The organism is Dongia sp. (genome assembly GCF_041918875.1).
Taxonomy (GTDB): domain Bacteria; phylum Pseudomonadota; class Alphaproteobacteria; order Dongiales; family Dongiaceae; genus Dongia.
The window spans coordinates 285,755-343,008 of sequence record NZ_JAYRUV010000001.1 but is presented as its reverse complement, the minus strand read 5'-3'; the positions used below and the strand labels follow the sequence as shown (position 1 = coordinate 343,008).

Sequence of the window (57,254 nt, the reverse complement as noted above, 5' to 3'; positions counted from 1 at the left end):
TGCCGTGCCAATGAATGATCGCATCCTCGCCGGCCTCGTTGGCGAGGTCGACCAGGAAACGCTGATCCGGGGCCAGGGTGAGGCCGTGCGTGCCGTCGGGCTGCTGGATACCGAAAACCGAGGCGGCCTTGCCGTTCACCTCCAGCGACCGCCGGGTGATGGCAAGCTTGAGGGGCGCGGCCGCCAGAGGCAGGCGCGGCAGCGTCGCGATGGTTGCAAGAGCGGCGCCGCCGCCCAGCAGGACGCGGCGCGAGATGGATAGAGACATAGGTCATTCCCATAGAACGAGACGAAAAAACGCGCCGGCCATTTGCGGACCGCGCGGATGAGGCCGCGTCAGACGAGAATTCTCGGCGGCCTGAGGTCGGGGCCGGATTCGATGCCGATATCAGCCAAGAAAGAGGCCGGCCGCAACAGCGGCTTGATCATCGGCTGCGGGCGGTATCCCGCCATCGGCAGGATGCCCTGCCCCAGCATCGGGCAATGACCGGTGATGCAACAGGAAAAGTCGGCCTGCTTGTTCGTCTGCTTGGGCGCGTGATGCTCGCAGTCGGCCGGCTGGGTCATGCTCAAGCCGTGGTGCGCGCTCTCAACCGGCTGGATGGCGGCCACCGCCTGCGGCACCGCCAGAAACAGGCCGCCCAGCAAAGAAAGCGTCAGCAATGTCGCGAACAGTTTGCGCAAGATCGTTGCCAGTTCAGAATCCTCGCCAGTCGATGAACTGCCATCGGCCCCTAGCATATAGATAGAAAAACGGCCGAGGCAAGGTGTGCCCCGGCCGTTTTGCCGATTATACCGCCGACCTAGCCCTCGATCGTGGCGGGATAGACGGGTCCTTCATGCGCGGACTGATGTTCCGGCTTGTCGTCCTGCTTCTTCCTGGCATGGTTCGACGCCAGGAAGGTGTAGAAGACCGGCAGGACGAACAGCGTGAACAAAGTGCCGACACTCATGCCGGCCACGATGACGATCGCGATCGACATGCGGCTGGCCGCACCAGCACCGCTGGCGAACATCAGCGGGATGAGGCCGGCGACCATCGCCGCCGTCGTCATCAGCACGGGCCGCAGCCGCAGGCCGGCGGCGATCTCGACCGCCTCCAGCTTGCTCTTGCCGAACTTCTCCTGCTGCTCCTTGGCCACTTCGCAGATAAGGATGCCGTGCTTGGTGATGAGGCCGACAAGCGTCACGAGACCGACCTGGCTGTAGATGTTCATGGTCGAATAGCCGAGCGCCAGCGGGATGAGCGCCCCGCAGACCGAGAGCGGCACGCTGATCATGATGACGATCGGGTCGCGCAGGCTTTCGAACTGCGCCGCCAGCACCAGATAGATGATGGCGATGGCGAAAGCCAAGGTGAAGTAGAAGGCGCTTCCTTCCTGAATGTACTGGCGCGACTGGCCGGCATAGTCGACCGTGAAGCCTTCGGGCAGGACTTCGGCCGCGATCTCATCCATCTTGGCCAACGCGTCGCCAAGGGTCGACATCATGACGGCCTGGATCGTCACGGCATTCTGCTGGTTGAACTGGTTGAGCGCGATCGGCTGCACTTCCTGGCGCAGACTGACCAGGCTGCCCAGCGGAATGGTGTCGCCGCTCGCCGTCTTGACATAGAAATCGCCGAGCCTGGCGGGATCGAGGCGATCGATACGCGCCACCTGCGGGATGACCTGATAGCTCTTGTTGTAGAGATTCATCAGGTTCACGTAGTTGCCGCCGGTCATCGTGGCCAATGTCTGCGCGATTTCGGCCATGGTCACGCCATAGGCGGCGGCCTTGTCGCGGTCGATTTCGACGATCGTCTGCGGCTTCTCGAACTTCAGGTCGGTGTCGGAATAGAAGATCACCATGCCGCTCGCCTTCAACCGCTCCATGAAGCGGCCCACCACATCGTTCAATGTGCGGTAATCGGCGGTGGTATTGATGACATACTGGATCGGCACGCCATCGGCACCCGGCAGGGAGGGCACCGGAAAGACCGCGGCGTTGATGCCGGAGATGGCGCCGAGCAGCCCGGTGAGATCCTGCAGCACGGCGGCCTGATCGCGGACGCGTTCGGTCCAGGTTTTCAGCACCGCGACGCCGAAGCCCTGATTGGTGCCGTCGGTACCGTTGATGGTGAAGAAGCCGCTGATCTCGGGGATTTTCTGGACGCTCTGCTTCATCGCGTCGCCATAGCGGTCCATATAGTCAAGGTTGGCATCGGTCGGGCCCGAATAGGCCATGAAGCCGGCCCCCTGATCCTCGGTCGGCGCCAGTTCGCGCTGGATCACCTGGAACAGCATGAAGAGGACGCCCGAAACGATGAACGCGAAGACAATCGTGGCCGCCCGGTCGCGCAAGGAGGCGTGCAGCAGGCGCAGATAGAAACGGCGCAGCGCGTCGAAGGTGACGTCGATCCGGTGCGCCAGTCCGCGCTTGTTCGAATCGTGCTTCAATAGCTTCGAACACATCATCGGCGACAAGGTGAGCGCGATGATTCCGGAAACGATGACGGCACCGGCCAGGGTCAGCGCGAACTCCTTGAACAGCGCGCCGGTGAGGCCCGACATGAAGGCGATCGGAGCATAGACGGCAGCCAGCGTTATGGTCATCGAGATGACCGGGCCAGCGATTTCGCGCGTGCCCACCAGCGATGCCTGGAATGGCGACAGGCCCTCCTCGATATGCCGGTGGACGTTTTCCACCACGACAATCGCATCGTCGACGACGAGGCCGATGGCGAGCACCATGGCCAGCAGGGTCAGGAGATTGATGGAGAAACCCAGGATCAGCAGGAAGAGACAGACGCCGACCAGCGACAGCGGCATGGTGACGAGCGGAATGAGGACCGAGCGCATCGATCCCATGAAGAGAAAGATGACGACCATGACGATGAGCGCCGCTTCGCCGATCGTCTTCATCACTTCCTCGATCGAGGCGCGGATGAAGATCGTCGAATCGTAGGCGACCTGCATCTTCATGCCGGCGGGAAGATTGGTCTCCAAGCTTGGAATCATTTCACGAACATCGTCGATGACGGTCAGCGGGTTGGCATCGGGCGTCGTCTTGATGCCGATGAAGACCGCCTTGTCGCCGTTGACGAACACCGAGGTATCGGTGCTTTCCGGGCCAAGCTGAATATTGGCGATGTCCGACATGCGGACCAGCTGCGTGCCTTCGTTGCGCACGACCAGCTCGCGGAATTGTTCCTCGCTGCGCAGATCGGTGCGCGCGGTGGTGCCGACGACATCGAAATAGCCCTTGGCGCTGCCGGCAGCAGCCAGATAGTTGTTGGCTTCGATCGCGGCGACGACCTCGGCCGCGGAGATGCTGTGCTGCGCCATCTTGATCGGATCGAGCCAGATGCGCATGGCGAATTTCTGGCCGCCCAGCAATTCCGGATCGGCGACGCCGGGCACGGTCGAGAGCTTCGGCTGGATCACGCGGCTGACATAGTCGGTGATCTGGCCCGGGCTCATCTGGTCGCTGGAGAAGGCCAGGTACATGGAAGCGAACTGATCACCGGTGGACTTCACGATGACCGGGTCGTTGATGCCGCGCGGCAGCACGGAGCGGGTCTGGTTGACCTTGGCCGTCACGGCGGTCATCGCCGCGTCGGGGTCTTCGTTGAGGCGCACATGCACCGTCACCACGCTGGTGCCGGCATAGGAACGCGAGACCAGATAGTCGATGCCGTCCGCCGTCGCCACCGCCTTCTGGATCGGGTCGGTGATGAAGCCCTGCATCAGGTCGGCGTCGGCGCCCGGAAAGGTCGTCGTGACCGAGATCGTCGTGTTGAACAGCTCCGGATACTGGCGGACCTGCAGCGAAAAGATCGATTGCAGCCCCAGGAGCAGAATGAGGAGGCTGATGACGGTCGCCAGGACCGGCCGCTTGATGAAGATATCGAACATGATTGCGGCCTCACTCCACCGGCACTTCTTCGGGCACCACCAACGTTTCGTCCTTGACGATGGCAACGCGCGTGCCGGAATCGAGCTTCAACTGGCCCGACGTCACGACCACTTCGTCCGCCTTCAAGCCCTCTTCGATGAGGACCACGCCGTTGCGCCGCTCGCCGCTCTTGACGATCCGGCGCTCGACGGTGGTGACAGCCTCGCCCGTCTCCGCCTTGCCTTCCTTGGCGATATAGACGAAGTCGCCATAAAGGCTGTAGCTGATCGCGGTCTGCGGCACGACCACGACCTGCATGCGCGTGGGCAGCAGGATCGCGAGCTTCGCGAACATGCCGGGACGCAGCAATCCTTGTGGATTGTCGAACGAGCCCTGCACTTCGACCATGCCGGTTTCCTGGTTGATGAGCGGCTCGATGGCCGAGATCGTGCCGTCGAACGAGCTGACCGGATAGGCATCGGTCGACATGCGGATCGCCTGGCCCACCTTGAGATCGGACAGGTCCTTCTGCGAGACGCTGAAATTGACCAGCATCTTGCTCAGATCCTGGATGTTGACGATCGGATTGCCGGCATCGAGATACTGGCCGACATTGACCTTGCGGATACCGAGCACGCCGTTGAAGGGAGCGCCGATCACCTTCTTTTCGATCTGGGCGGAGAGGGCCGCCACTTCGGCCGAGGCAACTTCATATTGCGACTGGCGCTGCTCAAGGGTCGCCTTCGAGATGTTGTCGGTGCTGCGCAGCGACTGGCCGCGCTCCAGATCGGCCCTGGCAAGTTTCAGCGAGGCCTGCGCGCTCGCCAGATTGGCGCGTTCGACATCGGCATCGAGCTGCACCAGAACCTGGCCTTGGCCTACCTTTTCGCCGGATTCGAATTTGATCTGCTGGACCAGGCCGGCGACCGACGTGGTCACATCGACACCGCGATTGGCCTCCAGGACACCGATGGCGGACACTTCGATGCCCCAATCCTGCGATTCGGCCGGCTGCGCCGTCACGTTGACGACCGGCACCGGCGCGTTGAGCATCGCTGCCTGCATCGCCGCGAAACCGGAAAAGATCTTGAAGAAGACTCCGCCGAAGATAGCCACGCTGCCGATCAGCATGAACAGCATCTTCCAGCTGAAAATGCTGCGCAGGATCGCTTTGGTCGGGGATGGAGCGTTCATGTCGGTCTCCTGGCTCTCGTCTTGTCTTTTCTTGTTATCGGGCGGAATGATGAATCTTGGGCGGCATGTCGACCGCACCTTCCTCGCTCAACAGTTCCAGCGCTTTCTCGCGGATGGCGAGGCGGCGCGTTTCGTCGATCACCGGCGACCCCACCAGGCGGTGCAGCCACAGGCCATCCATGGCGAGCGCCACCAGCAGGGCCATGCTTGGATCCTGCGAATCCGCGGTGAGGCGGCGAAAGGCGGTGTCGATCGTGCCTTCCAGAGGTTCGAGCAGGCTGGGATTGGTGGCGATCGCCGCCAGCAGCGCGCAGCCGGCCGGATCCGTGGTCGGCGCCGCCGGATCGAAGGACGTCTCGACCAGGGCACGCGCCCAGCGGTTGGGTCCCGGCGTCAACTGGTCGTAATGGGATTGCTGCAGGCTTTCGCACTGCCCGGCCAGACGCGCCACCATGCCCTGGATGAGCGCTTCCTTGCTCTTGAAATGATAGAGCACGCCGCCCTTGCTGATGCCGGCCACGCGCGCCGCTTCGTCAAGGGTGAGCGCCGATACCCCTTGCGCACGCACCACGCTCAGGGCGGCATCGATGATCTGTTCTCGAGTGCTCATGAATGAAATTGGACTAGCCGGTTCAGTCTGCTGCGGCGCGCAAACTATACCGTCCAGACGGTACAGTAAAGTCGGATTCAGTTAAGATTGCCGCCCATCACGACAAGGCGCATGAATTCCTTAGATTTATCGGGCGCGTATCGGCCCCTTCGCGGATCGGCAGCGAGACCCTGACCGTGGTTCCCCGGCCAAGCTCGCTGTGGACCTCCAGGCGTCCATTGTGCAGCTCCGCTATCGCCCGGGCGATCGGCAGGCCGAGCCCGGTTCCCTCATAGCGCCGCTCCAGTCCGGCATCCAGCTGGCTGAACGCTTCGAGCGCCCTGACGATATCGGTACTGGCCATGCCGGCGCCGGTATCGCTCACTTCGATATAGGCGAAGCCCAAAGCCACCCCGCAGCGCAGGCGGACGGTGCCGCCCTTCGGGGTGAATTTTATCGCATTGGATAGCAGGTTCTTGACCATCTGAACGACCCGGTTCTGGTCCAGCTCGAGCATGGGCAGCGGATCGATATCGAGGACGAGATGCTGTTCCTTCTGCCTTGCCTTGTCGGCATAGCAGCGGGCGCAATGCACGAGCAGTTCTGCAAGGTCCGTCTCCCGCCGTTCGAGGTTCATGGCGCCGATGTCGATGCGCGACATATCGAGAATATCGTTGATGATCTCAAGCAGGTGATGGCCGCTTTCATTGATATCGCGGGCGTACTCGCGGTATCTGCTGCCATTGACGGACTCGCGCAGGATAAGCTCGCTGAAGCCGATAACGGCGTTCAACGGCGTCCTCAGCTCATGGCCGATATTGGCCAGGAACTGGGATTTCGCCCGGTTCGCCGTTTCGGCGAGATCCCTGGCGCATCGAAGTTCCGCCTCAAGCTGGGCGCGCGCGATGGCGTTGTCGCGCATTTCGCCAACCGCCGCGGTCATATCTTCTATCTCATTGTGTCCGACCGCCTTCGGAATGGCTGCCGTGTAGTCGCCGCGCGCGAAGCTCCGCGTCGCATGCGTCATCAGCCTGACCGGATCGAAAATGCGGCGCTTCACCAGATAGATCGCACCGATTGCGGATATGACGACGAAGACACCGAGAAGGGCTACCAGGACGATGATGTTGAGCGTGCGCCAGAAAGCCTCGTCGCGGAGCCGCGCCGTGGCCAGGCCGGCCCGCACCTCCAGCGACCGGAAACCGTCGATAGCGTGGCTCGCCGCCGCGAACCAGGCGGCGGAATCCACCGGATATGCCTGCCCGGCGAGCCCGGCGGCGATCACGGAGCGGCGCAGCTCCTCGAACTGGATGAAATAGCCGTTGCTGGCGGCCCGCGCCGTTTCGGGCAGGCCGGGCTCGGCGCTGACGGCATCGGCCAGCAGGGAGGCCATCTGCCAGGCAAACTGCGTCTCGCCGCGATTGTGCTGCAGCCTCTCGTTGCTCGCGAAATCGATCGCGGACCCGGATGCGATCAGCATGCCGATCATCGCCCGCTCGCGGCCGGCATGTTCGGCGACGCTCCATGCGAAATAGCTGAGCATCTGCAGATCCTGGAACGTCGTATCGCTCGAGCCGGCATTCCGCAGCAAGGCCAATCGAACGTTCTGCCAGGCCTCGATCAGCTCCGTCATGGCGGCGATCCAGGCATCGCCCGACAAAGTGGCTTCCTGCGTGGATTCCCGCGCGGCCCTCTGCGTCTCACCGCCCGCGGACAGCAGGTCATCCACTTCCTTGCGGATATCCTGGATCCCGGCATAGGCGATCCGCGCCTTGCCCAGGCGGGCCAGCAGCCCTGTTGCCGCCGGATCCTGCCCCAGCCCATGAAGGACTTCCTCGATCGCCGGATCGATCTCGCTCCGCAGACGCATTATCTCCCCCGCCTCAGCCGCACTCGCATGTCCAGGGTCGGACAGAATCGCGGCCGTGATGCCGCGTTCGCGCGCCAGGGCGGAAATGGCGGTCCCGAGACGGCTGTCGAAGCGGATGAGTTTGTTGGCGTGGCGATATTCCTGCCACAGAGGAAGGACCATGACGGCGACCGCCACGAAAGAGATGGCAATCGGAACGCCGGTTGCCAACGTCACCATTGAGCGCAGGGAAAGTCGCATGCGGCAAATCCTCTACGGGCGATTGACGTTCATCCCTTGCCAGCGCGAACGAACGAGACGATGCGCATGTTCATTCGACGAACTGCATTGTACCGAGCGAGGTGACATGGAACCTCAACTTCCCATCGGAAACATACGATTCAAGAATCGCCAGCCAAGCCATTTAAGATGTATTTTGTTTGCATGTTAATGCGGCATAGAGTCAGGTTAACAGGCGCTTAATTTCCTGCCGGCGCCGACAATTCACAGATGATCCATGTATGTCTCGTGCGGGGCATGTGTTCGGGCCGGCACTGCTCCGGGCCCGCCGCCGCAACGAAACTCACGCGTCGGAGCGCGCTGGCTCTTGACGAAATTCCTGTCCGTGTTTGGGTGGTTGCATGCCGCTCCCCGCATTGGCGCGCACCGCCGTCTGCGGGATGACGATCCGCACACTCGTCCCCACGTCCGGCGTGCTGTCGAGCGTGATGGCTATCCGCAGGCGGTCGCATAGCATCTTGGTGATCGGCAGACCGAGGCCCACACCGCTGTTGGCGGCAACGTAGGGATTCCGGAGCGAACGCGAGAAAGGAACGAAGGCATTGCGCAACTCATCGGCATTCATGCCGATACCCGTATCCCGGATGGTGAGTTCGACCGAGCCGCTTTCCAGCCGGGCGGCGTCGATGGCGATCCGGCCGTTGGCCCTGGTATATTTGACCGCGTTGGTGAGCAGGTTGGTGAGGATCTGACGCAAGGGCGTCTCGTCGATCCGCACCTCGATATCGGCCGGAATATTGCTGACCCAGCCGATCTGCTTGTCGGTGCAGTTGCGCGCCAGCATGCGCCTGATGCTGTCGGCTATGTCGGCGAGCCGCACCGGCTCCCCGGAGGGTCCCTGCCCTTCGCCTTCGAGCCGGGCGAATTCCAGCACCTGCTCGATGAGGTGCTGCAGATGGCGGCCCAGCCCGATGATGTCCGCGACGTAAGAGCGCTCGCGCTCGTCGAGCTTGGCGCCGACATTCATTTCCAGCAGTTCGGAGAAGCCGATGATGCCGTTGAGCGGCGTCCTCAGCTCGTGGCTCATATGCGCCAGGAATTCGGACTTGGTCTGGCCGGCGCGGATCGCCTCGTCGAGTGCCAGCTGCGTCGCCTGCATCTGCGATTCGAGATTGTGCGCCATGTCGAGCAGGGCTTCCTCGGTCCGCCGGATTTCCTTGAAGCCGCCAACCGGCACCGCGAGATGCTGGAAGTCGCCGCCGCGTACCTTCTGCGCATTGCGCTCCAGGCGCTTGAGACCCGCCACGATCGGCTGCGAAAGCGCCATGGCGGAGAGCACCGTGACGAGCGTGATGACGAGGACGAACCAGATGATCGAATTGCTGACCCCGGCGAACCAGCCGAGCGGCCCGGCGCGCGGAACCGCCACGCCGACCAGCCAGGAGAGGCCGTGGAAATCGACCGGCGCCAGTTCGGCGAGATAGGCCCGGTCACCATATTCCAGGGCGCGGAAGCCGATCGGATAGGTTCCCGCCGGCGACATCGCCGCCCGCCAGACGGCACGCAGCAAGGAGGAACCGATATCGGCCACTTCCGGCAAGGCATGGGCGCGGTTACGCATCAGATTGCGGCCGACCTCGCCGCCGGTCATTTCCGAAGCGGCGATCACGCGGCCCCGGTCGGTGAGCAGGAAGGCGCGCCCCTCGATTTCGTCCTCCAGCTTGCCGAAGAACTGCGATAGATCGGCCAAGGTGATGTCGACGCCGACGACGCAGGCAATCTCGCCGGGACAGGTCGCGTTGCGGGCAACGCTGATGCCGGGCCGTCTGGTGGTCCAGAAGATATAGGGTTCCGTCCAGCCGTCGTTGAGCCCGCGCTGGGCGGCCGCATACCAGGGGCGGAGCCTGGGATCAAACCCGTCGACGATCCCGGATTCGGGCGTGATCACTTCGTAATATGCATCGCGCCAGGTTACGGACGTGTCGCGCGTGCGGCGCTGCACGTCGATCGACTTGAACATGAACTGGTCGCCGGCCACGGTGGCGACGCGCATCACATAGTTGAAGCTGCCATCCTCGTAACCGACATACATGCCGGACAGCGTTGGATGCGTCGTCAATTGCTGCCACATGTAGCGCATCAATGTCGCCCGGTCCTGCGATACCAGCGTGCCGTCGCTTATCAGCTTCGCGGTTACGTCGGCGGCACGTTCCGCCTCACCCAGGAATCCGGTCGCCCGCGAGATGATATGCGCGTTGGCGCTGCGCATCAGAACGCGCGCGGCGGCATCCGTTCCGCGTTGCGCGATGAGTACGCCACCCACCGTGATGGCGATTGCAGCCAGCGCAACAAGAAGAGGCAGCGCGATCAGCAGCGCTTTTCGGACGGACCAGAACGGATGCATATTGAGGACAATACTCCTCAAATCCGAAAATCCTCGGGAGAATTCCCGTCTTTGCGACCTTACATGAGCGGGAGGCGACCGCAAGCCTCGATATCGCCGCAGTCTATCTTCCTATGTGCGGGCCGATATGCAGGACCGCATCGCCTAGAATCTGGGCACGCGGCACGATGCCGAGGCCCGGCGCGCCACTCGCCGCCATGCGCCCCATCTGTCGCACCGGGCCTCCTTCCGCGATCGAGCGCGTGACGTAGGAGTTGAAATCGGTCGCGGAGAAAAGCAGGTCCGGCGGGGTCGAGTGCGCCAGATGCGCGATAGCGGCCGTGGCGATATCTCCACCCCATGTATCCTCGATCGTCATGGCAATTCCCAGTGCCACGCAGAGATCGCGAACTTGCCTGGCACGGGTGAGGCCGCCGACCTTGCTGATCTTGAGATTGATGACGTCCATCGCCAGATCGGCATGACCTTTAAGGACGGCGCTCAAGGAATCGATCACCTCGTCGAGCACGAAAGGCCGCGCCGTGCGGCGACGGATGGAGAGGCATTCCTCGTAGGACATGCAGGGTTGCTCGATATAGACGTCGATGTCGCGCACCGCATCCACGACACGCGCCGCCTCGTGCATCAGCCAGCCGGTGTTGGCATCGGCGATGAGCACGTCGCCGGATTCGAGTTCGGCGGCGCAGGCTTCGATGCGCTCGATATCGGTATCGGGGTTGCCGCCGACCTTGAGCTGGAATTTCGTATAGCCTTCGGCCCGGTACTGGCCGACGCGCGCCGCCATCTGGGCCGGGCTTTCCTGGCTGATGGCGCGGTAGAGTGCGAAATCGGGCCCGAAGGCACCGCCCAGCAAGGTTGCCACCGGCAGGCCGGAAACCTTGCCCAGGATGTCCCAGCAGGCGACATCGATGCCCGATTTGACATAAGGGTGCCCGCGCAGGGCCTGGTCCATGCACCGGTTGAGCACGCCGAGATCGCAAGGGTCGAGGCCGATGAGCCTGGGCCCTATCTCCCTGAGGCCGGTGCGCACCCCTTCGGCATAGGCGGGGAGATAGGCCGGCCCAAGCGGGCAGACCTCGCCATAGCCGGTGACGCCCGCATCCGTCTCGACGGCAACGACCGTGGAATCGAACACGGTCACCGCGTTGCCGCCGGACCATTTATAGGTGCCCTCATGCAGCGGCAGTTCGACCCGGTAGGCGCGGATGGCAGTGATCTTCATGTCCCATTCCCCCAGTTGGCGCGGCAGCAGGCTTACTCCGCGTCGCTTTCGATGTCGATATCGCTTCCCAGGACGCGCCTGGCGAGGTCGAAGCCGAAGCCGGCCCGCGCCATAGCGGCAAGATCGCGCCTGGCCTGTTCCATGCGCTGCTCGCCGGCGATGTGACGCGCCCGATAGCGGCCGAGGCGCCGTCTCTTGGCATAGGCGATGGCCGCGGCTTCCTCGGCATTGCCGAATTCGTCGACCAAGCCGGCGATCGCCCTGCCGCGCGCATCCGGATCGATCCCGAGCTTCGCCAGTTTGGCGCCGACCTGGCGGCGCGACGTGCCGCGCCTCGTGAGGCTCGCCGCCTTCATGCCGGCAAAGCTCTCATCGTCAAGGAAGCGGTTTCGCTCCAGCTTGGCAATGATTGCGGGAATGGCCGCCAGCAACGGCGCCGGATCGTCGCCATGGAAATGCGCCGATCTGCGCACGCGCCGCGTCAGCATCTCCTCGACCCGCTTCCGGCTGGTGGCGAAGCGCGCGAGATAATCGAGGGCGATCTGGTCCAGATCCGCGATGGAGAGGCGCTTGGGGCGCCGATCTGATTTTCTGTCCGCCATGGCTTGTGTCATTCCTTCACGCCACCATTGCAGATTCCGCTGGGCTAGACAATTTCCGCACCCTGGCAACGCACGGCGATCCAGTTTATCAATTTGGCGCACGGATTTCAGGCTTGGGGGAGCTGCATCGACATGACCGATTCCATTTTCGCCGCCGGCTACAAGAACGAGTCCTTCTGGTGGGAGGATGCGCCGCGCCCGGATCGGCGCGTGAGTACCCTGCCCGCCAAGGTCGACGTGCTGGTCATCGGCTCCGGCTATACCGGCCTCATGGCCGCCCGCGAAACGGCCAAGGCCGGCCGCTCCACCCTGGTCCTGGATGCCGAGGCGGCCGGTTTCGGCTGTTCCAGCCGCAATGGCGGCCAGGTCTCGACCAGCATCAAGCCGACCGTCGGCGAGCTTTCCGGCCGGCTCAACGAAGAGACCGCCCGCAATATCCGCCGCGAGGGTCTCAATGCGCTGGAATATATCGGCCATCTGGTGGGGTCCGAGAACCTGGCTTGCGACTGGGAAGTGAGCGGCCGTTTCCATGCCGCACACAATCCGAAACAATACGATGCCCTCGCCAAGAGCCTGGCCGCCCAGCCCAAGGATCTATCCAGCCCCTACTTCATGGTGCCGAAGGCCGAGCAAGCCAAGGAAATCGACAGCCCCTTCTATCATGGCGGCGCCGTGCACACGAAGCATGCGGCCCTTCATCCCGGCAAATACCATCTCGAACTGCTGCGCCTGGCCGAAGTCGCCGGTGTTCAGGTCGTTGCCTATTGCCCGGTGCGGACAGTCGAAAAGGATGGGGCCGGCTTCAGCGTGTCGACACCGCTCGGCAAGGTCGCGGCCCGCGACGTGATCGTCGCCACCAACGGCTATACCGGCCCGCTCACCCCCTGGCATCGCCGCCGCGTCATCCCGATCGGCAGCTACATCATCGCGACCGAGGAATTGCCGCTGGAACTCACCGGCCGGCTGCTGCCGACCAACCGCATGATTTCCGACACGCGCAAGCTGGTCTTCTATTACCGCCTGTCGCCGGACAAGAAGCGCATCCTGTTCGGCGGCCGCGTCGCCTATAAGGAAAACGACCCCAGGGTCAGCGCCCCGCGCCTCCATGACTGGATGTCGCTGGTCTTCCCGGAGACGAAGACGGCCAAGGTCACGCATAGCTGGATGGGCTATGTCGCCTACACATTCGACACCCTGCCGCATATTGGCAAACAGGACGGCCTCTGGTACGCGATGGGCTATTGCGGCTCGGGCGTGTCGCTCGCGACCTATTTCGGCATGAAGATCGGCCAGCAGGTCCTGGGCAAGGCGGAGGGCAAGAGTCCGCTCGACAACGTACCCTTCCAGACCCGGCCGCTCTATGAAGGCAACCCCTGGTTCCTGGCGCCGTCGATCCTCTACTACCGGATCAAGGATTCACTGCCGATCTAACATTCCGGCCTGCAAACCGTCATCCCCGGGCTTGACCCGGGGATCGGGTGCGACCGGGCCCCGTCCTTCAATTGCTGACTGATGCCCGGGTCAAGCCCGGGCATGGCGATGAGGTGAGTGAAGGCGCGCTACCTTCTCGCCTTGAAAAATCGCCGCAGCAGTTCCGCGCTGCGTTCCTCGCCGCTGCCGCCGACGATCTGCGGGCGGTGGTGGCAAATAGGGAGTGTATAAAGCTTCGGTCCGCTCTCGATGGCGCCGCCCTTGGGATCGGGGGCGCCGTAGATCACCCGCCGCAGCCTGGCAAACGAGATCGCCGTGGCGCACATCGGGCAGGGTTCCAGAGTCACATAGAGATCGGCGAAGGGCAGGCGCTTCTCCTTGCGGCTCATGGCGACGGCGCGGATGACCAGCATTTCGGCATGCGCCGTGGGATCGTGCAGTTCCTCGACCCTGTTATGGTCGGCGGCCAGCACCTCGCCGGTCGCGGGATCGACCAGGACCGCGCCGATCGGCACCTCGTCGCGGGCGAAGGCGGCCTCGGCCTGGCGGAAGGCAAGGTCCATGAAATTGACGGGGGGATGGGGGTGAATTTCGGTCATCTTTCCAGTCTTGCCGCGCCTACCCCGCCGGTCAAGCGGGGTGGCCATGCCCTCTATACCCTTGTTTCGGCTGATGGTCTGTGAAATAGCTTGGCCCGATCCGCCGCGCCGCGAGGCGCCGCTGCCATCATCTGGAGCCAATTCATGACCACCCCTCTCATCGGCCTCACCTTGGATGTCGATGCCCCGCGCGGGCTCTCCAAGGCGCCGCATTATTCCCTGCGCGCCACCTATACCCAGGCCGTCTCCGCCGCTGGCGGCCTGCCGCTCTGCCTGCCGCACGAGCCGGATCGGGTCGAGGCCTATGCCGACACCATCGCCGGGCTGCTGGTGACCGGCGGCGGGTTCGATGTCGATCCGGTCCTGTTCGGGGAAAACACCAAGCACGCCACCGTCCGCACCAAGGAAGGTCGCACCTTCTTCGAACTCGGCATCGTCAAGGCGATGCTGAAGCGCAACAAGCCGGTGCTGGGCATCTGCGGGGGCGAGCAACTCATCAACGTCATCCTTGGCGGCACGCTGATCCAGCATATCGAGGACGAGGTGAAGGATTCCCTCCTCCACGAACAGCCCAACCCGCGCGACGAGGCCGGGCATAAGGTGAAACTGACGCCGGGTTCGCTGCTGCAGCGCATCGTCGGCGGCAGGGAGCTGCCGGTGAACAGCGCACATCACCAGGCGGTGAAATCGGTCGGCGCCGGCGTCGTCGTCAATGCGGTGGCGCCGGACGGCGTCATCGAGGGGATCGAGGATCCGCGTTACAAATTCTGTCTCGGCGTGCAATGGCACCCGGAGCTTCACGTCACCGGCGGCGACGGCAAGATCCTCACCGCCTTCGTCGACGCGGCCAAAGCAGCATGAGCCAGCTGGAAAAGCGACCAAGGAAGGAACAGCCCGGCGAACGTATCGCCAAGGTCATGGCGCGCGCCGGGCTCTGCTCGCGCCGCGACGCCGAGGTTTGGATCGCCAATGGCCGGGTCAGCATCAACGGCAAGCCCCTCACCAGTGCTGCGATGAATGTCGGCCCCAAGGACATCGTCCTCGTCGACGGCAAGCCGCTCCCTGAAAAGCAGCTCACCCGCGTCTGGCTCTATTACAAGCCCAAGGGCCTGATGACGACGGCCTACGATCCGGAAGGCCGCGCCACGGTGTTCGAAAACCTGCCGGCCGACATGCCGCGCGTGATTTCGATCGGAAGGCTCGATCTCAATTCGGAAGGGCTGCTGCTCCTCACCAATGACGGTGAACTGGCACGCAAGCTGGAACTGCCCTCCACTGCCTGGATCCGCCGCTACCGCGTGCGCGTCAACGGCCGCTTCGATCCCAAGCTGCTCGATGGCCTGAAGGACGGGATCGCGATCGAGGGCGTCCGCTACGGTCCGATCATCGCCGCCTTCGAGCGCCAGCAGGGTGCCAATGCCTGGCTGACCATGGCGCTCACCGAAGGCAAGAACCGCGAAATCCGCCGTATCTGCCAGCATTTCGGCTGGCCGGTGAGCCGCCTCATCCGCGTCGGCTACGGCCCCTTCCAATTGGGCGAAATGGAGCCAGGCCAGGTGCAGGAAGTCAAAGGCAAGCAGTTGCAGACGCAGCTGCGCTTCGGCAATGACTGGCGTCCGCCGGAAAAGGCCGAGGCCGAAGAGACCTACACCGCGCGCCCGGCCTTCGACCGCGGTCCCGACAGGCGCGCACGCGCCAAGCACGCGGCGCGTGGCGGCCGTCCGGAACATGGCCGTCCCGAACATGGACATCCGGAACGCGAGGACGCGCAAGCACGCAACCAGCGGCCCGGCCGCAATGCACGCCTGGCGCGCAGCGACAAGCAGGGCTGGGAGAAAGAGCCCGCCCGAACCGAGCGGCCGCAGCGTGCCGAAGCACCGAACCGCGCGCCCAAGGCCGGACTCAAACCCGGATGGGCCAGGAACAAGCCGGAAAAGCCCCAACCGGGGACCCGCCGCAAGCCAATGCCCGCGCGGACCGAGGGCGAAGATTTCTCGAAACGCGATGAGCGCCCGCGCCAGCAATGGAAGCCGGCAGGTGGCAAGCCAGGAGGCGGCAGGCCGCGCGGCGCCGGCGGGAAGGGCGACAAACCCAGAGGCAGATCAGGTTCGGGCAAATCAGGTTCGGGCAATGCGCGTCGATTCAGGTAGCCATCGCGGCACCAGGCTGGCGGTGCCGGAAGGAAAGGACGTCCGCCCCACCTCCGACCGCGCGCGGCAGGCGATCTTCAACATCCTCGTCCACGGCTTTGACGCGGTGGCCGAAGCGAAGGTACTCGATGTCTTCGCCGGATCGGGTGCGCTGGGACTTGAGGCGCTTTCACGCGGCGCCAAATCCCTCATCGCCTTCGAGAAGGACCGCGCCGCCGCCGATTGCATCAAGCGCAATGTCGCCGCCTGCCACGAAACCGAGCGCACCACCATCGTGCCGGGCGACGCGCTCAACCCGCCGGAGGCGCACCGCTACAAGCGCTTCACGCCGGCCGATCTCGTCTTCCTCGATCCGCCTTACGCCCAGGATCTGATTGCGCCGGCACTGACGACGCTGAAAGAGCGCGGCTGGATCGCCGGACATGCGCTCATCGTCGCGGAAATGGGCGACCGCGATATCTTCACCCTACCGGCCGGCTTCCAGCCGATCGACGAGCGCCGCTACGGCAAGGCACGCATTCTCTTCCTGCGTCACGCAGCCTGAGTCCTGGCCGGCAGCAGGAACAGGATGAGGCCAGCGATATTGACGGCGGCCGCCAGGGCGAAGGCCGTGCCCGCGCCCAGCCGATCCCAGGCAAGCCCCATCGCCGCCGAGCCGACGAAGATCGCGATGCCAGCGGCAAGATTAAACACGCCAAAGGCCGTGCCGCGCAGATGCGCCGGGGCGTAATCCGCCACCAGCGCCGAGAAGATGCCTTGCGTGCAGGCAAGATGGACGCCCCACAAACCGGCACCGATCCAGACCAGCAGCGGTCCCTGCGCCAGCGCCATCGCACCGTGCGACAAGATCAGCAGCATAAACCCGATGGCAATCACCCGGTTGCGACCCACGCGGTCCGACCAGATGCCCGCCAATGGCGTCAGCGGGACGGAGACCAGATTCATCACCACCAAAGCCATCGGCGCCCAGGCGGGGCTGACACCGACATCCTGCGCGCGCAGGATCTGGAACGCTTCGGAAAAGCGCGGCAACAGCAATACGAAGAGAAAACCCATCGCCAGCCAGAAGGGCCGGCCGAGCTGGCGCAACTCGCTGACATGCAAGGGAAAGCGCCGCTTGATGCGCGGGCCGGCCGGCGCCGGCTCCTTGACGCCGGCCGTCATCACCGAGACGGATAGAATGGCGGGCACCACCGCCCACCACAGCACCGGCGTCACGTCGCCGGCGTAAAGCTGCAGCAGCAGGATAGCGAGCAGCGGACCTATGACGGCACCGGCATTGTCCATCGCCTGCCGCACGCCATAGGCATAGCCGCGATGTTCCGGCGCCACCCAATCCGCCACCAGCGCATCGCGCGGGGCGCCACGGATGCCCTTTCCCAAGCGGTCCGCAAAGCGGCCGAAAAAGACCGCCAGGGGTGTCGTGGCGATGGGAAAGAGCGCTTTCGAACAGGCGCTCAAGGCATAGCCGAAAGCGGCGATCCATTTGCGGCTTTGCCAATGGTCGCTGAGCGCTCCGGAAAAAATCTTGGTGACCGATGCCGTCGCCTCGGCGAGCCCGTCGATGATGCCGACCAGGAAGACGCTGCTGCCCAGGCCATTGACCAGCAGCAGCGGCAGGACCGCATGCACGATCTCGCTGGAACCGTCCATCAGCAGGCTGGTGAGGCCCAGCATCCAGATGGTCGCGGGCAGTCTGGGCCGTCCGGATTCCGCGATCATCGCCGGCCGAACAGGCGCTCGATATCGGCGAGTTTCAGTTCCACATAAGTGGGGCGGCCGTGATTGCATTGGCCGGAATGGGGGGTAGCTTCCATCTGGCGCAGCAGCGCATCCATTTCCGCCGGCAGCAGCTGGCGCCCGGCGCGGACCGAACCATGACAGGCCATGGTGCCGCAGATATCCTCAAGCTTTTCCTTGAGGCTGAAGGCGGCACCCAGTTCCGCGATTTCCTCGGCGAGGTCACGGACCAGGCCCTTGACGTCGCTTTGCCCGAGCAGGGCCGGCACTTCGCGCACCGCCACGGCATCGTGACCGAAGGCTTCGATGGCAAGGCCCAATTCCTCGAGTTCCACGCTGCGCGCGAGCAAGGCGCCGACCAGTTTCTCCGGCAGTTCCACGATCTCCGGAATGAGCAGGGCCTGACGCTTCACGCCGCCGCCGGCCAACGCCACCTTCATCCGCTCCAGAACCAGCCGTTCATGGGCGGCATGCTGGTCGACGATGACCATGCCGTCCTTGGTCTGGGCCACGATATAGGTGCTGAAAATCTGCGCGCGGGCGACGCCCAGCGGATAGTCCTGAGCCGCATTGTCCTGCTGCGGCGCGGGCGCCATGCCGCTCGGCCGCGCCATCTCCGGCGACAGGGGTGCAAAGGCCGCCATCGCCTGCTGCACGACACCGGCATTGAAGCGGCCCGCCTGGCCGTGACCCGCATGCATCGCCTGATAGGCATTGGGCATCGCCGTGGCGACACCCGGCATCGTGCCGAAAGATGCCAGCGCCGCACCCGCCACCGTGGTCGAGGCGCGGTGCCCTGCGGCGTCGAGCGCGCGGCGGATGGCGCCGACGATGAGGCCGCGCACCAGGGCCGGGTCCTGGAAGCGCACCTCGGCCTTGGCCGGATGCACGTTCACATCGACCAGTTCCGGCGGGCAGTCGAGGAACAAAGCCACCAGCGGGTGCCGGTCGCGGGCCAGGAAGTCCTGATAGGCGCCGCGGATAGCCCCCTGCAGCAGCCGGTCGCGCACCGGCCGGCCGTTGACGAAGAGATATTGCGACGAGGCCGTCGCCCGGTTGAGCGTCGGAAGGCCCGTGAAACCGGTCAGATGAATCCCCTCGCGTTCGACCGACAGCGCCACGGCATTGTCGGCGAAGTCGCGGCCCATCACATCGCCAAGGCGCTTCAGTCGCGCGGCACCGGGCGTGTCCATCAACTCCGCCTGCGCCGCGTCGAGGCGCAGGACGTTGCGGCCATCGTCCGTGAGCGAGAACGCCACCTCCGGATGCGCCATGGCGAGGCGTTCCAGTATCTCCACCACCGCATTCTGCTCGGAGCGGGCGGTCTTGAGGAATTTGAGGCGCGCCGGCACGGCATAAAAGAGGTCGCGCAATTCGACCCGCGTGCCGCCGCTCAAGGCGGTCGGTTCGGGCCCGCTCTTCTCGCCGCCTTCGACCCGGATCAGCCAGGCCTGCTCGGCGCCGCGCGCGCGGCTGGCGATGGAAAGGCGCCCGACCGCGCCGATCGAGGGCAGCGCCTCGCCACGGAAACCGAAGAAGCCGATATGGACCAGATCGTCATCCGGCAATTTCGACGTGGCATGGCGTTGGATGGCGAGTTCCAACCCGGCCCGGTCCATGCCATGGCCGTCATCGGTGACGCTGATGAAGCTCTTGCCGCCTTCGCGCAGTTCGACGGCGATGCGGGTGGCACCCGCATCGACCGCGTTCTCCACCAGTTCCTTCACCACCGAGGCCGGTCGTTCGATGACCTCGCCGGCGGCGATCTGGTTGACGAGATTGGCTGGCAAAAGACGAATCGGCATGGGGCGCAGTCTAGCACCTTGCCGCCCCCGGATTGTACCGTGACGATCCCAGGCTTGCCCGGCGCCATCGGCAATGGCTGAATGGCGCCGAGCCACAGCCAAAGCGAGCCAGCGGACCATGAGCAGCAGCGAGCGCGATTTCCCCAGCGGCGAGGATTATGGCCGTTCCCTCAAGGGCTTCGGCATCAACCTGCTGGTCCGCGACGTGGCGCGAACGGTGGCTTTCTCCCGCGACATCCTGCTAGCGGAAATCGCCACGGCGGATAAGGACTTTGCCGTTCTGCGGCATCGGGTGAACGGCCAGATCCTGGCGGAATGGATGCTGCATGCCGACGGCACCTATCACAGCAACCCGCTGCTGAGCCTCGTCTCCGCCGACCATCCGCGCGGGGCGGGGGTGGAACTCCGACTCTATCATCTCGATCCCGACGCGGCGGTGGCGCGGGCGGAGGCATTGGATTACGTCGTCCTGGCCGAGGCCGCCGACAAGCCGCACGGCATGCGCGAGGCCTATATCCTCGACCCCGACGGCTATTGCTGGGTCGTCAGCCTGCCCCTGCCGAGGAAGCCCATCTAGGGTGCCGACTCATAAGCCCGCAGCCTAGCTTGCGACGTCATTGCACATTCACTTGTCATCCCCCGCTATCGGCGAATGCCGGCATTCGTCGGCTGTGGCGGGGGATCCGCGAGTTTCTGGCCGAATCCTGCGCACTTGTTGGCAAATTCGTGGATGGCCCGCCTGCGCGGGCCATGACAAGTTTAGAATCGACGAGACAGCGTCCGGCTTGCTGAAAGATGCAAAGAAATCTCCTGCGAATAGGGGTTTCTTATGCGCTGCTGAAAGCTAAACCGGACAGCCGTGGATCAAGTCCGGGGATGACGGAGCAAGGCGAACAATTCCGAGTAACGTTGAAACGTTCTAGGCCTGCGCATAATCCCGATACCAGGCCACGAACTTTTCGATTCCATCGGCGAGCGGCGTCTTCGGTTCGTAGCCGAGGTCGGCGCGGCTCAGGGTTAGATCGGCCCAGGTAGCCCTGACATCGCCGGCGGCCGGGGCATGGACGTTGCGTTCCGCCTTGTGCCCGCAGGCCCGTTCGATCAGATCGATCAGGTGGTTGAGGCTGACCGGCCGGTCGCTGCCGAGATTATAGAGGCGGTGCGGCATCTCCTCGTTCCTCGACGGCGGGTGGTCGAGGGCCGAGAGCACGCCGGCGACGATATCGTCGATATAGGTGAAGTCGCGCTCGACACTGCCGTCGCCGAAGACCTCGATCTTCTCACCCGCCAGAATGGCCTGGGTGAAGCGGTAATAGGCCATGTCCGGCCTGCCCCAGGGCCCGATGACGGTGAAAAAGCGCAGGCCGGTGAGCGGCAGGCGATAGAGCTGGGCATAGGATATGCTCATCAGTTCGTCGGCGCGCTTGGTGGCGGCATAGAGCGAGGCCGGGCGGTCGACCGGATCGTCGATGGCGAAAGGCACCCGCCGGCTGTTGCCATAGACGGAACTGGAACTGGCATAGACCAGATGCCTGAGCCGCGGCAGATGCCGGCCCATTTCCAAGACATTGAGATGGCCGGAAAGATTGGCGCCGACATAGTCGGTCGGGTGGTCGATCGAATGGCGCACGCCGGCCTGCGCCGCCAGATGGACGATGCCGGCAATCGTGTCGCCATGCTTGTCGATGGCGGCATTGAGCGCCGGGGCGCGGCCGATATCGGCGAAGACGTAGGAGAAATGCGGATGCCGCTCCAGCCGATGCAGGCGCGCCTGCTTCAGCTTGGTGTCGTAATAGGGGTTCATATTGTCTAGCCCCAGCACGCGCTCCCCCTGCGCCAGCAAGGCTTCGGCGACATGGTAGCCGATAAAACCGGCGACGCCGGTCACGAGGATGGTCATAGGTGATCAGGCCTTGACGATGTTGCGGCCGCGCCAGCCGGCGCGCGCCATGGTGTTGCGTGTGTCGATAACAAGCTTGGCCAGTTTGCCGACCCGTTTGAAATCGATCGTATCGTGATCGGTCACGATCAGCACCGCATCGGCCCCTTTGAGCGTGGCATCGGTCAGCGCCCTGGAGCGCCGGCCGGAGAGATGCGGGTGTTCGCGCGAGGGCTTGATGACGGTGATGATCGGATCGTGATAATCGACCCTGGCGCCCTGCGCCTCCAGCATATCGATGAGGGTCAGGGCCGGGCTTTCGCGCATGTCATCGACATTCTTCTTGTAAGCGAGACCGACCACCAGAATGCGCGCCCCTTTCAGGGCCTTTCCGGCGCGTTCGCTCAGAGCCGCCACCAGGCGGTCCACCACGTAGCGCGGCATGAGTGTGTTGATTTCGCCGGCCAGTTCGATGAAACGCGTGGCGATGCCGAATTCCCGCGCCTTCCAGGTGAGATAAAAGGGATCGATCGGGATGCAATGTCCGCCGAGGCCCGGCCCGGGATAGAAAGGCATGAAGCCGAACGGCTTGGTCTTGGCGGCGTCGATCACCTCCCAGACGTCGATGCCCATCGCATCGAAAATGACCTTGAGTTCGTTGACGAGCGCGATGTTGACGGAGCGGAAGATGTTCTCGGTGAGCTTCACTGCTTCGGCCGTTGCCGGGCTCGAAGCGGGAACCGTTTTCACCACCACCGCGCCATAGAGGGCCAAGGCCAGGTCCAGGGCGACGGGACCGTCGCCGCCGACCACCTTGGGGATCGCCGCCGTGCCATGGGTTTCGTTGCCGGGATCCTCGCGCTCCGGCGAATAGGCGAGAAAGAAATCGCGCCCGCTTTTGAGTTTCCTCGTCTCCAGCGCCGGCCGCACGACTTCATCCGTGGTGCCCGGATAGGTGCTGGATTCGAGCACCACCAATTGTCCGGGCTTCAGATGCCTGGCGATCTCCGCCGCCGTGTTGGCGACGAAGCTCAAATCCGGCTCGCGCTGCCTGGAAAGCGGTGTCGGCACGCAGATGATGATGCAATCCATAGCCTTCATGGCGCGGAAATCGGCGCTCGCTTTGAGCGATCCGGCCTTCACCAGCGGGGCGATGCGCCTGGCCGGGATATGCCGGATATAGGAGCGCCCGGCCATGAGCCTATCCGTCTTGCCGGAATCAAGGTCGAAGCCGGTGACGGCAAAGCCCTTTTCGGCAAAAACGCAGGCCAAAGGCAGGCCGACATAGCCCAGGCCGACGATGCCGATTTTCGCCTTGCGCCCGGCAATGCGGCCAAAAAGCCTCTTTGCGGCGGCGTTCGAGGTGGATTTTCGCTGTTCTGTCATGGTTTAGCTGCTTCCCGGTCGCCGGCACCCTAGCAAATCGCAGCACCGCGCTACAATTTGTATCGTCGCTTGACCTTCCCATGATTGGAAGGACCATATGATGTTGGCGCCATGAAGATCAGGAGCGATAAATGACCGCCAGCGCCACGGAATATCGGTTGGGAATCAGCGGCATGACCTGTGCCGCCTGCGCCATGCGCATCGAGAAGGTGCTGAAGCGCCTGCCCGGTGTCGAGCGTGCCGAGGTCAACCTGGCCAGCGAAGAAGCGATCGTCGCCGGCAGCGATGCCGTCACCCGGCCGGCGATCCAGCAGGCCGTCGAAAAGGCCGGCTACGGCATCCGCGCCGATGCCGGCTCGGAAAAGACCGATCGCGAAGCCTGGTTCCTGCTGGCGGGGGCCGCCCTCACCCTGCCCCTGTTGTTGCCCATGGCGCTGGAACTGACGGTGGGCGGCATGTGGATGATCGATCCCTGGATCCAGCTAGCCCTGGCAACGCCCGTGCAGTTCGGTTTGGGCCTACCCTTCTATATCGGCGCCTGGCGTGCGCTGCGCGCCTTCAGCGGCAACATGGACCTGCTGGTGGCGCTCGGCACCAGTGCCGCCTTCGGCCTCAGCCTTTTCATGATCGACAATCCCCATCACCTATATTTCGAATCCGCCGCCGTCATCATCGTGCTGGTGCGTTTGGGCAAATGGCTGGAGAAGCGCGCCAAGAAGCGCACGCTCTCCGCCCTGAGTGCGCTCAATGCGCTGTGGCCGGCCCAGGCACGGGTCCGTCGCGATGGTGTCGAAAGCGACATCCCGCTGCAGCAATTGGCGAGCGGCGATATCGCAATTGTCCGTGCCGGCGAACGCGTGCCCGCCGATGGCAGGATCAGTATCGGCGACAGCGAGATCGACGAATCCCTTATCACCGGCGAAAGCCGGCCGCGCGTCGTGGCCAAGGGTGACCGGGTCATCGGCGGATCGGTCAATGGCATGGGTGCCATCGAAATCGAGGTCGCCGCGGTGGGCGCCGAAACGACCCTCGCCCGCATCATTCGCATGGTGACGGCGGCGCAAGGGGCCAAGGCCCCGATCCAGCGCCTGGCCGACCGGGTTTCCGCAATCTTCGTGCCGGTCGTGATCGCGATTGCCACGATCACGCTGATCGGCTGGCTGCTGGCCGGCGCCGGCATCGAGACGGCGCTCATCAATGCCGTCGCGGTGCTGGTCATCGCCTGTCCCTGCGCCTTGGGGCTGGCCACCCCCGCCGCCATCATGGTCGGCGTCGGCGCCGGCGCCAAACGCGGCATCCTGATCCGCGACGCGGCGGCGCTGGAGACCGCCGGCGGCATCACGGTGGTTGCCTTCGATAAGACGGGCACGTTGACGGAAGGGAAGCCGCGCATTCAGGGAATCAAGACCACCGGCGGCGACGAGCGGCAGGCCTTGATCATCGCGACGGCACTGCAGACCGGCAGCACCCATGCCCTGGCCGACGCTCTGCGCCAGGCTGCTGAAGGGCTGGTCCTGCCGCAGGCGCTGGAAGCGCGCGTTGTCGCCGGTCGCGGTGTCACCGCCCGCGTCGATCGGCGCCAGTACATTCTCGGCACCGCGAAGATGCTGCAGGAGAATGGCGTCGATGTGGTGACGCTCCACGATGCCGCCGCGAATTTCGCCGCCGACGGTGCCAGCGTCTCATATCTCGCGGAAACGGCGCCGCAGCCGCATTTGATCGCCCTTTTCGCCTTTGCCGACCGGTTGAGGCCGAGCGCCGCGTCCGCTGTCGCGGCCCTGCATGACCTCGGCGTCAAATCGCTGATGCTGACCGGCGACAATAAGGGTGCGGCGGCCAGGATCGCCGCCGAATTGGGTCTCGACGACATCCGCGCTGAATTGCTGCCCGATGACAAGACCCATGCGGTCGACGCGCTGCAGGCAGAGGGCGCCAAGGTCGCGATGGTGGGCGATGGCGTCAACGATGCCCCGGCCCTGGCAGCGGCCGACCTTGGCCTTGCCATGGCAACGGGGACGGATGTCGCGATCGAAACCGCCGGCATCGCCCTGATGCGCGGCGATCCGGCGCTGGTTCCGCAGGCCATCGCGCTGGCGCGAGCCACCACACGCAAGATCAAGGAAAACCTGGCCTGGGCCTTCGTCTTCAACCTGCTGGGCATTCCCCTGGCGGCATTCGGCTATCTCAGCCCGATCATCGCCGGCGGCGCCATGGCGCTTTCCTCGGTCGCCGTCATCACCAATGCCCTCACCCTCAATCGCTGGAGGCCGCAATGAGTGAACCCTTGAGCATCGGCGCCGCCGCCAAGGCCAGCGGCGTCTCCGCCAAGATGATCCGCCACTATGAAAGCATCGGCCTGCTGCCGCGCGCCGAGCGCAGCAACGGCAATTACCGGCTCTATGCCGCCCAGGATGTGCACAATCTGCGCTTCATCCAGCGCGCGCGCTCGCTGGGCTTTCCGTTGGAAGCGATCCGCGAACTGCTGGCCCTGTGGCGCAACCGGCAGCGCTCCAGTGCCCAGGTCAAGAAACTGGCCATGACCCATGTCGCCGGCCTCGAGGCCAAGATCGCCGAAATGCAGGAGATGGCGGCGGCGCTGCGTCATCTCGCTCGGAATTGCCACGGCGACGACCGGCCGGACTGTCCGATCCTGGAGGGGCTGGCGAGCGGCAAGGCCCCGAACGAGGCCTCCTGCCATTAATCGGGCAACCGGATCACGCGCTTCAAGAGTTTCAGCGGCGCGTCGGTCGCGTCCTTGCCGACGCGGAAGACGATCTTCTGGCTGCCGGCATCGATGCGATAGACGCCGCCCTGGTCGAGCAAGCCGTGCCCCGCCGTCAGGTCGGCGACGCCTTTGACCACCTTGACCGACCATTTGCGCCCGGCGTGGCGCAGGTCGCTCATCGCGACCGTCGCATGACCGGGTGCAATGAGCAGCGGCTGCCGCGTATCCATCATGAATGCGGCCGTTTCCGCCACGGGATCGCCCGTGACCTTGTCCGGCTCGCGGAAAACAAGCGTCGCACTCTGATTGGCCTGTTCCGGGCTCAGGGACAAGGCTGCAGGGTCGCAAGCCAGCCGCTCGCGTGCCACGACGCCGCCGGTGACGACGGACTGGACCTTGCCGATCCTGACCTTGCCGCCGCGGATATTCTCGCGCTGGCAGGAATCGAGATAGGATAGGATAAGCCCGCCATCGCCGCGCAGGTCGATCTCGCGACCGGGCCGCAGCAGATCGAGCGCCTCGATGCCGGCGACCGCGCCGCTGGTATCCTCGACGATCGCCACGGAATGATCTTCCGCATGGGCTGCTTCAGCGCCGACGAGCAGGATGCCGACGAGGCCGAGAGCCAGACAATGATATCCGGCGGATTGCGTCATCATTCCTTATGCCCCGCATTGCGTGGTTCAAGTGCCAACCATTTATCTAATAGTGCCGTCGCTCGAAGTGATGGCGCTCACCGTTGGCCTCCTTCCAGCGCGTTTTCAGCTTCCGCGCCGCATCGCCGTTCCCGTCTTGAGGGAAGCTTGACCGTCCGGAAAGAATATCGAGGCCGTCGCATCAGGCAGATTCGGCAGGCAAACGCCGACTCGCCGGCAAGTTTAGCGCGATTTCCCGCGCATTTAAGAAGCATAGTTGCGGGTCCGGCGCTGCAATGGCAAGATTACCTGTACACAGGAATAATAAGGCGGCAGCAAATGACTGCCCCAGAAACAAGAACGAACGGGACGGGAGGGATTTACGTGATGGAAGCCAATGAATTTCTAAGTGCGATGAAATCCGGCCGCATGTCGCGCCGCGATATCCTGCAGATGCTGACCGCCGCCGGTCTCACCATGACCATGCTGCCGGTCGGCCGCGCCAAGGCCCAGGATGGCGAGGCGATCTATTTCACCTGGGAAGGCTATAACGATCCGGGCTTCCATCCCGGCTACACGGCCAAGAACAATGCCGAGCCGGAAGGCCCGGTCTTCGGCGATGTCGAGGAAGCGCTGACCAAGGTCCGCAGCGGTTTCAAGGTCGATGTCGTTCATCCCTGCAATCTCGACCTGAAGCGCTGGCGCGACGCCGATGTGCTGAGCCGATCGACACCGGCCGCCTCGCGAATTTCGGCGATCTGTTCCCGAGCCTGACCAAGCTGCCCTATGCGCAGGGCGACAAGGGCGAGCAGTTCTTCATTCCCGTCGATTGGGGCAACACGTCGATCCTCTACCGTCCCGATCTCTTCGACGTGAAGGAAGAATCCTGGACCATGCTGTGGGACGAGCGCTATTCCGGCCAGATTTCCATGTCCGCCGACGCCACGGAAGCCGTATCGATCGCCGGCATCGTGCTGGGCGCCAAGGATCCCTTCAACATGACCGACGACGAACTGGCCAAGGCCAAGGAATTGCTGGTCAAGCAGAAGCCGCTGGTGCGCTTCTACTGGGACAGCAACTCGGCCGTCGAGCAGGCGCTGGCCTCCGGCGAGCTCGTTGCCTCCACGGGCTGGAACAGCTCGGTCGTCACGCTCACCGGCCAGGGCGTCAACATCAAGTTCGCCAACCCCAAGGAAGGCATCATGAGCTATTGCTGCGGCCTGGTGCTGACCAAGGACGCGCCGCATATCGACAAGGCCTATGACCTCATCAACGCCATGACCGCGCCGGAAGCCGGCAAATGGCTGATCGAAGTCCAAGGCTACGGCCATTCCAATACCAAGACCTTCGAACTGGTCGAGGACAAGATCCTGGCCGAACGCGGGCTGCCCAAGGATCCGACCGAGTTCTTCGCCAAGGGCATTTTCCAGCAGCCGATCCTGGATACCGAAAGAGTGCAGAAGGTCTTCGAGGAAGTGAAGGCCGGCGCCTGACGCATTTATCGCGACACAGCCTGGGGAACCGGCGGCAATGTCCGCCGGTTCCTTCGCTGTTACCGGCGCTAGAGATATGACCGCGCAAGCAACCCTTTCCTCTGCCGAGCCCCGCCCGATCCGACCTGAATGGCTGGACGGGCTGTGGCTCATCCTGCCGACACTGCTCATCGTGCTGGGCATGATGGTGGTGCCCATCGTGGGCATCGTCATCGTCAGCTTCTGGACCCAGACCGGCTTCGATCTCAACGCCGACTGGAATCTCGACAATTATCGGGTCCTCTTCACCGAAGAAGGCGCGCTCTACCGCATCCTCATCACCAAGTCGCTGTGGATGTCGTTCACGGCGACGGTTGCGGTCGTCGTGCTCGCTTATCCGATGGCCTATTTCATGGCCTTCCGCATCGGAAAATCGAAACTCATCTGGATCATCCTGCTGACCGTCCCCTTCTGGACCAGCTATCTGCTGCGCATCTTCGCGTGGAAGATCATCCTGGGCTTCAACGGCGTCATCAATTCCGGCCTCAAATTCGCCGGCATCATCGACAAGCCGCTGGAATTCCTGCTCTACAATCCCACCGCCGTCACCATCACGCTGGCCCATGCATGGGCGGCCTATGCCGTACTGCCGATCTATGTGAGCCTGGAGAAGATCGACCGCTCCTATCTCGAGGCGGCACAGGATCTGGGCGATTCCAGGTGGAAGCGCTTCTGGCGCATCACCTTCCCGCTGTCGCTGCCGGGAACCATCTCCGCGACGCTATTGGTCTTCATCCCGACGGTGGGGGATTACATCACGCCGACCCTGGTCGGCGGCACATCGGGCATCATGATCGGCAATTCGATCGTCACCCAGTTCGGCAAGGGCAACAATGCGCCGCTGGGGGCGGCCCTTTCCTGCATCATGATGCTGGCCATCACCCTGGCCGTCTGCGCTTTCCTAGGCATGATCGGGCGCAAGCGCCTCAAGGCCGCGGACCTCTAGACCCATGGAAACGATCCGCAAGCATCTCAACCTGCTGTCGCTGTTCGCGGTACTGTATCTCGCCTTCCTCTATGTGCCGGTGCTGCTGCTGCCGCTCTTCTCCTTCAACGACAATATCTATATCACCCTGCCGCTGAAGGGATTCACCTTCAAATGGTATCAGAATCTGATGGTCAATTCGTCGCTGCAGGCGGCGTTGTGGTCGAGCGTCAAGGTCGGCATCGGCGTTTCCATCGCCAGCACGTTCCTGGGACTGCTGGCGGCGCGCGCCATGACGCGCTACCGCATTCCCTTCCGCCGCTCGATCTATGCGCTGATCATGTTGCCGCTGGTCATCCCCTACATGGTGATCGGCGTTTCGACCCTGGTCATCCTGCGGCGCGGGCTCGATATCGATCTGTCGCTGTGGACGGTGGGCGCCTCGCATGTGCTGATCACGGTGCCGCTCGCCATGCTGGTGCTGATGGCGCGCATGGAAGGTTTCGACCGCAGCCTCGAGGAAGCCTCCCGCGATCTTGGCGACACGGCTTGGGCCAGTTTCCGGCGCGTGACGCTGCCACTGGTGATGCCGGGCATCGTCTCCAGCCTGCTGCTGTGTTTCATCACGTCGTTCGACGAGTATCTGCTGGCTTTCTTCCTGGCCGGCTCTGACGCGACGCTGCCCATTTTCATTTTCAGCAGCCTGCGCTTTCCATCCAAGATTCCGGATGTGCTGGCGCTGGGTTCACTCATCCTGATGGTTTCGATCGTGCTCGTGGTGTTTGCCGAATGGCTGCGCCGGCGCGGTGTCGCCGGCAGCGATTCATCGGTCATCTGAGGTCGGCCAGGACAATTTCGAATGACGCAACCCATGATCTCACTCCAATCCGTCAGCAAGCGATTTGGCGGCTTTGCCGCGGTCGACAATGCGACCTTCGATATCGCGCCGGGCGAATTCTTTTCCCTGCTGGGACCGTCGGGCTGCGGCAAGACCACCTTGCTGCGCATGATCGGCGGTTTCGAGCGGCAGACCGAGGGCGACATCCTGATCGACGGTGAGCCGATGGGCATTCGTCCGCCCAACCGGCGCCCGACCAACATGGTGTTCCAGTCCTATGCCATCTTCCCGCACCTCGATATCGCCGAAAACATCGCCTACGGCCTCGTCAATCGTGGGCTCGACAAGGCCAGCATCGCCAGGAAGGTGACGCAGGCGCTCGACATGGTGCGCCTTGGCGGACTGGGCAGCCGGCGCGCCAACCAGATCTCCGGCGGCCAGCGCCAGCGCGTGGCCCTGGCCCGCGCCATCGTCTGCGAGCCCAAGGTGCTGCTGCTCGACGAACCGCTGGGTGCCCTCGACAAGAAACTGCGCGAAGAAATGCAGATCGAGCTGCGGCAGTTGCAGAAATCGCTGGGCATCACCTTCATCTTCGTGACGCACGACCAGGAGGAGGCGCTGTCGCTTTCCGACCGCATCGCCGTGATGGCGCGTGGCAAGGTGCTGCAGATCGATACGGCGGGGGCGCTCTATGAGCGTCCGAACTGCCGCGAGGTCGCCGGCTTCATCGGCAACATGAACTTCTTCGAAGGGCGCATCGCCAGCATCGCCGGCGGTATCGCGGCGGTCGAGATCGCCCCAGGCCAGCATGTCCGCGTGCCCGCCAGCAACGGTGCGGCCCCTGGCCAGGCGGCCATCGTCGCCGTGCGTCCGGAGAAAATCGATGCGGTGGCAACCGCCCCGCAGGGCGCAGCCAATGCCATCAAGGGGCGGACCCTGGCCGGCTCCTATCTGGGCGACCGCAGTTTGCTCCTGACCGAATGGCGGGAGGGGGCGCCGCCGATTTCCGTCTCGCTGCAGAACCGCAAATCGGCCGTCGATGCCGAAATTTTTACCAAGGAGACGATATTATGGTTAACTTGGCCGGTTGAAGCGGGTGTTCTTCTTAACAGTTAACTCATTGTTCGGGGTTAGGGTTGCTATATGTCGCACCGCAGCGTAAAGAATTAATATGCTTTATCACGCCATCGAGGCTCAGTACCTCGCGCTGACTCCGTTCCGGATTGCCGCCGACACATGGCGCAATCTGCTGGCGCACCCCCACAATCCACTGTCGGAAACCACCCTGCATCGGGCGGGCGCCGCGGCTTTCGAGATCTTGGGGCGGGCGGCGCGACGGCACGGCCGCCCGGAATTCGGCATCGGCAGTGTCACCATCGATGGCGAGACGGTGCCGATCCGCGAAAAACTGATCCATGGCGAGCCCTTCTGCCGCCTGATCCAGTTCGAGCGCGTGCTGGAAAAGCCGCGCGCGGATCCGAAGATCCTGCTGGTGGCCCCGCTCTCCGGCCATTTCGCGACATTGGTGCGCGACACGGTCGAAAGCCTCCTCGTCAGCCACGATGTCTATGTGACGGACTGGCAGGACGCGCGCGAGGTTCCGCTGAGCGACGGCCGCTTCGGCTTTGCGGACTATGTCGACGTGCTGCGCCGCTGCATCGGCCATATCGGCCCGGGCGTCAACATGCTGGCGATCTGCCAGCCGGCGCCGGCCTCGATCGTGGCGACGGCCCTGATGGCCGAAGCCAAGGATCCGCTGACGCCGCGCAACCTCATCATCATGGGCGGCCCGGTCGATACCCGTGTCGGCACCACCGAGGTCACGCGCCTCGCCCAATCGCATCCGATTTCGGCCTTCGAGACGGCGGCCGTGCATAATGTGCCGCCGATTCATCCGGGCGCCGGGCGCCGCGTCTATCCGGGACTGCTGCAATTGACCGGCTTCATGTCGCTCAATCCCGACCGTCACTTGAAGGCGCATATCGACTTCCTCTGGGCCCATGCCAAGGGCGATGACCAATTCGCCAGTAGCCATCGGCGCTTCTACGAGGAATATCTGGCCGTCATGGATCTCGATGCGCAATTCTATCTCGACACGGTCAGCATCGTGTTCCAGGAACATGCGCTGATGAACGGCCGCCTCAAGCATCGCGGCCATCTGGTCGACCCGAAGGCGATCCGCAATGTCGGCCTGATGACGGTTGAAGGCGGCCGCGACGACATCACCGGTGCCGGCCAATGCCATGCGGCGCAGGCACTCTGCTCGAGCATTCCCGACAAGCTGCGCCTCCAGGTGACGGAGGAAAAGGTCGGCCATTACGGCCTCTTCAGCGGGCGCTCCTGGCGCGAACGGATCAGCCCGGCGATCGGCGCCTTCATCCGTGGAAACAAGGCTTCGTGAAGAAAGCTGCGGACAAGCAGCCTTTCTGGAAGACGACGCCCCTTTCCAAGATGACGCCGTCGGAATGGGAGAGCCTGTGCGACGGCTGCGGGAAATGCTGTCTTACCAAGCTGCGCGACGCCGACACCGACCGGGTGCTGTTCACCAACATCGCCTGCAAGCAGCTCGACCTGCGCTCCTGCCAATGCAAGGACTACAGGAACCGCAAGGCGATCGTGCCGGACTGCGTCCAGCTGACGCCCCGCAATATCGGGCGCATCGATTGGCTGCCCGAGACCTGCGCCTACAAGCTGGTGCACCAGGGGCAGGATCTGCCCTGGTGGCATCCGCTGATTTCAGGCGATCCGCGCACGGTCCATCGGGCGGGGATTTCGATCCGGAAAAAGGCGATTTCGGAAACCAAGGCCGGCGAGCCCGAAGACTATATCGTCGACTGGATCAGCTAGGCATCGTCCCGGGGCAGCCAGGGAATACGTGCGACCTCGATACCCTCTTCCGACAATTCGCGGTGCTGCTCTTCGCTGGCCTCGCCGAAAATGCCGCGGGCATCCGTTTCGCCGTAATGGATCTTGCGCGCTTCTTCGGCAAATTTGTCGCCGACATAGTCGCAATTGGCTTCGACCTGGCGGCGCACCTCGATGAGCTGCTCACGCATGTTCTTGGCTAGTACCGTCATGTTCCGCGCCGGATTCTTCTCGGCCGGGGTTTTCTCGGCCAGGCTTTTCTCGCCTTTCGAGGAAATACGCGGCGCCATCAAGGCCTTAGCGACCTTGCGGTCGCCGCACTCCGGACATTCGACGAGGCCGCGCGCGAGCTGCCGGTCGGCCGAGCTGCCGTCCTTGAACCAGGTATCGAAGCTGTGGCCCTGGCCACAATTGAGCTGGAATACGATCATGACAATGCGCTCATACCAATCGCGACCCTTTCATGATCGCTGAGAGAAGTTAAGAATATAGGGGGCGAAGGTAAGAATGCCAGCTTCCGCCGCGGTTTCATGACGTCTCTTTGACAAAAGTGTGTGATTTGGCCAATTCCTCACCACCTTCATCCTGGGTTGTCCAGTTCGCCCAGCTGATCGAGCCCGGCGGCGCGGTGCTCGATATCGCCGCTGGCGGCGGAAGGCATGCCGATTTCCTGTCGAAGGCGGGGCATCCGGTCGTTGCAATCGACCGCGACGTAACGGCCCTCAAGGCCAGAACATGGAGTTCCGCGGTCGATATCGTGGCGGCCGACCTGGAAGACGGCTCGCCCTGGCCACTGCCCGGCCGCCGCTTTGCCGGCATTGTCGTCACCAATTACCTGTATCGGCCGTTGCTGCCGCGTCTCGCCACGTCCCTGCTGCCGGGCGGGTTATTGATCTATGAGACGTTCGGTCTGGGCAACGAACGCTTCGGCAAGCCCAGCAATCCCGATTTCCTGCTGGCGCCGGGCGAGTTGCTGGCCTTTGCCGAGACGCAAGGCCTGACCGTGCTGGGCTATTTCTGCGGCGAAATCAGCCAGCCGCGAGCGGCCATCGTGCAGCGCCTGGCGGCCCGCGCGCCTATCTGACCCGGATCGCCGCGCCGTCGCGCAGCTTCAGGAGCAGGACAGATCCCACCAGGATGAGGGCGCTGATGTTGGAGAAAACGAGCGAGGCCGAGCCGATCACCACGCCATAGGTCAGCCACATGACCTGGCCGGCGAACATCATCAGGTACATGGTGAGCGAGACATCGCGCGCCGAACCGCTGCGCCAGATGCGCAAGGCCTGCGGCAGGAAACTCAAAGTGGTGAGGCAGGCGGCGATGACGCCGATCCCCTCGACCCAGATTTCACCGGGATTTGCCATGGCGCGTCAGTGCGACTTGGCGGATCTGGGGTGGGCAGACCTGGAGTGGGCGGATCCGGGATGGGCGGATCTGGGATGCTCGCCTCGGGTCAGCTTCTCGATGCGGTAGCGGCACATGGCGTCGTCCACCGTCGACCAGGCATGGCGCGACCAGGCCGTCTTGGCCTCGTCATAGCTGTCGAAAGGCCCAAACCATTGCTCGCCGCCGCCGGGAGCCGGTTCGGAGAAAGTGGTATCGCAGTAAGGGCCGCCAACGACCCAATAGCAGACCTCGCCGCCTTCTTCCTCGATCCGGTAGCGGGCGTTGGCCTGATCGACCGTTTCCCACGCCCGCTTCTGCCAAGCCGCCTTGGCTTCGTTGTAAGTGGCAAAGGGGCCGATCCGCTCTTCTTTGCCGCCGCCTTGGAGACGGTCGAAATTCGTGTCGGCGTAATTTCCGCCGATCACCCAGAAACGCGTCATGATGGATACGCTTCCCTCGCTCGCGGACAGCCCACGGGCCGCCGCCAAAACCTTGCTAACTGGCTCATTCTTAACTGGATTTCGAGTCGGCGGCAAAGCATAAATCACTGGAGCGAGAGCCCCGCGACTCGCATTTGAGGCAAAGACTGTATGACTGACAGCATGCGACCGATGGATTTCAAGGCGGTCTACGACCGTTTCCAGGCCAATGTATCGCGCTTCGACTGCGGCCGTTTTTGCGCGCCGCTCAACAATGGCCAGCCGGTATGCTGCGACACGACCCATGCCATTCCCGTGGTCGACAAGCCGGAATTCGACTTGCTGAAGAGCCGGACCGACCTCTGGCGGCGCTTCAAGCCGCACGATGCGACCGCCCGCAAGATCGTCGACGAACTCCACAGGGATTGCGTCGCGGTCGAGTGCAAGGGCGCGCGCTTCTGCGAGCGCGACAACCGCACCCTCGCCTGCCGCGCCTTTCCCTTCTATCCCTATTTCAACCGCCAGGGCGAACTGCTGGGCCTCGGCACCTATTGGATCTTCGCCGACCGCTGCTGGCTCATCTCCAACATGCAGGTGGTCGAGCGCGACTTCATCCGCGAATTCATCGCCGCCTACGAATATGTGTTCAGCCGCGACGAGGAAGAGCGCGATGCGATGAAGCGCCATTCGGCCAGCCACCGCCGCGTCGCCACGCGCAACAACCAGCCGATCCTGCTCATCGGGCGCGACGGCGGTTTCCTGAAGGTCATGCCGCGCACCGCCGAACTGCGCGCGGCGACGGCGAGGGATCTGGTCAAGACCGGCCCCTACAGGAATCCCCGCGCCTACGCCAAGGCGGTCAAGGAAGCGGACGGCGAGATGCCGGCCCAATCGCCGTTCCACGAATAGCCTCATGGAACTGCTGCCGCACAATCTCAATTCCCTGCGCAGTTTTCCGACTGCCTTGCGCGATCTCATGTCCGGCATTCCGGCGGAGGCGCTCGATTGGCGGCCGGCATCGTGGGAGGGTATCCCCAGCGAGATGCTGACCATCCGCCAGCAGATTTGCCACATGCGCGATATCGAGGCCGACGGATATACCCAGCGCTTCCAGCGCCTGCTCACCGAGACCGACCCCTTCCTGGAATCGATCGATGGCTATGCGCTGGTTGAAAGCCGCCAATACGACCGTACCGAGCTTGCCAGCGCCCTCGACGCCTTCGAGGCGGCGCGCGAGAAAACCATGCTGCTGCTTGATCGCATCGATGGCGCGGCGCTGCGGCGGCGCGGCGTCTTCGAAGGCTATGGGCCGGTCACGGTACGCGGCCTCATCCATTTCCTGTGCAGCCACGACCAGCAGCATCTGGCCGGCATCCAATGGCTGCTCGGCATGAAGGAAGCTACTTGAACCATTCCTGCTTGGGTGCTTGACACCGCGCCGGCCGGCCAACCACTCTGGCGGCCGATGCCCATGTGACGAGCCAAGCCCATGCCGCCAGCCTTCCCGCATCTCTTCCAGCCGCTGACCCTGCGCCACAAGGTTCTGAAGAACCGCATCGTCTTCGGCGCGCATACCGCCAATATGAGCGTGGATGGCTGGCCCAGCGACCGGCATCTCGGCTATTACCGCGAACGCGCGCGGGGTGGCGCCGCCATGATCGTTGTGGAGCCCGTGCCGGTGAATGCGCAAGCCGTGCTCACTCGCGGCAATTTCCGCTGCGGCGACGACGGCGTCATCCCGCATTTCCGCAGAATCACCGATGCCTGCCACGAGCATGGCACGGTCATGATCCAGCAGCTCTATCATGTCGGCGCCCACGGCGACTGGGACAATTCCTTCGAGGCCAGCCATTCGCCCTCGGGTGCTCCGTCGATGCACGATATGGACGGCAGCCATCGCATGACGATCGGTGAGATCGAGGCCACCGTCGACGCCTTCGCCGCCGCCGCCCACCGCGCCAAGGCGTCGGGCTATGACGGGGTCGAGCTGATGGCGGCCTATAACGCCATCCTCGAACAATTCTGGTCGCCGCAGGCCAACCGCCGCGACGACGCTTATGGCGGCGCTTTCGAGAAACGCATGAAATTCTCCGGCGACCTGCTCGGCGCCATGCGCCGCAAGGTGGGCGAGGATTTCATCATCGGCATGGCCATCAGCCTCGATCCCGGCAGTCCGGCGGCCCTCACCATCGAACAGCAGATCGAAATCGCCCAGTGGCACGAAGCGCGTGGACTCTACGACTACATCACGCTGGGCACGGGGAGCTATTTCGACTTCACCAAGATCATCCCGCCCTTCGTCTACGAGGATAAGATGGGCGCACCCTTCGCCGAGGCGATGAAGGCTGCGTTGAAGACCGTGCGCGTGCAGGCCGAAAGCCATATCCGCACGCCGGAGAATGCCGATTATGTCATCGCCTCCGGCCAGGCCGATACGGTCAGCATCGTGCGCGGCCAGATCGCCGACCCGCATCTCGCCAACAAGGCCAAGGCGGGGCGGCCGGAAGACGTGCGCGGCTGCATTTCCTGCAACCAGATGTGCTGGGGCCGGCGTTCGCGCGACTACTGGATCTCCTGCCTCATCAACCCGTCGGCGGGGCGCGAATTCGACTGGGGCGGCGATACCTTCACGGCGGCGGAAAAGCCGAAACTGGTGCTGGTCGTCGGCGGCGGGCCGGCCGGGCTCGAAGCCGCCCGCGTCGCAGCCGAGCGCGGCCACCGCGTCATTCTGGCGGAAGCCACCGGCCAGCTCGGCGGCCAGTTCCGCCTTGCCGGCCTGCAGCCGCGACGCGGGCAGATCGCCGACCTCATCAATTGGTATGAAGGCCAGTTGACGAAACTCCGGGTCGAAATCCGGCTCAACACCTATCTCGATGCATCCGACATCGCGATGATCGAGGCGGATGAAATCATCCTCGCCACCGGATCGCAACCCGGCATGAGCGGCTGGCAGCGCGGCATTCCCCACCGCGATGCCCTGCCCGGCGTCGATGGCGCCAATGTCTGGTCGGTCGAGGACGTCATGCGGCGCGAGGCGCGTCTTGGCAAGCGGGTGCTGCTGCTGGACGATGCCGGCAACTGGCGCGGCCCCGGCACTGCCTGGCATCTGGCGGAGAAGGATCATGCCGTGACCCTGCTGACGGCCGATGCCTATGTCGGGCGCGATCTGGCGCGTACTGCCGCCGATTTCCCGATGCGTTCGCGCCTCAGGAAGCTTGGCGTCACCTTCGTCACCGATTCCGTCATCCTCGAATGGCATGGGCACGCCGCAACCATCCGCGACCTGTCGACCGGCGACGAACGGAAGCAGCCGTTCGACTCACTGGTCCTGGCGACGACCAACATCGCCGATAGCGCGTTGCATGACGATCTGCAGGTCAAGGCAATCGCGCACCATGCGATCGGCGATTGCCTGGCACCGCGCCAGGCAGCCGCCGCCATCTTCGAAGGCCGCCGCCTCGCTCTCAGGCTCTAGGGACAATCATGCTGCATCTCGACGCCCGGCGCATTCACGCGCTCTCCGACTATCCCGGACTGGTCGGCGCGCTGAAGGCCATGAACCGCCAGGGCGTCGATATCATCGAGCGCATGCTGCTCAGCCAGCCGACCAGGCGACAGGAACATGGAACGGGACAGAACGATTGGCTGCTGCTGCCCGCCTGGAGCTTCGATCGCTATTTCGGCATCAAGCTGGTGAGCGTCTTTCCCGACAATCCGCGCCGCGATCTGCCGGCCATTCAGGGAATTTACGCCTTGTTCGACGGACGACAGGGCACTGCCATCGCCACGCTGGATGGCGCGGCGCTTACCCTTGTGAAAACAGCGGCCAACTCCGCCATGGCATCGGACCTCTTGAGCCGCAAGGACGCCGCCTTGCTGCTGGTCTGCGGCGGCGGCGCGCTGGCGCCGCATCTCATCGCCGCGCATTGCGCCGTCCGGCCGATCGAACGGGTTCTGTGGTGGAGCCGCCGGCCGGAAGCGCTCGATCCCGCGCCCTTGCGGGCGCTGGGCCTGCCGGTCGAGATTGCAGGCGATCTCGACCGCGCCGTGCATGCGGCCGACATCATCTCCACCGCGACGCGCGCCACCGATCCGATCATCGCGGGCGAATGGCTGAAACCCGGCTGTCATCTCGATCTCGTCGGCGGCTATCTCCCGGAGATGCGCGAGGCGGACGATGCCGCCTTCCGCCGCGCAGCCCGCCATTATGTCGATGCAAGACTGACGACGGTCGGCGTCGCCGGCGACGTCTGCGCGCCGCTGGCCGCGGGCCTCGCCAAGGAAGGCGATATCATCGACATGTTCCAACTCAATCGCGGCGAACGGCCGGGCCGAGAGGACAATCGGGAAATCACCTGGTTCAAATCCGGCGGCGGCGGGCATGAGGATTTGGCGGCGGCGCAGTACCTTTACGAACGCCACATTGGCGCAAATTGAGAAGTTTGGCCGTTTTCCGCGCATATTCATTGCACCCATCGGTTATGGTGCTATTCGATATTGATGGCTGGCAAGGGCGCGCTTTTGTGCTTTAGTTAGTCGATTGAGCCACTTACACCCGGCATGAACCGGGGTCCGGCACCGACCGGAAATGGGCTCGGGGATGGCCGAGGGGACAATGCTGGCATTTCTGTCCAAGCGATTAGCTTTGCTTGCCTTCACGATGCTTGTGGTTTCGGCGCTGGTTTTCGCGGCGTTCGAATTCACGCCCGGGCAAGTCGCGAGGAAGGTTCTGGGGCCTTTCGCAACGCAGAACCAGGTCGACATCCTGACGGAGGAACTGGGCCTCAACCGGCCCGTCATCGTCCGTTACGGCGAATGGCTCGGCAATACCCTGACCGGCGATCTCGGCTATTCGACGCTCTACAAGACCGAAGTGAACGCCATCATCTGGGACCGTCTCGGCAACACCCTCCTCCTGGCCGGCATCGCGTTCGCCATCATCGTGCCGATGTCCATCATCCTAGGGATCAGCGCCGGCATGCGCGAAGGCTCCCTCCTCGACCGAACCATCTCGGTCGGCAGCATCGTCACCACATCCGTGCCTGAATTCGCCTCCGGTGTGTTCCTGGCCAGCATTTTCGTGATCTGGCTGGGCTGGCTGCCTGGCACCTCGCCGCTCGATTCCGGGGCCGGCTGGTCGATCTGGCAGCAGCTGGTCCTCCCCGTCGCGGTGATGGTGCTCTACGATCTGGGCTATGTCGTGCGCATGGTGCGCGCCTCGATGGTCGAGGTGATGACCAGGCCCTATATCCGCACCGCCATCCTCAAGGGCATGAGCTTCAGGGCCGTTATCCTGAAGCACGCGCTCAGGAATGCCATGATAGCACCCTTCACCGTGATCCTGCTGCAGATCAACTATCTCGTGACCGGCGTGGTCGTGGTCGAAGCCGTCTTCGCCTATCCGGGCTTCGGCCGCATGCTGCTCGAAGCGGCGCTGGCGCAGGACGTCGCCGTGGTCGAAGCCGGCGCGCTCTTTGCCGTGCTGATCTCGGTCTCGACCCAGATCGCTGGCGATCTCGGCTACATGATGCTCAACCCGCGCATTCGCTTCTCTTGAAGGTAAGGGCAACAATGGCTAACGACGGTATCATCGCCCTCACCTGGAACCGGGTCCGGCTGCTGAAGGAATCCCCGGTCGGCATGATCGGCGCCTTCCTGGTGCTGTTCTGGATCTTCGTCGCCATCTTCGCGCCCCTGCTCTCGCCCTTCGACCCCAATGCCAGCAACATGGATGCGCTGATCGACCCGACGCCGAGCGCCGTCAACTGGCTGGGGACCGACAATCAGGGCCGCGACATCGTCTCGCGCATCGTCTGGGGATCGCGCACCGTGCTGCAGGTAGCGCCGGTCGCGGTTCTCTGCGCCTATGTGGTGGGCTGCATGCTGGGCCTGATGGCGGGCTATTATCGCGGCTGGGTCGACCAGCTGGTCAACCGGGTCTCCGACGTGGTTCTCTCCTTCCCGGCGATCGTGCTCTATATCATCGTCATCATGAAGCTGGGTCCCTCGGCGCTCAACATCATCATCGCGGTCATCTTCATCTCCTCGCCGCAGATCACCCGCATCGTGCGCGGCATGACGCTGGAGCTGCGCGAACGCGAATATGTGGCGGCCGCCAAGATGCGCGGTGAATCGGCCTTCTACATCATGCTGGTGGAAATCCTGCCCAATGCGCGCGGGCCACTCATCGTCGATGCGTGCCTGCGCATGGGCTACACGACCATCGCCATCGGCGTGCTCGGATTCCTGGGGCTCGGCCTGCCGCCGCCCGATCCCGATTGGGGCGGCATGGTCAAGGACACCTATGCGATGATGTCGGTCTATCCGCATATGTCGCTGTTCCCGGCCGGCGCCATCACCTCGCTGGTGGTCGGCTTCAGCCTGCTGGCCGACGGCATGCGCGAAATCAGCATCCGCGACTAACGAGAATAGAGGGATCGTCAGATGAGCAGCAGTGCCGCCGCCACATTGGACCGCCCCGCCCAGGATGCGGCCGGCCGCAAGCCGATCCTGGAACTGCGCAACGTCTCGATCTCCTATTTCGTCCGCGCCGGTGAATTGAAGGTCGTGCCCAACATCAGCCTCACGCTCTATGAGGGCGAGGCATTGGGGCTGGTCGGCGAATCCGGCTGCGGCAAGTCGACGGTGGCCTTCGCCATCATGAAATATCTGGGCGGCGCCGGCCGCGTCACCGGCGGCGAGATCCTGTTCGAAGGCCGCGACATGACCCGGATGTCGGAGGCGGAGCTGCGCAACATACGCGGCGGCCGCATGGCCATGGTCTATCAGGATCCGATGAGCAGCCTCAATCCGGTCATTCCCGTCGGCAAGCAGCTGATGGAAGTGCCGCTCATCCATTCCAATGTGAACGAGGAAGAAGCCCGCAAGCGCGCCGTGCAGATGCTCAAGGAGGTCAATCTGCCCGACCCCGAGCACATCATGACGCGCTATCCGCACCAGCTTTCGGGCGGCCAGCAGCAGCGCGTCGTGATCGCCATGGCGCTGATGTCGGAACCCTCGCTCCTGGTGATGGACGAACCAACCACCGGCCTCGACGTGACGGTCGAAGCCGCCGTGCTCGACCTCGTGGCGCAGCTCCGCAAGAAGCATAACAGCGCCATCGTCTTCATCAGCCACAATCTGGGCACGGTCGTGCGCATCTGCGACCGCATCGGCGTCATGTATGCCGGCGAGCTGGTCGAGGAAGGCCCGATCGGCGAGGTGTTCCGCGACCCGCGCCATCCCTATACGCGCGGCCTCCTCAACTGCATCCCGACCTTGAACGCCGACAAGCGCAGCCGGCCCCTGTCGGCCATTCCGGGCCAGGTGCCGCCGATCCTCAACCGGCCCAAGGGCTGCATCTTCGCGCCGCGCTGTCCGGATGCCGTGACCGCGCGCTGCACGACCGTTCCGATCCCGACCGCGCTCCATGGCGACAGCGGGCATCACCGCGTCAAATGCGTGCGCGCGGCGGAATTGCCCGCGCATGCGCGCCCCGGCGGCGCCAATGCGGGGGCCGCAACGATCGCGGCCAAGGCCGAAGCCGTCCTCACGCTCGACGGTCTCAAGAAGACTTATCATCAATCCATCGGCATGTTCGGCGCCACCGGCTATGACGTGCATGCGGTGGACGATATCGACCTCGCCGCCGAGCGGGCCGAGACCCTGGCCATCGTCGGCGAATCCGGCTGCGGCAAATCGACCCTCGCCAAGGTGCTGACCGGCATCGAGCTGGCGACCGGCGGCAAGGTCATGCTGGCCGGCAAGGATATCGGCAACACGGCGGTCGAGGACCGCGACGGCGACACCAAGCGTTCGATCCAGATGGTGTTCCAGAATCCCGAAAGCACGCTCAATCCCAGCCACACCATCGGCTACATCATGGAGCGCGCGATCTCGAAGCTGAAGCGCATCGGCAGCCGCGAGGCCCGCGCCCAGGTCGACGATCTGCTCAACACGGTCAACCTGCCGCTGGAATTCGCCAGCCGCAAATCGCGCCAGCTCTCAGGCGGGCAGAAGCAGCGCGTCGCCATCGCCCGGGCGCTGGCCGGCGAACCGGAACTGATCCTCGCTGACGAGCCGGTCTCGGCACTCGACGTTTCGGTGCAGGCGGCGATCATCAACCTGCTGGTCGACATCCAGAAAAAGCGCGGCTCGACCCTGCTCTTCATCAGCCACGATCTCTCCGTGGTGCGCTACCTCGCCGATCATGTGGCGGTGATGTATCTGGGCCAGGTGATGGAATATGGCTCGGTGGCCGACGTCTTCGCCCCGCCCTATCATCCCTATACCGAAGCGCTGATGTCGGCGGTGCCGATCGCCGACCCGGACGTGAAGCAGCGCCGCATCATCCTCGAAGGCAATATCCCCAGCCCGCAGAACCGCCCCAAGGGCTGCCCCTTCGCCACGCGCTGCCCGCGGAAAGTCGGCAGCATCTGCGACGACACCCCGCCGCCAGAACAGGTCTCGGCAACCGGCCACCGCATCGCCTGCCACATCCCGGTGGCTGAACTCGCCGTGGCGACGCAGGTCGTGTTTTAGGAAGCACCCCTCACCCCAACCCCTCTCCCCGCAAGCGAGGCGAGGGGCTTGTTGCAAAGGCTCGCTCAAAACTCCCTCGCTCCACGAAGTGGGGAGAGGGTCGGGGTGAGTGGCGTCTTGCCGACGCTCAATTCCCCTCTTCCTCCAAACTCAGCAGGCTCGCGTTTCCACCCGCTGCCGTCGTATCGATGGTGAGGGTCCGCTCCGTCGCAAACCTGTGCAGATAATGCGGGCCGCCGGCCTTGGGGCCGGTGCCGGAGAGGCCTTCGCCGCCGAAAGGCTGCACGCCCACCACCGCGCCGATCATGTTGCGGTTGACGTAAGTATTGCCCACGCGCAGGCGCTCGGCGATGTACTTCACCTTGCCGTCGATGCGGCTGTGAATGCCCAGCGTCAGGCCATAGCCGGTGGCATTGATCGAGGCCAGCACATCGTCGAGCTTGTCCGCCGCGTAGTGAATCACATGCAGCACCGGCCCGAACACTTCACGCTGCAGGCGGTTCAGGCCATCGATGCGGTAAGCGACGGGAGCGAAGAAATGGCCCTTGCCGGCATCGCCGTCGAGCTTGGTCCGATAGATCAGCTTGCCTTCGCGGTCCATGCGCGCGGCATGCGCGTCGAGCACCGACTTCGCCTCGGCGTCGATCACCGGGCCGATATCGTTCTTGAGGATGGATGGATCGCCGACGCGAAGCTCCGCCATGGCACCCGACAGCATTTCCTCGAGCTTCGCGCCAATATCCTGCTGCACGAAGAGGACGCGCAAGGCCGAACAACGCTGGCCGGCACTCTGGAACGAGGAAATCAGCACATCGCGCACGACCTGCTCGGGCAGGGCCGATGAATCGACGATCATCGCATTCTGCCCGCCCGTCTCGGCGATGAGCGGCACGATCGGCCCATCCTTGGCCGCGAGCGTGCGGTTGATGAGGCGTGCCGTCTCGGTGGAACCGGTGAAGGCGACACCGGCGATGCGCGGATCGCGCGTCAGCGGTGCGCCGACATTGGGACCGTCGCCGGGCAGCAGATGCAGCACATCGCCCGGCACCCCCGCCTGATGCAGCAGCTTCACGGCAAGGGCCGCGATGAGCGGCGTCTGCTCGGCTGGCTTGGCGATGACGCAATTGCCGGAAACGAGCGCCGCACTCACCTGGCCCATGAAGATGGCGAGCGGAAAATTCCAAGGCGAGATGCAGACGAAGACGCCGCGGCCCTGCATCAAAAGCTGATTGCGCTCGCCGGTGGGTCCGGGCAGCGGCAAGGGTGCGGCGAAATCGGCGCGCGCGCGCGCGGCGTAGTAGCGGCAGAAATCGACCGCCTCGCGCAGTTCGGCGATGGCATCGCCGATGGTCTTGCCGGCTTCGCGGATGCACAGCGCCAGCAATTCTCCGCGCCGCGCTTCCATGAGATCGGCCGCCTTGTCGAGACAGGCGGCACGAATGGCTGCCGGTGACGCCGCCCAATCGGCGAAGGCCCGGCTGGCGCGCGATATGGCATCGTCGACATCGGCCTGTGTTGCCTGCACGACGCGGCCGACAATCTGGCCCATATCGGCCGGGTTGCGCACATCATCCGCCTTGCCGATCTTCTCGACGCCGCCGATGATCGGACCGGCTGTCGCCGGATTTGCGGCAGCAGCGGTCACTTCGCCGGCCAGTGCCTGCATCGCTTCGGGATCGGTGAGATCGATACCGGCGGAATTCTTGCGCTCCGCGCCGAACATGTTGCGCGGCTGCGGAATGCCGGGATGCGGCTTCGTCTTCAGCTTGCGCACCTGGGCGATCGGATCGGCGACGATGGCATCCAAGGGCGCCTTCTCATCGACGATGCGGTTGACGAAGGAGGTGTTGGCCCCGTTCTCCAGCAGGCGCCGCACGAGATAGGCCAGCAGGTCTTCGTGACTGCCGACCGGCGCATAGACGCGGCAGGGAATGCCCATCGCATCAGAGGGCGTCACCTGATCGTAGAGCGGTTCGCCCATGCCGTGGAGGCGCTGGAATTCCAGCTTCTCGCGCGCAGCCGCCTCGCCGCCGGCCATCTCGATCACGGCCGCCAGCGTATGCGCATTGTGGGTGGCGAACATCGGATAGAAAGCCTGGCCGTCGGAGAGCAGGCGCCGCGCGCAAGCCAGATAGGAAACGTCGGTCGAGACCTTGCGCGTGAAGACCGGATAGTCCGGCAGGCCGCGTTCCTGACTCCATTTCACCTCGCTGTCCCAATAGGCGCCCTTCACCAGGCGCACCATCAGGCGACGCCGGTTCCTGCGCGCGCAATCGGCCAGCCAGTCGATGAGCGGCAGGCAGCGTTTCTGGTAGGCCTGGATGGCAAGCCCCAGCCCGTCCCAATCCTTCAAGCTGGCATCGCCCGCCACCGCTTCGATGATATCGAGCGAGAGGTCGAGCCGGTCCGCTTCCTCGGCATCGATCGTGCAGCCGATGCCGGCCTTCCTGGCGGCTTGAGCCAGCGCCACAACCTGCGGCACAAGCTCCTTCATCACACGGTCGCTTTGGGCGAATTCATAACGCGGATGCAGCGCCGAGAGCTTGATCGAAATGCCCGGACCGGCGACGACGCCCTTGCCCTTCGACGCCTTGCCGATGGCGGCGATCGCGTTGATGTAGGAGGCGAAGTAGCGCTCGGCATCCTTCATGGTGCGCGCCGCTTCGCCCAGCATGTCGTAGGAATAACGATAGCCGCGCTTCTCGGCGGATTCGGCGCGGTCGACGGCTTCCTCGATATTGCGGCCCATGACGAACTGCTTGCCGAGAATCTTCATCGCCTGCGTTACCGCCTGGCGGATGACCGGCTCGCCGCTCCGCGCCACCAGGCGCTTCAAGACGCCCTTGAGGTCGCTGCTCGACTGGTCGAGCTGCATGATGCGCCCCGTCAGCATCAGGGCCCAGGTCGAGGCGTTGACGAACATCGAATCCGACTCGCCCAGATGCGCCGCGAAATCGGCATCCTTCAGCTTGTCGCGGATGAGCTGATTGGCGGTCTCGTTGTCCGGAATGCGCAGCAGCGCCTCGGCCAGGCACATCAGCACCACGCCCTCGCGCGAGGAGAGTTCATAGGCATGCATGAAGGCGTCGATGCCGCCCTGGCCCACGCGGTTGCGGCGCACCTCCTCGACCAGTTTCCGGGCGCGGGCGGCGATCCGGTCCTGCATTTCGGCCGGCAGATCCGCCTGGCCCAGCAGCATCTCCACGATGCCTGTTTCATCCGCCCGGTAATGCGCGCGCAGGCGCTGGCGCAAGGGGCTGGGTTCGGTGCTCGGAGCGGGAATGATCATCGTCATGATTGGAAAGGGGGAACCTTGGAAAGGCCCGGACGGCGTCAATCTGTGACTGCTGTCCTGGGAGGGGTTGACCGGGAATCGCGGCGCACAGTCTAATCCGTTCCGCGCCAGATGAAAGCGGGCCGAAATCGGGCGAAGAAAAGGGGAGTGGCAGCATGTTCGACGGCTTCAGCCGCTGGCAGGTTCAGCTCAATGACCTCAGTTTCAAGGTCATCAAGGGAGGCGAAGGCACCCCGGTCGTGCTGCTTCACGGCTATCCGCAGACGCATGTCATCTGGCGGCACATCGCCCCGGTTCTGGCGCGCTCGATGGCGGTGGTCTGCCTGGATCTGAAGGGCTATGGCGACAGTGCCGCCCCGGCGCCGCTCCCAGATTCCAGCAATTATTCCAAGCGTCAGATGGCGGCCGAAGTGGTCGAAATCATGAAGATGCTGGGCTTCGAACGGTTCTCGGTCATGGGCCATGACCGGGGTGCGCGGGTAGCCTACCGCCTGGCGCTGGACTATCCGGACCGGGTGCACCGCCTGGTTCCGCTCGACATCGTGCCCACCGCCACCTATTGGGAACAGGCGGACAAGAAATTCTCCCTCGGCACCTTCCATTGGGGGTTCCTGGCCCAGCCGAACGGCCTGCCGGAACGTATGATCGGCGCCGATCCCGATTTCTGGCTGGAATGGATCGTCCGCCATTGGGCCGGCGACATGGCGGCTTTTCCCGACGAGGTCATGGCCGAATACAAACGCTGCTTCCGCCGGCCGGAGGTGATCGCCGCGACCTGCGCCGACTACCGCGCCGGCGCCACGATCGACGACAGCCACGATCTCGCCGACCTCAAGCAGGGCCGCATGATCGAATGCCCGACCATGGTTTTCTATTCCGGCACCTTCGTCGATGAAAAGCGCGACCCGCTGAAACAATGGCAGCGCTGGGCCAAGAAGGTCACCGCCGAGCAAGTTCAGTCGGGCCATTTCATTCCGGAGGAAATCCCCGACGAAATTCTCGGCAAGGTCCGACAGTTCCTGCTGTCCTGAAGCGGCCTCAGCAGCCCTTCATATCGGCAAGCTCGATGAGCCGGTCATTGCGTGCCCGGAGCGCGCTCATTTCCGAAGCCGGCTGGTCGCGCAGGTCCAGCGTCAGCATCGCCGGCGGGAACATCACGCCATCGACCACCGTGTAATGGACGTTGCGGCGGTGCACCTGATCGTCCCGATCGGCCAAGCGGGCGATCTCCAAATCGTTCCTGCCGGTCTCCTGCAGCAAATCCATGCAGCTCAATTCATTGTCGGTCGGCCGGATCACCTGGGTGAGCTTCGGCACCTCGCCGCCGCAGGCGCTGAGGATCGCCGCCGACATCGCCATCGCGACGCCTGTACCGTAGAGCTTCATCCTCATGACGCGGGGCTCCAGACTTTAGGGTCGGGCCAGCATTGATCTTCCTGGGCGAGGGAGATGATGTGGCGGTTGCGTGCGCCCAGGGCCAGGACCTCGATTTCCTGCGGCGCTTCCGGGTAATCGCCTTCGACGGTCTGGTCGACGGCAAACCAGCCCGGCGGAAAGGCCAGCGACAATCCCATGATCATGTCGTTCTTCTCTTCCGCCCAGACCTGCTCGCGCACCAGAGCGGATTGCGCCTCGTAATTGCGCGCGACTTCGTGGCGGATATCCTCGCAGGTCATGTAGCGGTCGTAGATGGATATTTCGGGCGTCGGGTTGGCCATGCGGCCGCCACATCCGGCCAGCAGGCCCAGCCCAAGGCAGGCGGCGGCGGTCAGATATCGCGCTTGCGTCATATAAGGCATGGTCCGTCCCCTCCCCCGGCCAGGACAGCCAAGGATTCCCGTAACATCCCTATTCTACGCCAGAAATTAGTTAACACAACCTTAGGAACGAGGCCGGCACTGGATCAGGCAAGGACCTCGACACGGGTTTGCGCGATGACGGCCGTCTCGATCGTGATCTCGATGGAGGTGCTGTCACAGATAACGCCGGCCGCGTCGCCAGACAGGCCGGTGTCGGGGAAGAAGAGCTGGCTCAGCGCTTCCCGCTGGCCGGCATCGATTTCGAGCAGCGCATCCTCGGCTTGCGCCTGCAGAGCGCGGAAATAGCGATCGTCATCGTCGTCGCCGGCACGTCGCCTGGAACGCGCGATCTGGGCGGCGAGCGCGATAATCCCCTTGGCCTCGACGACGGCGTTCCGCGCCGCGCTGTTAAGCTCATGGAGCGCCTTGAAGGATTGGTCGCGGCTGCCCGCCTCTTCCAAACCGCCATCGACGGCAGCCTTGGCGGCGGGTGCCGCAGCATCGGTTTCGTCGGCGGTCTCGATCTCGGCGCCGAACATCGACCGGGCGGCGGCGTGGGCGGCACGGACCATGGCCTGGGCGCTGGACGCGTCGGTGGAGACGGCACTTGCGCCGATGCCTTGCGCCATGGACCGGGCGGCAGCGCCGATTTCGCGCGCCAGGCTCGCCGCCTCGGCAGCGATGCGGCGCAGCTGCCTGACATCGCCGGTGGCCATCAGCATCTGCAGTTGCCTGCGCAAGCCGTCGAGCTTGGCCTTGGCCTGGCGCAGCTTCTCGGCGGCGATGTCGCTGTTATCGTCGTCCGCCATCTTCTCGAGGCGTTTGACGACCTCCAGCGAGGGCGCGTTCTTGACGGCATCTTCAGGGGCCAGGCGCCAATAGCTGGCAACGGCGCTTTCATTGCGTTTCAAGGACCAGGTCAGCGGATTGGTGCTGCCGGCCGCGTCGCTCTTGCCGCCCTGCGTGTCGGCGCGCAGATGCGCGGTGACGGCGGCGTTAAGCTGGCCGCGCTGGATGATATTGAAAATGCCACCCGTACCGCTCATGTCCCATCACCCGTGACACGCGTGCATCCAGGCCGAAGTATCGCACAAATGGTCCAGCCGGGCAAACCGGCAGGAGCTACCCTGCCAGCTTGGCCTTCAGACGTTCATTGAGCATCGCCGGATTGGCCTTGCCGCCCATGGCACGCATGACCTGGCCGACGAAGAAGCCGAACAGCTTGTCCTTGCCGCCGCGATATTCCGCGACCTTGTCGGCATTGGCCGCCATGATCCTGTCGATCTCGGCATCGATGGCGCCGGTATCGAGCACCTGGCGCAGGCCTTTCTCTTCGACGATCTGACCGGCGGACTTGCCCGTCTCGAACATCTCGGTGAAGACATCCTTGGCGATGCGGCCGGAAATCGTATTGTCGGAGATAAGTCCCACCAGCTCGCCCAACGCCTTGGCCGAAACCGGGCTTTCGGCGATCGACTTGCCGGCGGCATTGAGCTTGCCGAAAAGCTCCGAGGTCAGCCAGTTGGCGACGAGCTTGGCGTCGCGCCCCTTGGCGGCTTCCTCGTAGAAGTCGGCCGATTCCTTTTCCGCCACCAGCACGCCGGCATCGTAATCGGAAAGGCCGAGCTTCTCGGTGAAGCGCCTGCGCTTGGCATCGGGAAGCTCGGGCAGGCCCGCCTTCAGGCTCTCGACCCATTTCGCATCGAGATTGAGCGGCAGCAGATCGGGATCCGGGAAGTAGCGGTAGTCGTGCGCATGCTCCTTGGAGCGCATGGAGCGCGTGACACCCTTGCCCGGATCCCAGAGGCGGGTCTCCTGGCGGATGGTGCCGCCCTCCTCGATCACCTCGATCTGGCGGCGCGCCTCGTATTCGATGGCCTGGGCGACATAGCGGATCGAGTTGACGTTCTTGATTTCGCAGCGCGTGCCAAGCGGATCGCCGGGCTTCCGCACCGAGACATTCACATCGCAGCGCATGGAGCCTTCGTCCATGTTGCCGTCGCAGGTGCCAAGGTAACGCAGGATCGAGCGCAGCTTCTTCAGATAGGCCGCCGCTTCCTCCGACGAGCGCATGTCGGGTTCCGAGACGATCTCCATCAAGGCCACGCCGGCGCGGTTGAGATCGACATAGGTCTTTGTCGGATGCTGATCGTGGAGGCTCTTGCCCGCGTCCTGCTCGAGATGCAGGCGCGTGATCCCGACTTCGCGATGGCCTTCGGCCAGATCGAGCACGATCGTGCCCTGGCCCACGATGGGCTGGGTGAACTGGCTGATCTGATAGCCGTTGGGAAGATCCGCATAGAAATAGTTCTTGCGATCGAAAACCGAGCGCAGGTTGATCTGGGCGTTGAGGCCAAGGCCCGTCTTCACCGCCTGCTCGATGCAGACCTGGTTGATGACGGGCAGCATGCCGGGAAAGCCCGCATCGACGAGGCTCACCTGGGTGTTCGGCTCGGCGCCGAAATTCGTGGCGGCGCCCGAGAAGAGTTTCGAATGCGAGATCACCTGGGCATGGACTTCGAGCCCGAGGATCACTTCCCATTTGCCGGTCCGGCCTTCGATCAGGTTCTTTTCGTCAATCATCGGCTTACACTCCCGCCGGCAGAGCGGTGAAATTGGCGGCCTTTTCAAGCGCGTGGGCCGAGCGCAGCAGCGTCTCCTCGTCGAAGCCGCGGCCGATCATCTGCAGGCCAAGCGGCAGGCCCTTGGCATCCAAACCGGCCGGCACGGAAATGCCGGGCAGACCCGCGAGATTTACTGTCACGGTGAAGACGTCCTGCAGATACATCTGCACCGGATCTTCGTTGTCGTGGAAGCCGAAGGCCGCCGACGGCGTCGAGGGTGTCAGGATCACGTCGACCTGCTTGAAGGCCTCGGTGAAGTCCCTGAGGATGAGTGCCCGCACCTTCTGCGCCTGCAGGTAATAGGCGTCGTAATAGCCGGCCGAGAGCACATAGGTGCCGATGAGGATACGGCGCTTCACTTCCTTGCCGAAGCCGGCGGCGCGGGTCAGTTCGTACATCTCGTCGAGACTGTTGCCCGGCACGCGCAGGCCGAACCGCACGCCGTCATAGCGGGCAAGGTTCGAGGAGGCTTCCGCCGGCGCGATGATATAGTAGGTCGGCAGCGCGTATTTTGTATGCGGCAGCGATATCTCCCTGATCTCGGCGCCCTGCTCTTTCAACCAAGCAGCACCCTTGGCCCAGAGATCGCCGATTTCCCGCGACATGCCATCGACACGGTATTCCTTGGGGATGCCGACGCGCAGGCCCCGGATATCGCCGGTAAGGCTCTTGCGGAAATCCGGCACCGGCATTTCGACCGAGGTTGAATCCTTCGGGTCGTGGCCGGCCATGGCACCCAGCATGATGGCGCAATCCTCGACCGAGCGGCCGATGGGGCCTGCCTGATCGAGCGACGAGGCGAAGGCGACGATGCCCCAGCGCGAGCAGCGGCCATAGGTCGGCTTGATGCCGACGGTGCCGGTCAAGGCCGCAGGCTGGCGGATCGAGCCACCGGTATCGGTGCCGGTCGCCGCCATGGCGACGCGCGCGGCGACGGCGGCCGACGAACCGCCCGACGAACCGCCGGGCACGAGATCGGTGTTGTCACCCTGGCGCTTCCAGGGGTTGATGACATTGCCGTAATAGGAGGTCTTGTTGCTGGAGCCCATCGCGAATTCGTCGAGATTGAGCTTGCCCAGCATCACGGCGCCGGCGTCGAAGAGATTCTTCGTCACCGTCGATTCATAGGTTGGCTTGAAGCCTTCGAGAATGTGCGAGCCGGCGGTCGTCTGCACGCCCTCGGTGCAGAAGAGATCCTTGATGCCGATCGGTATGCCGTCGAGGGCGCCGACCTTCTCGCCGGCGGCACGGCGCCTGTCGGAGGCATCGGCCTGGGCGCGCGCCTTTTCCGGTGTCTCGGTGATGTAGGCGTTGAGGTTCTTGAGCGTACCCATCTTCTTGAGGTGGGCGTCGGCCAGTTCGCGCGCCGAGAATTTCCTGGAAGCGAGGCCGTCGAGGGCCGCGGCGATGGTGAGATGCGTGAGATCGGTCATGGCAGCACTCCTCACTCGACCACTTTGGGGACGGTGAAGAAGCCGTGGGCGGGCTCCGGCGCATTGGCCAGCACCTTGTTCGGATCGCCGCCATCGTTCACGACATCGGCCCGGCGCGGCAGGTCGCGCGCCAGGACGCCGGCCATCGGTTCGACGCCCTTGGTGTCCACTTCATTCAGTTGCTCGATCCAGGTCATGATGCCGGAAAGCTCCTGGGCGAGGCCGGGAAGATCGGCCTCGGGCACCCGGATGCGGGCCAAAGTGGCGATATGGGCGACGGTCTTGCTGTCCAATGGCATGGCTTGGGATCAGTCCAATCTTTGCGGAAAAAGGGCAAAAGCGGGCCGGAAACTAGCATCCGACCCCAGCGGGAGCAACCCGCCCGGGACCATGGCAGGACAATCGCGCGCGGCCGGAAAAGATGGCGTTCGGCGGCTTAAATTGGCGAGAATCATCGCCTCCGGCCCCCCTCCTAAAGGTGGGAGGGGGGCTGCGACTGAAGACTCTATCTTCTTCAATCTCTTCCCTCTCTTCTCCCCATCCGAAACCGCTCGGGCAGATGTGCCGGCCGTTCGTTTCGGCCGTGACGGGTGCTGCTGCCTGCAGCACCGAAGGGGAACCCGGTCACCGCGTCGGGTCCGGCGGGGGCCGCCAACCGCTGCGACCCAAGGGGAGCGTCCTGTGACCCGGGACTCGCGGGGGATCGCTCATCCAACCGATCCGGGAGGCCGGTTTGACCCCCGGCCTGGGGTTGCTCCGGATAAGGGAGCGGATATGGCGGCCTGCGCCTCGATGAGGCTTGCGCCGCGGACAACCGAGCGGTTCCGGCTGGGGACCGGAGGTGATGTGTGCACAGCTGTATTAGTATCAAATTCCTAGCATCCTGTCAAGAACAAATATGGAACTGTTCTGGGAAGCTCATGGCAGTCCCAACCCTGTCATCGCCGCGAAAGCTGGGATCCATCGAGGATGTCCTTCGGTCATCGGCAAACAGGCGGCCGTCGGTGGGGCCTTCACTGACTTCCGGAAAAATAGTCCGTGGTGAGGTGCAGCAGGGTGACGAAGCCGAAGGCTACCAGCAGGCTGCCGGCGATCCGGTTGAGCCAGATGAAGACGCTTTCCGAGATCATGTGGCGGATGAAGCCGACGATGATGGAAAGGGTCAGCCACCAGCCGGCCGAGCCCAGGAACACGCCCAGGATCAGTTCCGGCACATCAGCCAGGGTGAGCCGCGACAAGACCGAGGCACCGGCAAAGATGCCGATGAAGGAGAGGACGGTCGAAGGGTTGGCCAGCGTCAGTACCAGGGTGCGCAGGAAATCCGCGAGCAGGGTCTGCGGCACCTCTTCATTGCTGCCGGCGATGACCGGGCGTTTCAATCCAAGATGCACGCCGAACGCCACCAGGAACAGGCCGCCGCCAAGTTCGAGCCAGGCCCGATAGGCTTCGATGGAACTGGCGCCGGATGTCAGGCCGAATGCGCCGATGAGGGCAAAGGCACCGACCGCGGCAAAGATCGTGTCGGCGACCGCGGCTCCCAATCCTCCGCAAAAGCCCGCCGCGCGGCCCTTTTCAAGGGTCAGGCGAATGCACAGCATGCCGATCGGACCGACCGGGGCGGCGACCGCAAAGCCGATGATGATGCCTTTCACGATCAGCGGAATATGCCAGGAGAGCATCTCCATGATCTCAGCCTGCCCGCGCCGGCGCGGCGGTCGGCAGGACGCGGCTGTCCTTGGCGCTGGAGAGCGCGATGAGGCTCTGCGTACGCCGGATTCCAGGCAGCGATTTCAAGCGCCGGTCGAGAAATTCCTCGTAGGCGGCGGTCGAGGCGACGCGCACCTTGAGGAGATATGAAAACTCGCCCGCGATATGATGGCATTCCAGGACGGCAGGGGCCGCCTGCATCGCGGCGACGAAAGCCAGTTCCTCGCTGCGGCCGCTCAATTCGACGAGCACGAAGACCATGAGGTCGAGCCCCAACAGATGAGCATCGATTTCGGCGCTGACGCGGCGGATGACACCCTTGGCCCGCAACCGCTTCAGCCGGTCGTTTATGGCCGAGGCGGACAGGCCCACCCGTTCGCCCAGATCGGCATAAGCCATCGTGGCGTCCAGTTGCATGAGGGCGATAATGTTGCGGTCGATCTCGTCCAGCACTGTCTATTATCCGGTAACTTTGATATATTTCCGCATATAGTTCGGTATATTCAATCCGTCAACATATTCCATCCGGAACGCCATATGGCCGCAGCGCAGGGCTATCGCATGTGGCGTTTTTTTGGTCGTCATCCCCGGGGCTTGACCCGGGGATCAGCCTGCAACTGAGGGGCAGAGCCCAGTCAATCCTGATGCCCGGATCAAGTCCGGGCATGACGAACTTGGGTACATGCGATTTCCCCTGGGCCGCGGCGGGAGTGCCGTCAAAATGAGGCCGCAATTCCATTTCAATAGTAGAATGCACCGATTGGAGAGACGACGTGACCATCTGCCCCGTGCCCGCCATCCGCAAAATCCTTCGCGTCGCCGTCCTGGTGCAGGCCATCTGGGCCGGGCTGGCGCTGCCGATCGTGCCGGTGCGTGCCGAAACGCCGGACGAGATGCAGCAACCCGCGCCGGAAACACCCGGCGATCTGGCCCCGGATGCTGTCCCCGTCACCGATCCTGCTGAAATCAAAAAGAAATTGACCGAACTCACCATCTTCGGCCGCTATTATGACGGCGAAGACTGGATCGAGTATCACCTGGGCGACGGCCGCAGCGCCTATTTCGAGAAGGGCTGCACCTACCCCGGCAAATGGTGGGTCGAGCAAGGCCAGGTCTGTTACGCCTATCCCAATTACCGCGACGGAGCGGCCAATTGCTTCGTCATGTTCGTGCGGCCGGACGGATCGATCCAGTTCGTCGCCTTTGGCGCGGACGATGTCCCCTACCTCGCTTCCTCCTCCATCCGCATCGCGCCGGGCAATGCCGCGCACTTGCCGGTCACGGGGCTCAGCCCCTGCCTCAGCGTCTGACTTATATAAGTTATTGATTTTTATTGTATTTATAGAGAGCAGGGCGGCTGAAAGCGGTCCCGCGCTGGCGCTTTGCGCCTGACTGACAGCGCGAACATATCCATAGAATCCACAACTTCTTCTTAAATAGTGTGTGGTTGCGATATGTTTGTCTTGGTTAACAGAAAGTTAACATGGTACTTTTACCGTTAGGGATTAGGTACTGATTCGTAACGGGTTCGATGGTCCGTGTCTATTCACGGGCTTTTCGGGGGGCGCGGGTCGGGGGCTGCCGGCCCGCGCCTGGGTTCGAATGACCCTTCGGCGGCGTCGGTCCGGGTTCGAACTGCCAATGTGGTGATGTTCTTGTTAGGGGGCGCGGCCTTGCCACGGAAGATGAATTGACGGATCCCGCGATGCCAAGCGGGCGCCCATCGCGCCGGGCGATGTCTGTCGGCCTCCTGCTTCTGTCGACGACGTCCCTCGCCGGCCTGAGCTGGCTCGGCGAACTCACCGCCGCCAGCGCCCTCGCCATGGCCGCTGTCGGCGTTTCCGGCATCGTCGCGACATTCCTGGGGCGCCAGCCGGACGGATCGCCAGCCAGCGTGACGCCGCGGGTTCTGGCCGACGCCGTCATCGACCGGGCCCAGACCCTGCTGGTCGTCACCGATGGGAGCGGCCGCATGCTGCGCTATAACAAGGCCTGCGCCGATCTTTCCGGCTATTCGATGGCGGAGCTCGGCACGGCGGCCCTGTGGCGCAAGCTGGTGCCGGACGAGGAACGGGATTCCGTGGTCCGTGCGATCGACACGAAGGCGGCAGCCCCTTTCCCCCGCATCAACGAGAATCATTGGATCACCAAGGCCGGCGAAAGGCGACTGCTGCGCTGGACCTGCTCCGACATCCGCGACGCCGCCGGCGGGCTGACGGCCATCGTCGCGTCAGGTGTCGACATCACCGATCTGCAGCGCTCGGAAACGCAGTCGGAGCGCGCGACGATGGCGCTGCGCCGCGCCCACCGCATCGCACGGCTGGCGCACTGGAACTGGACCCCGCTGGCTGGCACGGCGTCGCCCGCGATCGACGAAGCCGCCGGACGCTATGCCTATGGCCCGGAAGCCGCCGAGATATACGAAGTCCCCGTCGAGATACTGAACAGGGACGACGATACATCCTATGGGGCGCGCATTCACCCCGAAGACCGCGAAACGGTGACCCGGACCTATCGCGCCTTCCTGACCTCGCCCGACGACCAGCTCAGCCAGGATTATCGCATCCTGCGCGCCGACGGCAGCCATCGCCATGTCCGCGTCATCTCCGAGAAACTGCGCAATGCCGCCGGCGACATTGTCGAGATGACCGGCATCGTCCAGGATCTGACCGAGTTGCGGCGCGCGGAACTGGCCATGCAGCAGGTGCAGAGCATCCTGACGGCGGCCCATAAGCTTGCCGGCATCGGCTATTGGTTCTGGGACGAGGCCGGTTTCAGCCTCAACAAGGCCGGCGCGCCGGCGACGCGCTTCCACTATTCGACCGAAGCCCAATCCATCACCGGTATCAGCGAAGCGGAGATCCGCGCCCTCAGCACGGAAGAGTTCTGCCAGCGCCATGTGCATGCCGCCGACCGGGCGCAGGTGCTGCAATCGATGCAGCGCTTCCGCGAAGGCCGCACCGACCAATACACGATCGAATACACCTATCTGCATCCGGCACGCGGCGAGCGCGTGTTGCGCTCGGTCGCCCTGCGCGAGCGCGACGCCGCCGGCAATGCCCTTCATGCCACCGGGCTGGTGCACGACATCACGGACATCCGCCGCGGCGAGCTGGCTTTGCGCGACAAGGAACGCCATTTGGAAGCCGCGCACCATTTGGCCCGGCTCGGCTATTGGTCCTGGCTGAAGGATGCCCAAGGCGTCCAGCTCAAAAGCGCCGTCTGGTCGAAGGAAGCAGCCAGCATCACCGGCATCGGCAGCGAAACGGCGCAGGCGGCGATCCTCGACGGCACGTTCGAGCAGCACTTCCCGCATCCCGACGACCGCCTGCGCCTGATGCGCGCCATCAACGAACTGCGCGAGGGCAGGCGTACCGGCTACGATCTCGACTATCGCCTGCGCAAGCCGGATGGCAGCGAGATCTGGCTGCGTTCGATGGCCGAGCATCTCAAGGACGAGAATGGCCATGTCGTCGGCGCCTTCGGCGTCCTCCAGGATATCAGCGAGCGCAAGAATGCCGAGGCCGATCTGCGCCGCGCGCATCAGAGCCTCGCCAACGCCCA

52 protein-coding genes (2 of these 52 running past the window's edge) are annotated in these 57,254 nt (G+C 63.9%); 25 read left to right on the top strand and 27 right to left on the bottom strand.

The window, feature by feature from the left end; all coding sequences use genetic code 11:
* The 9 genes from ACE3TY_RS01465 to ACE3TY_RS01425 form a co-directional block, all read right to left on the bottom strand.
* Positions 1-268, bottom strand: partial view of a multicopper oxidase family protein gene (locus tag ACE3TY_RS01465; RefSeq protein WP_374650217.1) — the 5' end (the start) only. The gene continues 1,193 nt to the left of window position 1, outside the view; the window shows 268 of its 1,461 coding nt (coding positions 1-268); it begins with the start codon at positions 266-268; its stop codon lies beyond the left edge, outside the window.
* A 68-nt stretch (positions 269-336) separates the two neighbouring features.
* Positions 337-684, bottom strand: a complete 348-nt coding sequence (locus ACE3TY_RS01460; protein ID WP_374650215.1) for a hypothetical protein — start codon at positions 682-684, stop codon at positions 337-339.
* 119 nt (positions 685-803) lie between these two features.
* Positions 804-3,896 (bottom strand): efflux RND transporter permease subunit, encoded by a 3,093-nt coding sequence (locus ACE3TY_RS01455; RefSeq protein ID WP_374650213.1) that lies wholly within the window; start codon positions 3,894-3,896, stop codon positions 804-806.
* A gap of 10 nt (positions 3,897-3,906) precedes the next feature.
* Entirely contained in the window at positions 3,907-5,070 is a 1,164-nt protein-coding gene (locus tag ACE3TY_RS01450) for an efflux RND transporter periplasmic adaptor subunit (RefSeq protein ID WP_374650211.1), read from the bottom strand.
* Between the two features lie 34 nt (positions 5,071-5,104).
* Complete coding sequence (locus ACE3TY_RS01445; protein WP_374650209.1) at positions 5,105-5,680, bottom strand: TetR family transcriptional regulator; 576 nt, start codon at positions 5,678-5,680, stop codon at positions 5,105-5,107.
* Between the two features lie 97 nt (positions 5,681-5,777).
* Complete coding sequence (locus ACE3TY_RS01440) at positions 5,778-7,769, bottom strand: ATP-binding protein (RefSeq protein ID WP_374650207.1); 1,992 nt, start codon at positions 7,767-7,769, stop codon at positions 5,778-5,780.
* A 322-nt stretch (positions 7,770-8,091) separates the two neighbouring features.
* Positions 8,092-10,173: an ATP-binding protein gene (locus ACE3TY_RS01435; RefSeq protein WP_374650205.1), complete on the bottom strand. Its 2,082-nt coding sequence runs from the start codon at positions 10,171-10,173 to the stop codon at positions 8,092-8,094.
* An 82-nt stretch (positions 10,174-10,255) separates the two neighbouring features.
* Positions 10,256-11,374: a cis-3-hydroxy-L-proline dehydratase gene (locus tag ACE3TY_RS01430; protein WP_374650203.1), complete on the bottom strand. Its 1,119-nt coding sequence runs from the start codon at positions 11,372-11,374 to the stop codon at positions 10,256-10,258.
* Positions 11,375-11,406: 32 nt separating this feature from the next.
* Entirely contained in the window at positions 11,407-11,976 is a 570-nt protein-coding gene (locus ACE3TY_RS01425; RefSeq protein WP_374650201.1) for a regulatory protein RecX, read from the bottom strand.
* Between the two features lie 132 nt (positions 11,977-12,108).
* Between ACE3TY_RS01425 and ACE3TY_RS01420 the strand changes: the two genes are divergently transcribed.
* Complete coding sequence (locus ACE3TY_RS01420; RefSeq protein ID WP_374650199.1) at positions 12,109-13,407, top strand: NAD(P)/FAD-dependent oxidoreductase; 1,299 nt, start codon at positions 12,109-12,111, stop codon at positions 13,405-13,407.
* Between the two features lie 128 nt (positions 13,408-13,535).
* Here the strand turns inward: ACE3TY_RS01420 and ACE3TY_RS01415 are convergent, their stop codons facing one another.
* Positions 13,536-14,006, bottom strand: a complete 471-nt coding sequence (locus ACE3TY_RS01415; RefSeq protein ID WP_374650197.1) for a nucleoside deaminase — start codon at positions 14,004-14,006, stop codon at positions 13,536-13,538.
* Positions 14,007-14,150: 144 nt separating this feature from the next.
* On the opposite strand from ACE3TY_RS01415, the gene ACE3TY_RS01410 reads away from it, so the two are divergent.
* Genes ACE3TY_RS01410 through rsmD form a run of 3 tightly spaced genes read left to right on the top strand, consistent with a single transcriptional unit; the run spans position 14,151 to position 16,700 of the window.
* On the top strand, positions 14,151-14,867 hold the full coding sequence (locus ACE3TY_RS01410; protein ID WP_374650196.1) for a gamma-glutamyl-gamma-aminobutyrate hydrolase family protein: 717 nt from the start codon (positions 14,151-14,153) through the stop codon (positions 14,865-14,867).
* Positions 14,864-16,156: a pseudouridine synthase gene (locus ACE3TY_RS01405; protein WP_374650194.1), complete on the top strand. Its 1,293-nt coding sequence runs from the start codon at positions 14,864-14,866 to the stop codon at positions 16,154-16,156. Before ACE3TY_RS01410 ends, ACE3TY_RS01405 begins: the two co-directional genes overlap by 4 nt.
* Positions 16,137-16,700 carry a 16S rRNA (guanine(966)-N(2))-methyltransferase RsmD gene (gene rsmD / locus ACE3TY_RS01400; RefSeq protein WP_374650192.1) on the top strand — a complete coding sequence of 188 codons (564 nt, stop codon included), beginning with the start codon at positions 16,137-16,139 and terminating at the stop codon, positions 16,698-16,700. The genes ACE3TY_RS01405 and rsmD overlap by 20 nt, the downstream gene beginning before the upstream one ends.
* Here rsmD and ACE3TY_RS01395 read toward each other — a convergent pair.
* Together ACE3TY_RS01395 and mutL are read right to left on the bottom strand one after the other, a co-directional pair.
* Complete coding sequence (locus tag ACE3TY_RS01395) at positions 16,688-17,878, bottom strand: MFS transporter (RefSeq protein ID WP_374650190.1); 1,191 nt, start codon at positions 17,876-17,878, stop codon at positions 16,688-16,690. The two genes, rsmD and ACE3TY_RS01395, sit on opposite strands and share 13 nt — an antisense overlap.
* A complete protein-coding gene (gene mutL / locus ACE3TY_RS01390) occupies positions 17,875-19,701 on the bottom strand; it encodes a DNA mismatch repair endonuclease MutL (protein WP_374650188.1) in 1,827 nt (608 codons plus the stop codon). Before mutL ends, ACE3TY_RS01395 begins: the two co-directional genes overlap by 4 nt.
* Before the next feature lie 118 nt (positions 19,702-19,819).
* Here mutL and ACE3TY_RS01385 point away from each other — a divergent pair, with 118 nt between their 5' ends.
* The gene (locus ACE3TY_RS01385; RefSeq protein WP_374650186.1) at positions 19,820-20,278 is read left to right on the top strand and encodes a VOC family protein; all 459 of its coding nucleotides are present in this window, start codon (positions 19,820-19,822) and stop codon (positions 20,276-20,278) included.
* A 342-nt stretch (positions 20,279-20,620) separates the two neighbouring features.
* Here ACE3TY_RS01385 and ACE3TY_RS01380 read toward each other — a convergent pair whose 3' ends face one another.
* Together ACE3TY_RS01380 and ACE3TY_RS01375 are read right to left on the bottom strand one after the other, a co-directional pair.
* Positions 20,621-21,601: an NAD-dependent epimerase/dehydratase family protein gene (locus ACE3TY_RS01380; RefSeq protein ID WP_374650184.1), complete on the bottom strand. Its 981-nt coding sequence runs from the start codon at positions 21,599-21,601 to the stop codon at positions 20,621-20,623.
* Positions 21,602-21,607: 6 nt separating this feature from the next.
* The gene (locus ACE3TY_RS01375; protein ID WP_374650182.1) at positions 21,608-22,966 is read right to left on the bottom strand and encodes a nucleotide sugar dehydrogenase; all 1,359 of its coding nucleotides are present in this window, start codon (positions 22,964-22,966) and stop codon (positions 21,608-21,610) included.
* A gap of 131 nt (positions 22,967-23,097) precedes the next feature.
* On the opposite strand from ACE3TY_RS01375, the gene ACE3TY_RS01370 reads away from it, so the two are divergent.
* Positions 23,098-25,242, top strand: coding sequence for a heavy metal translocating P-type ATPase (locus tag ACE3TY_RS01370; RefSeq protein WP_374650180.1), 2,145 nt, complete (start codon positions 23,098-23,100; stop codon positions 25,240-25,242).
* Positions 25,243-25,250: 8 nt separating this feature from the next.
* Positions 25,251-25,667 (top strand): Cu(I)-responsive transcriptional regulator, encoded by a 417-nt coding sequence (gene cueR, locus ACE3TY_RS01365; protein ID WP_374650366.1) that lies wholly within the window; start codon positions 25,251-25,253, stop codon positions 25,665-25,667.
* On the opposite strand, the gene ACE3TY_RS01360 is transcribed toward cueR, so the two are convergent.
* On the bottom strand, positions 25,664-26,350 hold the full coding sequence (locus ACE3TY_RS01360) for a hypothetical protein (RefSeq protein ID WP_374650178.1): 687 nt from the start codon (positions 26,348-26,350) through the stop codon (positions 25,664-25,666). The two genes, cueR and ACE3TY_RS01360, sit on opposite strands and share 4 nt — an antisense overlap.
* A 363-nt stretch (positions 26,351-26,713) precedes the next feature.
* Between ACE3TY_RS01360 and ACE3TY_RS01355 the strand changes: the two genes are divergently transcribed.
* The 7 genes from ACE3TY_RS01355 (at position 26,714) to ACE3TY_RS01325 (ending at position 32,468) form a co-directional block, all read left to right on the top strand.
* Positions 26,714-27,100, top strand: a complete 387-nt coding sequence (locus ACE3TY_RS01355; protein WP_374650176.1) for a hypothetical protein — start codon at positions 26,714-26,716, stop codon at positions 27,098-27,100.
* Positions 27,004-27,819 carry a PotD/PotF family extracellular solute-binding protein gene (locus ACE3TY_RS01350; RefSeq protein ID WP_374650364.1) on the top strand — a complete coding sequence of 272 codons (816 nt, stop codon included), beginning with the start codon at positions 27,004-27,006 and terminating at the stop codon, positions 27,817-27,819. The genes ACE3TY_RS01355 and ACE3TY_RS01350 overlap by 97 nt, the downstream gene beginning before the upstream one ends.
* 76 nt (positions 27,820-27,895) lie before the next feature.
* A complete protein-coding gene (locus ACE3TY_RS01345) occupies positions 27,896-28,804 on the top strand; it encodes an ABC transporter permease (RefSeq protein ID WP_374650174.1) in 909 nt (302 codons plus the stop codon).
* Positions 28,805-28,808: 4 nt separating this feature from the next.
* Positions 28,809-29,621 (top strand): ABC transporter permease, encoded by an 813-nt coding sequence (locus ACE3TY_RS01340; RefSeq protein ID WP_374650172.1) that lies wholly within the window; start codon positions 28,809-28,811, stop codon positions 29,619-29,621.
* Positions 29,622-29,654: 33 nt separating this feature from the next.
* Positions 29,655-30,737: an ABC transporter ATP-binding protein gene (locus ACE3TY_RS01335; RefSeq protein WP_374650170.1), complete on the top strand. Its 1,083-nt coding sequence runs from the start codon at positions 29,655-29,657 to the stop codon at positions 30,735-30,737.
* Positions 30,738-30,792: 55 nt separating this feature from the next.
* Entirely contained in the window at positions 30,793-32,022 is a 1,230-nt protein-coding gene (locus ACE3TY_RS01330) for a polyhydroxyalkanoate depolymerase (RefSeq protein WP_374650168.1), read from the top strand.
* Positions 32,019-32,468 carry a YcgN family cysteine cluster protein gene (locus ACE3TY_RS01325; protein WP_374650166.1) on the top strand — a complete coding sequence of 150 codons (450 nt, stop codon included), beginning with the start codon at positions 32,019-32,021 and terminating at the stop codon, positions 32,466-32,468. The genes ACE3TY_RS01330 and ACE3TY_RS01325 overlap by 4 nt, the downstream gene beginning before the upstream one ends.
* On the opposite strand, the gene ACE3TY_RS01320 is transcribed toward ACE3TY_RS01325, so the two are convergent.
* Positions 32,465-32,917 carry a DUF1178 family protein gene (locus tag ACE3TY_RS01320; protein ID WP_374650164.1) on the bottom strand — a complete coding sequence of 151 codons (453 nt, stop codon included), beginning with the start codon at positions 32,915-32,917 and terminating at the stop codon, positions 32,465-32,467. The genes ACE3TY_RS01325 and ACE3TY_RS01320 overlap by 4 nt on opposite strands.
* A gap of 128 nt (positions 32,918-33,045) precedes the next feature.
* On the opposite strand from ACE3TY_RS01320, the gene ACE3TY_RS01315 reads away from it, so the two are divergent.
* Positions 33,046-33,570 (top strand): class I SAM-dependent methyltransferase, encoded by a 525-nt coding sequence (locus ACE3TY_RS01315; protein ID WP_374650163.1) that lies wholly within the window; start codon positions 33,046-33,048, stop codon positions 33,568-33,570.
* Here the strand turns inward: ACE3TY_RS01315 and ACE3TY_RS01310 are convergent.
* Complete coding sequence (locus ACE3TY_RS01310; protein ID WP_374650161.1) at positions 33,563-33,850, bottom strand: SemiSWEET family sugar transporter; 288 nt, start codon at positions 33,848-33,850, stop codon at positions 33,563-33,565. The genes ACE3TY_RS01315 and ACE3TY_RS01310 overlap by 8 nt on opposite strands.
* A gap of 6 nt (positions 33,851-33,856) precedes the next feature.
* Positions 33,857-34,312, bottom strand: a complete 456-nt coding sequence (locus ACE3TY_RS01305; protein WP_374650160.1) for a DUF4170 domain-containing protein — start codon at positions 34,310-34,312, stop codon at positions 33,857-33,859.
* Between the two features lie 150 nt (positions 34,313-34,462).
* Here ACE3TY_RS01305 and ACE3TY_RS01300 point away from each other — a divergent pair, with 150 nt between their 5' ends.
* From ACE3TY_RS01300 to ACE3TY_RS01270, 7 genes are all read left to right on the top strand, one after another.
* A complete protein-coding gene (locus ACE3TY_RS01300; RefSeq protein WP_374650158.1) occupies positions 34,463-35,200 on the top strand; it encodes a hypothetical protein in 738 nt (245 codons plus the stop codon).
* A 4-nt stretch (positions 35,201-35,204) separates the two neighbouring features.
* A complete protein-coding gene (locus tag ACE3TY_RS01295) occupies positions 35,205-35,699 on the top strand; it encodes a DinB family protein (protein ID WP_374650156.1) in 495 nt (164 codons plus the stop codon).
* 81 nt (positions 35,700-35,780) lie between these two features.
* Positions 35,781-37,766: an FAD-dependent oxidoreductase gene (locus tag ACE3TY_RS01290; protein ID WP_374650154.1), complete on the top strand. Its 1,986-nt coding sequence runs from the start codon at positions 35,781-35,783 to the stop codon at positions 37,764-37,766.
* 8 nt (positions 37,767-37,774) lie between these two features.
* Positions 37,775-38,728 carry an ornithine cyclodeaminase family protein gene (locus tag ACE3TY_RS01285; protein WP_374650152.1) on the top strand — a complete coding sequence of 318 codons (954 nt, stop codon included), beginning with the start codon at positions 37,775-37,777 and terminating at the stop codon, positions 38,726-38,728.
* 163 nt (positions 38,729-38,891) lie between these two features.
* A complete protein-coding gene (locus ACE3TY_RS01280) occupies positions 38,892-39,848 on the top strand; it encodes an ABC transporter permease (protein ID WP_374650150.1) in 957 nt (318 codons plus the stop codon).
* 14 nt (positions 39,849-39,862) lie between these two features.
* Positions 39,863-40,714 (top strand): ABC transporter permease, encoded by an 852-nt coding sequence (locus ACE3TY_RS01275; RefSeq protein WP_374650148.1) that lies wholly within the window; start codon positions 39,863-39,865, stop codon positions 40,712-40,714.
* A 21-nt stretch (positions 40,715-40,735) separates the two neighbouring features.
* Positions 40,736-42,832, top strand: coding sequence for a dipeptide ABC transporter ATP-binding protein (locus tag ACE3TY_RS01270; RefSeq protein ID WP_374650146.1), 2,097 nt, complete (start codon positions 40,736-40,738; stop codon positions 42,830-42,832).
* Positions 42,833-42,959: 127 nt separating this feature from the next.
* Here the strand turns inward: ACE3TY_RS01270 and putA are convergent, their stop codons facing one another.
* Positions 42,960-46,127, bottom strand: coding sequence for a bifunctional proline dehydrogenase/L-glutamate gamma-semialdehyde dehydrogenase PutA (gene putA, locus ACE3TY_RS01265; RefSeq protein ID WP_374650144.1), 3,168 nt, complete (start codon positions 46,125-46,127; stop codon positions 42,960-42,962).
* A gap of 155 nt (positions 46,128-46,282) precedes the next feature.
* On the opposite strand from putA, the gene ACE3TY_RS01260 reads away from it, so the two are divergent.
* Positions 46,283-47,158 (top strand): alpha/beta fold hydrolase, encoded by an 876-nt coding sequence (locus ACE3TY_RS01260; RefSeq protein WP_374650142.1) that lies wholly within the window; start codon positions 46,283-46,285, stop codon positions 47,156-47,158.
* Between the two features lie 7 nt (positions 47,159-47,165).
* On the opposite strand, the gene ACE3TY_RS01255 is transcribed toward ACE3TY_RS01260, so the two are convergent.
* From ACE3TY_RS01255 to ACE3TY_RS01220, 8 genes are all read right to left on the bottom strand, one after another.
* The gene (locus tag ACE3TY_RS01255; protein ID WP_374650141.1) at positions 47,166-47,519 is read right to left on the bottom strand and encodes a hypothetical protein; all 354 of its coding nucleotides are present in this window, start codon (positions 47,517-47,519) and stop codon (positions 47,166-47,168) included.
* Positions 47,516-47,917 (bottom strand): hypothetical protein, encoded by a 402-nt coding sequence (locus ACE3TY_RS01250; protein ID WP_374650139.1) that lies wholly within the window; start codon positions 47,915-47,917, stop codon positions 47,516-47,518. The genes ACE3TY_RS01255 and ACE3TY_RS01250 overlap by 4 nt, the downstream gene beginning before the upstream one ends.
* Positions 47,918-48,030: 113 nt before the next feature.
* Complete coding sequence (locus ACE3TY_RS01245) at positions 48,031-48,972, bottom strand: hypothetical protein (protein ID WP_374650138.1); 942 nt, start codon at positions 48,970-48,972, stop codon at positions 48,031-48,033.
* 76 nt (positions 48,973-49,048) lie between these two features.
* Positions 49,049-50,509, bottom strand: a complete 1,461-nt coding sequence (gatB, locus tag ACE3TY_RS01240) for an Asp-tRNA(Asn)/Glu-tRNA(Gln) amidotransferase subunit GatB (protein ID WP_374650136.1) — start codon at positions 50,507-50,509, stop codon at positions 49,049-49,051.
* Between the two features lie 4 nt (positions 50,510-50,513).
* On the bottom strand, positions 50,514-51,983 hold the full coding sequence (gatA, locus tag ACE3TY_RS01235; protein WP_374650134.1) for an Asp-tRNA(Asn)/Glu-tRNA(Gln) amidotransferase subunit GatA: 1,470 nt from the start codon (positions 51,981-51,983) through the stop codon (positions 50,514-50,516).
* An 11-nt stretch (positions 51,984-51,994) separates the two neighbouring features.
* Positions 51,995-52,282 (bottom strand): Asp-tRNA(Asn)/Glu-tRNA(Gln) amidotransferase subunit GatC, encoded by a 288-nt coding sequence (gene gatC / locus ACE3TY_RS01230; protein WP_374650132.1) that lies wholly within the window; start codon positions 52,280-52,282, stop codon positions 51,995-51,997.
* 714 nt (positions 52,283-52,996) lie between these two features.
* Positions 52,997-53,668: a LysE family translocator gene (locus ACE3TY_RS01225; RefSeq protein ID WP_374650130.1), complete on the bottom strand. Its 672-nt coding sequence runs from the start codon at positions 53,666-53,668 to the stop codon at positions 52,997-52,999.
* A 4-nt stretch (positions 53,669-53,672) separates the two neighbouring features.
* Positions 53,673-54,143: an Lrp/AsnC family transcriptional regulator gene (locus ACE3TY_RS01220; RefSeq protein WP_374650128.1), complete on the bottom strand. Its 471-nt coding sequence runs from the start codon at positions 54,141-54,143 to the stop codon at positions 53,673-53,675.
* 320 nt (positions 54,144-54,463) lie between these two features.
* Here ACE3TY_RS01220 and ACE3TY_RS01215 point away from each other — a divergent pair, with 320 nt between their 5' ends.
* Both ACE3TY_RS01215 and ACE3TY_RS01210 read left to right on the top strand, forming a co-directional pair.
* A complete protein-coding gene (locus tag ACE3TY_RS01215; protein WP_374650126.1) occupies positions 54,464-55,000 on the top strand; it encodes a hypothetical protein in 537 nt (178 codons plus the stop codon).
* Between the two features lie 425 nt (positions 55,001-55,425).
* Positions 55,426-57,254, top strand: partial view of a PAS domain-containing sensor histidine kinase gene (locus ACE3TY_RS01210; protein ID WP_374650124.1) — the 5' portion only. 1,096 nt of this gene lie beyond the right edge of the window; the window shows 1,829 of its 2,925 coding nt (coding positions 1-1,829); the start codon lies at positions 55,426-55,428; its stop codon lies off the right edge, out of view.

Bases quoted from the DNA above. Each gene is read 5' to 3' on its own strand.
- ACE3TY_RS01455 (WP_374650213.1), bottom strand. From the start codon at position 3,896: ATGTTCGATATCTTCATCAAGCGGCCGGTCCTGGCGACCGTCATCAGC.
- ACE3TY_RS01450 (WP_374650211.1), bottom strand. From the start codon at position 5,070: ATGAACGCTCCATCCCCGACCAAAGCGATCCTGCGCAGCATTTTCAGC.
- ACE3TY_RS01445 (WP_374650209.1), bottom strand. From the start codon at position 5,680: ATGAGCACTCGAGAACAGATCATCGATGCCGCCCTGAGCGTGGTGCGT.
- ACE3TY_RS01440 (WP_374650207.1), bottom strand. From the start codon at position 7,769: ATGCGACTTTCCCTGCGCTCAATGGTGACGTTGGCAACCGGCGTTCCG.
- ACE3TY_RS01430 (WP_374650203.1), bottom strand. From the start codon at position 11,374: ATGAAGATCACTGCCATCCGCGCCTACCGGGTCGAACTGCCGCTGCAT.
- ACE3TY_RS01425 (WP_374650201.1), bottom strand. From the start codon at position 11,976: ATGGCGGACAGAAAATCAGATCGGCGCCCCAAGCGCCTCTCCATCGCG.
- ACE3TY_RS01420 (WP_374650199.1), top strand. From the start codon at position 12,109: ATGACCGATTCCATTTTCGCCGCCGGCTACAAGAACGAGTCCTTCTGG.
- ACE3TY_RS01415 (WP_374650197.1), bottom strand. From the start codon at position 14,006: ATGACCGAAATTCACCCCCATCCCCCCGTCAATTTCATGGACCTTGCC.
- ACE3TY_RS01410 (WP_374650196.1), top strand. From the start codon at position 14,151: ATGACCACCCCTCTCATCGGCCTCACCTTGGATGTCGATGCCCCGCGC.
- ACE3TY_RS01405 (WP_374650194.1), top strand. From the start codon at position 14,864: ATGAGCCAGCTGGAAAAGCGACCAAGGAAGGAACAGCCCGGCGAACGT.
- rsmD (WP_374650192.1), top strand. From the start codon at position 16,137: ATGCGCGTCGATTCAGGTAGCCATCGCGGCACCAGGCTGGCGGTGCCG.
- ACE3TY_RS01395 (WP_374650190.1), bottom strand. From the start codon at position 17,878: ATGATCGCGGAATCCGGACGGCCCAGACTGCCCGCGACCATCTGGATG.
- mutL (WP_374650188.1), bottom strand. From the start codon at position 19,701: ATGCCGATTCGTCTTTTGCCAGCCAATCTCGTCAACCAGATCGCCGCC.
- ACE3TY_RS01385 (WP_374650186.1), top strand. From the start codon at position 19,820: ATGAGCAGCAGCGAGCGCGATTTCCCCAGCGGCGAGGATTATGGCCGT.
- ACE3TY_RS01380 (WP_374650184.1), bottom strand. From the start codon at position 21,601: ATGACCATCCTCGTGACCGGCGTCGCCGGTTTTATCGGCTACCATGTC.
- ACE3TY_RS01375 (WP_374650182.1), bottom strand. From the start codon at position 22,966: ATGACAGAACAGCGAAAATCCACCTCGAACGCCGCCGCAAAGAGGCTT.
- ACE3TY_RS01370 (WP_374650180.1), top strand. From the start codon at position 23,098: ATGACCGCCAGCGCCACGGAATATCGGTTGGGAATCAGCGGCATGACC.
- ACE3TY_RS01360 (WP_374650178.1), bottom strand. From the start codon at position 26,350: ATGATGACGCAATCCGCCGGATATCATTGTCTGGCTCTCGGCCTCGTC.
- ACE3TY_RS01355 (WP_374650176.1), top strand. From the start codon at position 26,714: ATGGAAGCCAATGAATTTCTAAGTGCGATGAAATCCGGCCGCATGTCG.
- ACE3TY_RS01345 (WP_374650174.1), top strand. From the start codon at position 27,896: ATGACCGCGCAAGCAACCCTTTCCTCTGCCGAGCCCCGCCCGATCCGA.
- ACE3TY_RS01340 (WP_374650172.1), top strand. From the start codon at position 28,809: ATGGAAACGATCCGCAAGCATCTCAACCTGCTGTCGCTGTTCGCGGTA.
- ACE3TY_RS01335 (WP_374650170.1), top strand. From the start codon at position 29,655: ATGATCTCACTCCAATCCGTCAGCAAGCGATTTGGCGGCTTTGCCGCG.
- ACE3TY_RS01330 (WP_374650168.1), top strand. From the start codon at position 30,793: ATGCTTTATCACGCCATCGAGGCTCAGTACCTCGCGCTGACTCCGTTC.
- ACE3TY_RS01320 (WP_374650164.1), bottom strand. From the start codon at position 32,917: ATGATCGTATTCCAGCTCAATTGTGGCCAGGGCCACAGCTTCGATACC.
- ACE3TY_RS01310 (WP_374650161.1), bottom strand. From the start codon at position 33,850: ATGGCAAATCCCGGTGAAATCTGGGTCGAGGGGATCGGCGTCATCGCC.
- ACE3TY_RS01305 (WP_374650160.1), bottom strand. From the start codon at position 34,312: ATGACGCGTTTCTGGGTGATCGGCGGAAATTACGCCGACACGAATTTC.
- ACE3TY_RS01300 (WP_374650158.1), top strand. From the start codon at position 34,463: ATGACTGACAGCATGCGACCGATGGATTTCAAGGCGGTCTACGACCGT.
- ACE3TY_RS01295 (WP_374650156.1), top strand. From the start codon at position 35,205: ATGGAACTGCTGCCGCACAATCTCAATTCCCTGCGCAGTTTTCCGACT.
- ACE3TY_RS01290 (WP_374650154.1), top strand. From the start codon at position 35,781: ATGCCGCCAGCCTTCCCGCATCTCTTCCAGCCGCTGACCCTGCGCCAC.
- ACE3TY_RS01285 (WP_374650152.1), top strand. From the start codon at position 37,775: ATGCTGCATCTCGACGCCCGGCGCATTCACGCGCTCTCCGACTATCCC.
- ACE3TY_RS01280 (WP_374650150.1), top strand. From the start codon at position 38,892: ATGGCCGAGGGGACAATGCTGGCATTTCTGTCCAAGCGATTAGCTTTG.
- ACE3TY_RS01275 (WP_374650148.1), top strand. From the start codon at position 39,863: ATGGCTAACGACGGTATCATCGCCCTCACCTGGAACCGGGTCCGGCTG.
- ACE3TY_RS01270 (WP_374650146.1), top strand. From the start codon at position 40,736: ATGAGCAGCAGTGCCGCCGCCACATTGGACCGCCCCGCCCAGGATGCG.
- putA (WP_374650144.1), bottom strand. From the start codon at position 46,127: ATGACGATGATCATTCCCGCTCCGAGCACCGAACCCAGCCCCTTGCGC.
- ACE3TY_RS01260 (WP_374650142.1), top strand. From the start codon at position 46,283: ATGTTCGACGGCTTCAGCCGCTGGCAGGTTCAGCTCAATGACCTCAGT.
- ACE3TY_RS01255 (WP_374650141.1), bottom strand. From the start codon at position 47,519: ATGAGGATGAAGCTCTACGGTACAGGCGTCGCGATGGCGATGTCGGCG.
- ACE3TY_RS01250 (WP_374650139.1), bottom strand. From the start codon at position 47,917: ATGACGCAAGCGCGATATCTGACCGCCGCCGCCTGCCTTGGGCTGGGC.
- ACE3TY_RS01245 (WP_374650138.1), bottom strand. From the start codon at position 48,972: ATGAGCGGTACGGGTGGCATTTTCAATATCATCCAGCGCGGCCAGCTT.
- gatB (WP_374650136.1), bottom strand. From the start codon at position 50,509: ATGATTGACGAAAAGAACCTGATCGAAGGCCGGACCGGCAAATGGGAA.
- gatA (WP_374650134.1), bottom strand. From the start codon at position 51,983: ATGACCGATCTCACGCATCTCACCATCGCCGCGGCCCTCGACGGCCTC.
- gatC (WP_374650132.1), bottom strand. From the start codon at position 52,282: ATGCCATTGGACAGCAAGACCGTCGCCCATATCGCCACTTTGGCCCGC.
- ACE3TY_RS01225 (WP_374650130.1), bottom strand. From the start codon at position 53,668: ATGGAGATGCTCTCCTGGCATATTCCGCTGATCGTGAAAGGCATCATC.